Consider the following 42455-nt stretch of genomic DNA (forward strand, 5'->3'; position numbering starts at 1 on the left):
CTGCCGCCAGCGTTCAATCTGAGCCATGATCAAACTCTTCAATTAAAGTTTTTTTGGTTTGTTTCAGCAGAAACAAAACCGACTCAATGATTAATACTGATTGTTACATAAAAGTAATTTTGTGTAGCCACTCAGTTCATTGATTATTTGCTTGCTTTCGCAAACAGTGATTATCAACTCACAAGTGCCCACACAGATTAATAGGTTTCTAATTGTTAAAGAGCTTTTCTTCTACTTTCAAAGCTTTGCTTTTCAGTGAAGAGGACGGCTATTCTATCGATTTAAGTTTCAGTGTCAAGCACTTATTTGAAACTAAATTTCTAACCGCCAAACCAACTGGATGCTAAGTTTTAATAAACTTCGTTCTCCGTGTCAGTGAGGCGGCATTATAGAGAGTCTTTGAATCTATGCAACTCTTTTTCTAGAAAAATATGAAAAATGAGTTTGTTTGCTTACTTTTAATTCAAAGCGTTTATTTTTACATCAAAAGTCGTCATTTTGAGTCGCAATTAGCTGTTCATTTTTAACTTTCAACTTAATTACTTCTCCAACCCTTAGCTTTCCACTCAATATATCCTGAGCAAGTGGGTTCTCTATATATGTCTGAATTGCTCGTTTTAATGGTCTTGCTCCATAAACAGGATCAAAACCTGCCTCAGCAATTAAGTTTAACGCTTCGTCTGTTACTTGCAATTGGTAATCTTTTTCATTCAAACGTTTTTCTAAGCGTTGTAATTGAATAGAGGCAATATTCTTGATGTGTTCTTGTGCCAATGGATGGAACACTACGGTTTCATCAACACGGTTTAAAAACTCTGGTCTAAAATGTTGACTCACAACATCCATTACTATTTCTTTGATGCCACCATAATTCAACTCACCAAAGTGCTGCTGAATTTTTTCTGAACCTAAGTTCGATGTCATAATGATAACGGTATTTTTAAAATCAACCGTTCTTCCCTGACCATCAGTTAAACGACCATCATCAAGAACTTGAAGTAGAATATTAAATACATCTGGATGTGCTTTTTCTACTTCATCTAATAGTAAAACTGAATAAGGTTTGCGTCTTACTGCTTCTGTTAAGTATCCACCCTCTTCATAACCAACATAACCAGGAGGCGCACCTACTAAACGAGCAACAGAATGTTTCTCCATAAACTCTGACATGTCGATACGTACCATCGCATCTTCACTATCAAACATAAAGTTAGCGAGTGATTTACATAATTCCGTTTTACCAACCCCTGTTGGGCCTAAAAACAAGAATGAACCGATTGGTCGATTTGGATCTGATAGACCGGCACGACTACGACGAATTGCATTTGAGACAGCTTCGACAGCTTCAGCCTGGCCTATTACTCGGTGATGTAATACCTCTTCCATCTTTAATAGCTTATCTCTTTCACCTTCAAGCATTTTATTTACAGGAATGCCCGTCTGACGTGAAAGCACTTCTGCTATCTCTGCATCCGTCACTTTGTTTTTTAATAAGCTCATTTCTTGCATTTCAGCTTGAGCGGCAAGATCTAGTTGTTTCTCTAATTCTGGAATACGTCCATATTGCAGCTCTGACATTCTATTTAGATCACCTGCACGACGTGCAATTTCCATATTACTTCGAGCTGTTTCTAATTCTGTTTTTATATGCTGAGTGCCAGATAAAGCCGCTTTTTCAGCTTTCCACACTTCTTCAAGCTCTGCGTATTCACGTTCTTTTTGCATTAATTCAAGATTTAAAGAGTCAAGACGCTTTAAGCTCGCATCATCGCTTTCTTTTACTAGTGCTTGCTGTTCTATCTTTAATTGAATTATTTTACGATCAAGCTTATCTAATGATTCTGGTTTTGAATCAATTTCCATACGAATGCTTGATGCTGCTTCGTCAATTAAATCTATCGCTTTATCCGGTAATTGACGATCCGAAATATAACGATGTGACAGACTTGCTGCTGCTACGATCGCAGGATCGGTAATTTCAACATGATGATGAATTTCATAGCGCTCTTTTAAACCACGCAAAATTGCAACGGTATCTTCAACTGTTGGTTCGTCAACAAGTACTTTTTGGAAACGACGCTCTAATGCTGGATCTTTTTCAATATACTGACGATATTCATCAAGAGTTGTTGCTCCGACACAATGTAGTTCACCACGTGCGAGTGCAGGTTTAAGCATGTTGCCGGCATCCATAGAGCCTTCACCTTTACCAGCACCTACCATTGTATGTACTTCATCAATAAAGAGGATGACACTACCTTCTTCTTTCGCTAGCTCATTTAAAACAGCTTTTAAACGCTCTTCAAATTCACCTCGAAATTTAGCACCAGCGACCAATGCACCAATATCTAAAGAAAGTACTCGTTTATTTTTTAAACCTTCAGGTACTTCACCATTTATAATACGTTGCGCTAACCCTTCAACAATAGCTGTCTTGCCGACACCTGGTTGACCTATTATAACTGGATTATTTTTAGTTCGACGTTGCAATACCTGAATTGTTCTTCGTATTTCATCATCACGACCAATAACAGGATCTAGTTTTCCTTGCTCTGCTCGCTCAGTTAAATCAACAGTAAACTTTTCTAATGCTTGACGTTTTTCTTCAGCATTTTGATCATTAACTTTTTCGCCACCACGGATCTCATCGATTGACTTAGATATTTTAGGTTCAGTTAATCCTAATTCTCGAAGTAAATTACCCAAAGGCCCTTTATCTTCGATTGCGGCAAGCATGAATATTTCAGAAGAGATATAAGCGTCTTTGCGTTTCTGAGCGACTTTATCGCAAAGATTAAAAATAACACCCATATTAGATGAAAGTTGAACATCACCACCGATACCCGTTACCTTTGGTGTCTTATCTAATATTTCAGTTAGTTTTGAACGTAATTGTGTTACGTCTACATTTAGAAGAGTAAGTAAAGGCCTTATCGTACTTCCATCCTGATTTAACAGTGCAACCATTAAATGGGTTGGTTCGATATATTGATGATCTTGACCTAATGCTAATGATTGAGCATCAGAGATGGCCATTTGAAATTTACTAGTGAATCGATCTAAACGCATAACACCCTCCAAAAGAAGAAAGCTAGTAACTATATAGTTTCTAAATGGGGACTAAGGTCAGAAAGTTCAATGCTTAAGGAAAGGATAAAGGGGGAGAAATATGAGTTATTCAAACCAAATAAGAGTGGCTTGTCTTCCTGTAATTCCTTCTTTTCTGTATGAGAAAAACGTTTCTGTATTTTGATAAGTGCAAAGGTTTGAATAATGCACATCAGTTATACCAACACTATTTAAACGTTGTGTGGCTAACATGGCTAAATTAGCTAACCATTTACCTTCATTATAACTCGGAATAAATGCATTAATTGCTTGCGGATCTTTTTCGCAAAATAGTTCTTTTACTTCATTACCTACTTCAAACGCTTTTTCACCAATAGCAGGTCCACACCAAGCAATAAGATCATCGGAGGTAAATTGCTCAACAGTATTTTCTAATACTCCATCAAGTAGACCTCTCCAACCTGCATGTGCGGCAGCAACCTCTGTACCTTCTTTATTACATATTACAACCGGAAGGCAATCTGCAGTCATAACACAACAAACTTGTTTTGCTTGGTTTGTATATGCAGCGTCAGCAGACGGTGGGGTTTCAAAAAAATCTTGATTCGGTAAATGAACAACTCTTGTTGAGTGAATCTGGTTTAACCACGTTGGTGCAGTAGGTAACTGCCCCAACGTAATCAGTTTTTCACGATTGAGCACAACATCTTTGTGATCATCACCAACATGGTCTCCAAGGTTAAAGCTATCAAATGGGGAACTTGATACTCCTCCAATACGAGTTGTACTGAATACTTTAACTGATTTAGGCGCTGACCATTTTGGTGAAATCAATGACATTATTAATACTCTTCCTCATGCATTAAACGTTCATCATCACGTAACGCTTGAGATAAAGCAATCATGTCATCAGGAATTGGAGCATGGAACTCCATTGTTTCCCCTGTGATTGGATGTTCAAAACGCAGCATCGCAGCATGCAGAGCTTGACGATCAAAACCGCGGATCATATCAATTAACTCTTGAGAAGCGCCTTTTGGAATACGAGCACGACCACCATAAGCAGTATCACCCACAAGTGGATGCTGCAAATATGACATATGTACACGAATTTGGTGAGTACGACCGGTTTCAAGACGTAAACGGATACGAGTATGAATACGGAAATGTTCAGCAACACGATAATGTGTCACAGCATCTTTACCTAATTCATGAACTGCCATTAGAGTACGTTTGTTTGGGTGACGACCAATTGGTTTCTCAATCATACCACCTGCAGTCATACGACCGACAACAACGGCTTCATACTCACGAGTAATCTTACGCTTTTGAAGCGCACGAACTAAACGTGTTTGAGCCGGTACAGTTTTCGCAACAACCATTAATCCAGTAGTGTCTTTATCCAAACGGTGAACGATACCCGCACGAGGTACTTCTGCAATATTTGGATAATGGAATAACAATGCATTTAACACTGTACCATCAGGTGTACCCGCTCCTGGGTGAACAACGAAGTCACGTGGTTTATTGATAACGAGTAGATCATCATCTTCATAAACAATATCAAGAGGAATATCTTGAGCTAACCAACGCTCTTCATCTTCTAATTCAGCTTTAACCGTGATCTCTTCACCACCCATAACTTTAAGGCGTGCTTTTGTAACCACTTCACCATTGACTGTCATGTTGCCAGCAAGCAACCACTCTTTGATGCGTGAACGAGAAAAATCAGAAAACAACTCAGCAGCAGCTTGATCTAAACGCTGCCCTAGTTGACTTTCTTTTACTGTACTTGTTAACTCTATTTGTTGTGCCATATCGAACTTTTTTTAAAATAGTGGTACTAATACCAAACTAATAGGTCATATTTGGTATCATCAACACTGTAAGTGAAATAAACTATGTACCATTGTATCTGTTAACGGCGCATTTCGTAATGGATAACTTCAGTTTTTTTAGTCAAGGATCATTTTCAAGCATGAAACGCTTAACCATTTCTTCATTATTAGCTGTATCTTTACTGGTTGGTTGCTCAAGTAGTGATGATGTAATTCCAGATATTCCACCATCAGAATTATACGCTCAAGCTCAAGTATCTTTACAAGCAGGTAATTGGACGAGTGCAATTGAGCGTCTTGAAGCCTTAGATTCTCGATACCCTTTTGGCGCTTATTCTGAACAAGTTCAGTTAGACCTTATTTATGTTTATTATAAAAATGATGATCTTGCATTAGGTCTTGCAACTATCGAGAGATTCACTCGTTTAAACCCAACCCATCCAAAAGCTGACTGGGTCCTTTACATGCGTGGATTAACGCATATGGCTCAAGATAGAAGTTTCATGCATGATTTATTTAGAGTTGATCGTTCAGATCGAGATCCAGAACCAGCTCGCTCAGCTTTTAAAGATTTTAAACGATTATTAGAAAGATACCCTAATAGTCTTTACGCTGAAGATGCACAAACTCGTATGTACGCACTTAAAAATCGCTTAGCGGATTATGAATTAGCAACAGCTGACTTTTATTTACGACGAGAAGCTTGGATTTCTGCCATTAATCGTTGCCAAGAGTTACAACGTACTTATCCAGATACAGAAGCTGCAAGAAAATCATTAACCATTATGCTTTCAGCTTACAAAGAATTAAAACTGGAAGATGCAATTAAGCGAACCGAAGAACTTATTGCGTTGAATCCACAATAATATCAATCACAGTAAGTAAATGAACATGTTAGCAAGCTACTAGGGTGAGCAGTTATTTACTACGATTTGCATAATATTCATTATAAAAACAAAAAAGCAGTGCCGAGAATCGAGCACTGCTTTTTTTATATCTGGAAATGTTAGTTATAATTCGTATATAGGTCACACTATTGATAAGTTTAAAAATTAATCAACCAAAACAACAGGTTGAACGACATCCCTAAAAACAATAATTTCTAGTAACCAACCCTTTCAATCTACCTACTTTGTACAATTCATCAAGTATTTTTTAAATAAAATACTTAAGGCCTTGCCTAAGATCACATTCATTCACCTTCTCGCTATAACACATCAAAAAAGTGATCTTGATCACTTTATTTTTAACTCTGGATACGTAATCTGAGTACATGCCAAACGGGGCAAGCGAGAGGAAAATCATATGAAAGTAGAAATCACTGGCAACAACATCGACATCACTCCAGGCATCCGTGAACGTATTGAAGGGAAGTTTAAAAAACTAGAAGCAAAAAGAAACCTAGACATTATTGGACGTCACGCTAGCGTTACAAAACGCGCAAATGGTAAACACAAGGTAGAAGCGTACGCAACTATCGCAGGTGGCAAAGTCGTAGCCTCTGCAGAACAAGAAGATCTATTTGGTGCAATTAGAGAGATGTATCAAAAACTAGAACGCCAACTAGACAAACTACAACATAAAGGAGAAGCACGTCGAGCGACTCATGCTCAAGCTCCTGGAGTTGAAGAACCAGAAGTTGAACTTGAAGAGGAATAATATTCAACTCTAAAGATTCTTAAGAACAGCGCTCATTTGAGCGCTGTTTTTTCTTGACGCAAACTGACCAATTCCTTATTGTGAATTAACTCTTAATTTACTAGGTTTGCATTTCATGACTGACACTCACTACTCCCTTGATGATATTCGTTTACGCCTTAATGAACTTGATAATGAATTATTAAAGCTCTTTTCTGAACGTCGTAAACTCAGTCTTGATGTTGCTAAAAGTAAAGTAAAAACAGCTAAACCTGTTCGAGATCCTAAACGAGAGCAACAATTACTTGTTAAACTCATTGAGAATGGTAAAGACTTCAATCTTGATGCTTATTACATTACACAGTTATTTCATACCATTATTGAAGATTCAGTTTTACTTCAGCAAGAATACTTCCAAAATCTAGCAAACCCTGACTTAAGTAGAAAACCCGTAGCAAGAGTGGCTTACCTTGGCTCAAAAGGATCATATTCAAACCTAGCAAGCCGTCGTTATTTCAGTAAAAAGAATATTGAATTAGCTGAGTTAGGCTGTGAAAACTTTAAAGAAGTAATTAAAACCGTTGAGGCTGGTCATGCTGATTACGGCGTATTGCCAATTGAAAATACAAGCTCAGGTTCGATTAACCAAGTTTATGATTTACTCCAACACACTAGCCTATACATTGTTGGGGAATTAACTCAAAAAATTGATCATTGTTTATTAACAACGACTGAAACCTCTCTTGAGTCAATTAAAACCTTGTATTCACACCCACAGCCACATGAACAATGTAGCGAATTTTTAAATCGACTCAATAATGTTGAGCTAATTTCTTGTGCAAGCACTGCTGATGCGATGATCACGGTAAAAGAGTTAAACTCACCTGAAGTTGCAGCAATTGGTAACTCAGATAGTGGAAAGCTATATGGACTGCAATCTCTAATCACTAATATTTCGAATCAAACAGAGAACCAAACACGTTTTATCGTTGTTGCAAGAAAGCCTGTGGATGTATCAGAGCAAATCCCTGCTAAAACAACATTAATAATGTCCACAGCTCAAGATGCTGGTTCATTGGTTGAATCTCTATTGGTATTACAAAAATACGGCATCAATATGAGCAAGCTAGAATCTCGCCCTATTATGGGAAATCCTTGGGAAGAAATGTTCTATGTTGATCTAGAAGCGCATCTAAAATCCGATGCTATGACTTCTGCTATCGAAGAATTAACGGCTATTACTCGCTATCTAAAAGTACTTGGTTGCTATCCAATTGAAAATGTAGAACCAACAGCTATTCCATTATCAAATTGATTACATCGAATAAAAGGTAAACATGAAAGTTATCATTGCTTCTCAAAACCCAGCGAAGATTGCCGCTGTTGAATCAGCATTTAATCTTGCGTTTCCTTATGATACTTTTTTATTTGAAGGCGTATCAGTAAAGAGCGGTGTTCCAGATCAACCAATGAGTTGTGAAGAAACAAAACAAGGAGCAATGAACCGCGTTAATAACGCAAAGATCAAGCTACCTAATTGTGATTATTATGTTGGGTTAGAAGCAGGGATTGAAGATAATTCTACTTTTGCTTGGATGATTATTGATAATGGTTTAACGGTAGGAGAGTCACGCTCTTCGAGTTTACCTCTCCCACCACAAGTTATTGATGAAGTGAAGAAAGGTAAAGAGCTAGGCGATGTCATGGATGAACAATTTAACACCGACAACATTAAACAGAAAGGAGGGGCTATTGGCTTACTAACCAATAACCTACTAACAAGAACATCGGTATATCAACAAGCGCTTATTCTTGCCCTTATTCCTTTTCTACATCCAACTCGTTTTTAGTACTCTTTTCTAATAAATCCATAAGCCATACTTTCTCTTCGTCAGTATGGCTTTTTAATTCATTTGAACCTCTAGTGATAGTGGCAACGCCCACCCCTAATAGCTGACTAATTTGTCTCTGGCTCAATTCACCCTGTAACAGCTCATGAAAAATATTTACGCGAGCAACCAATGCTTCACGTTCATCAGGCGTCATCAACATCGTTAATAATGGTTGATGATTTCCTTGTTCTGCTGCATTTGCAATTAGTGTCATCACTTGAGACCAGTCGGAATATTTTGCTGAACCTGACATAGTATCCTCATACAATTGTAAAAAAGGGGACAATTAAGTCCCCTACTTTATATTTATTTAAGCTTAATACCAATTGCTATTAGAATTTAAACTTATCAATACTTTAAATTCAGCTCTTTCTCGGATAAAAAAGCACCTTTTTCACCCAATAAGCTACGATAGTAAGTTTCAAACATTAAAATATTTTGTACATACCCTCGAGTTTCCTTGAATGGAATGGCTTCAATGAAAGCATAAGCATCTAGCTTTTCATCAGAAACCGCTCTCCAACGCTTAACACGATGAGGGCCTGCATTATAACCTGCAAGAGCAAAAATACGGTTACCATCATAATCATCTAATAAACCCTTAAGGTAATTTGAACCAATGTGAATATTCACATCAACATCATTCAAACTATCAACACCTTCGTATTTATCGTAATCAATCTTCTTCGCGGTATATTTCGCTGTTGCTGGCATAATTTGCATCAAACCACGAGCACCTACCGGTGATTGAGCTTCTGCATACAGTGCACTTTCTTGTCGAGATAACGACATTAACGTCACTTTATCTAAACCAAGTTCCTTACTGTAATGATTAAACCACCACTGATGTGCTATAGGAAAACGTAAGCTCAAATATCCCCACATTCTTCCTTTGATGGTCGCCAGAACAGTAAAGTGATGCCAACGATGCTGAGCAGCATAACTTGCTAATTCTTTCACTTCAGTTTTTGATGCTCGATTTAGCAAATATTCCCACTCACTTTTGGCTGTAGGGATCTCATCAATCGCAATTAATTCTTTAATACGTGCAAGCTCCACACTGTATTTATCTTTAATCGGCTTAATATTTCTAGGAGCGGTATTCATTGGATATTGAATAGGCTCACCTAAAATATTTGCCGCAGCAACACTATAAAAATTACGCTGACCAAGTAATTTTTTTAAACGAGCATCAGCTTTATCTTGCTCACCTTCCTTACTTTCGATCTGAGCAATCCAGAACTGCCAACGTAATGAATTTTTAGCTGTTGGTGTTAAATACCCAATCCAGTTGCTTACGTCATCCCAATCAGCTGCACGAATAGCAACACGAATTCGGCGCTCAATAAATGAATCTTCAGGGTTAGTAGCTAGCTCTTTATCTCTCCATTGTGCAAGTTCTGCTGACTCTGTTGACATAATGCTACTAACAATACGTCGCTTAACCTGAACCAATTCTTCTTGAGTAAACTGCTGCTTTTTAGCAATTTCAGGCAATATTTCTATCGCTTTTTTAGGGTTTTTACGAGCTTCTCTTTCCATTGAGATAAGCGTTAATTGCTTAGAAAACTCTGTTTTTTTATTACTCTTTGAAAAACTTTCTAACAAATCAGGATCATTAAACAAAGTGACAATATGCTGTGCTTTTTCTTTTGCGGTATCTGTTTTCAACATTTTTTCTAAATAAGAAAACAAATTATTATTACGAGCTTTATAAACTAAAAGCATACGCTCAATAATTAAATCATCACTGAGTTTCTCAGCTTCAGCCCAATCTTGAAATAAATCATCACATTCATAAGTAACAGAGCTACCAGTTAACCATAACTGCTCCGCACCTTTCCAAGCGGTGACCTTATCACCCAGTTTATTTTTTGCTTGATAGTAATAACACTGTAGATTTTTGCTACTTGGTTCGTTGGGGAAATAATCAATAAACTCAGCCCAACGCTCGTTTAAACCAAGAATGACTAAGTATTGGTATGAAAGAGAGTTACCAATAGGTAATGACTTATGATTATGTTTAAATAAACGAATATCATCTGGCGTTTTAGAGCTTAAATCCATTCGTAATTCACGGTAATCCAAATAAGGCGCTAATGAATAACCATCAAGTTCAGCCCTTACTTTTTTATATTCATCGTATTTTTTTTCATTAAGTAGCGTTTTTGCTTCTTGGTATTGTGCTCGCCATGTATCAACAGGTGATGCATCAACAACTTGTACATTCATACCTATGCACAATGCCGTCATCATCCCTAACTTATATTGTGTATATTTCATTGATTTCTTTAACACCTAAACTTTCCAACCTTTGACTGCGGCGTAGTGATCTGAGACTCACTTATACATCTACCGAATTCTTACCTTAGTTTACTTATATTACCCTAGTAACTACAAAAATGAGTGTTAAACTATGTATCATAAATAGTAAATTAATATTTTCGTTAACCAACTCTAATAAGTGATTATGGCTGAATACGTATATACAATGTCACGAGTGAGCAAAATTGTTCCTCCTAAAAGACAAATCCTGAAAGACATTTCTCTTAGCTTCTTCCCTGGTGCAAAAATTGGTGTTTTGGGTCTAAATGGCTCAGGTAAATCAACACTACTTCGCATTATGGCAGGTCTTGATACTGATATTGATGGTGAAGCTCGTCCACAAGCAGGATTAAATGTTGGCTACCTTCCACAAGAACCTGTACTTGATGAATCAAAAACAGTTCGTGAAATTGTTGAAGAGGCTGTTTCTGATGTAGCAGGTGCACTAACTCGCCTTGATGCGGTTTATGCAGCTTACGCTGAAGAAGGTGCTGATTTCGATGCTCTAGCTAAAGAGCAAGGTGAACTTGAAGCATTAATTCAAGCAAAAGATGGTCATAATCTAGATAACGCTTTAGAGCGTGCAGCTGACGCACTACGTCTACCTGAGTGGGATGCTAAAATTGAGCACTTATCTGGTGGTGAACGTCGCCGTGTTGCTATCTGTCGTCTTCTTCTAGAAAAACCAGATATGTTGCTACTTGATGAACCTACCAACCACCTTGATGCTGAATCTGTAGCATGGCTTGAGCACTTCCTTGTTGATTATTCAGGTACTGTTGTGGCAATTACCCACGACCGTTATTTCCTTGATAACGCTGCGGGTTGGATCCTAGAGCTTGACCGTGGTGAAGGTATTCCATGGGAAGGTAACTATACCTCTTGGCTTGGGCAAAAAGATGACCGTTTAAAACAAGAAGCGGCAAAAGAAAATGCTCGTCAGAAAACGATTGAAAAAGAACTTGAGTGGGTTCGTCAAAACCCTAAAGGCCGCCAAGCTAAATCTAAAGCTCGTATGGCTCGTTTTGAAGAACTACAAAGCTCTGATCACCAAAAACGTAATGAAACAAACGAACTGTTCATTCCGCCAGGTGAACGTCTAGGTGACAAAGTTCTTGAAGTGAACAACCTAACTAAATCGTTCGGTGATCGTGTACTTATTGATGACCTATCATTCAGCATGCCAAAAGGTGCTATCGTAGGTATCATCGGTGCCAATGGTGCAGGTAAATCAACACTATTTAAGATGCTAAGTGGTGCTGAAACACCGGATTCAGGTACGATTGAATTAGGTGAAACTGTAAAACTTGCTTCTGTTGATCAATTCCGTGATTCAATGGATGACACAAAAACAGTTTTCCAGGAGATCTCTGAAGGCGCTGATATCATTAAGATCAACAATTTCGAAATCCCAGCTCGTGCTTACTGTTCTCGCTTTAACTTCAAAGGCAACGACCAACAAAAAATTATTGGTGAGTTATCTGGTGGTGAGCGTAACCGTGTTCACTTAGCTAAACTGCTAAAAACTGGCGGTAACGTACTGTTACTCGATGAACCTACCAATGACCTTGATGTTGAAACATTACGTGCACTAGAAGAAGCATTACTTGAGTTCCCTGGTTGTGCAATGGTTATCTCGCACGACCGTTGGTTCCTAGACCGTATCGCTACACACATTCTAGACTACCGTGATGAAGGCCAAGTAAACTTCTTTGAAGGTAACTACACTGAATACAGTGAATGGTTGAAGAAGACCCTAGGTGCGCAAGCTGCTGAACCTCATCGCATCAAGTACAAGCGTATGACTAAGTAATAATTTACTTTATTTGATGTTTATCATAAGGGCCGCACTCAAGCGGCCTTTTTATTGGACATAGAACAAACAAAACACCATACTCAATTTCTCTTAAAAAGAAGGAGTAGCCTTATGATTGAAAGACGCAAGTTTTCTCGTGTAATTTATCAAGCAGATGTAGCACTAATCCAAGGCGCTCAGCAATACAGCGGCTCATTGATTGATTTGTCTTTACATGGCTTATTAATAAAACTTAATGATGATAATGCTCTTAACTCAGAGGGTAAATTAATTGTACATTTTGCTCTAAACGACAGTGATATCAATATTATTGCTGAATGTGAAATTGTGAATGATACAAATAATCTGCTTAGACTCTGTATTCGCCATATAGATATTGATAGTATTAGCCACCTTAAACGCTTAGTTGAACTTAACGTTGGTAATAGCGAACTATTATTACGTCAGTTATCAGAACTCACCGAAACACATTAACCTTTATAAATAGTTGTTACCCTTATGCCTGATAAAATTCGAATTTCCGTCTCCCACAACAAAGGAACGCGTCTTTTCGCGATCTCCCAAAGACGAAAAAAGCTGGTCATTTTATCTTTAGTACTTGGGGTTAGCTCATTTGCATTAAGTGGCTTTGGTCTACATTATTTCTATCAACAACAAGAGTCAGCAAAAGTTGCTATCGCTGAACTGCAAAACAAAAATAATGAGCTAAACCAGTTAATTGTTGATAATAACAATAGTAATCATGAGCTTACTCAACAACTAGAAGCAAAAGAAAATGAATTACTTGTTATTAGCCAACGTGTAGATGATGTTGAATCTGTACTTGGCTTACAAGAAATATCAGAAGAAGATTCATCATTAGCTGAAAAAACACTAGAGCAACGACTTGATGTTGCAGCCATTGACTCGGCAGTTAGAGCGACTATGTTTCGCCTAATCCCAAATGATACTCCACTACATTACACGAGAGAATCATCCAGCTTTGGTCGCCGAACCAACCCTATTTCAGGTAAACGCCAACGTCACTTGGGTATTGATTTAACTTGTAAACGTGGAACCGAAATTTACGCCCCAGCCGATGGCGTTGTTGAACTCGCACGCTCTAGCAATAAAGGCTACGGTAACCTATTAAAAGTTCAGCATTCATTTGGCTTTATGACCATGTATGCTCATCTACAAAAATTTAAGGTTCGATCAGGACAATTCGTTAAAAAAGGCGAACTGATTGCTACTTGTGGTAACTCAGGTAATTCAACAGGGCCACACTTACATTATGAAGTACGTTTCTTAGGTCGAGTTTTAAATCCAAGATCGTTTATGGATTGGACGCCAGAAAAATTTGATAGTCTCTTTGAAAAAGAACGAAGCGTAAAATGGACACCTTTGGTGGACGTTATTAATAATGTAGTAAAACTGCAATTAGAATTGACACAAAAACCAACGGTTGAGCAAGTTGAAGCAATTAACACAGCGAAAGCTGAAGACGAAAGTAGCCAGCAATTGACACAATAAACACCGTTTAACAAATACAAAAAAGGGTGAGCTCATTGCTCACCCTTTTTACATTCTGTGTCTTCTTACCTACACTAACTACGTTCACGGTGAATCGAATCATTCGCTTGTCTAAGTAAACTTTTGCTTTCAATTAAAAACTGCTCAGCATAATCACCAAACCAAGCTTCTACTTCTTCAAAGTTTTTAATGAATCCTGAACGATTATGCTCTTCTAGTAATGAGATTGCATCACCAAAACGTTGATGGAATCGCTTTATCATTTCAATATTTTCATCAGAAGAAAGAATGATATCTGCGTATAAATTTGGGTCTTGAGCAAACAATCGACCAACCATCAATAGTTCTAAACGATAAATTGGAGAGCTTAAGTTAAGCAACTGTTCAATATCAGGATTCTCTTTTGCTAAATGTTGTCCATAGGCAAACGAAGTAAAGTGACGTAATGCTTGAATTAGAGTCATACCATGATCATGCTCATTCGCAGAAATATCACGTACGATTGCCCCCCAAATCTCAAATTGGTTCTTCAGCCAACTATAGTGCTCTTTACCTCGACCATCACACATAACAATAACTTGCTTTGCAAGGCTTGGAACATCAGGACCAAACATTGGGTGCAATCCAACAACAGGGCCTTTATGAACTTCCATCATTGCAGCAAGAGGTTTCTGCTTAATTGAGGTTAAATCACAAAGGATGCAATCCTCAGGTAACCTTGATAGTTTATTAATTACATCAATGGTTAAGTTGATAGGAACCGTAACAACAACCATACCGGCATTATCTAGGATCTCATCAGAATTATCCCAATCTTTACTACCAAGAATTCGAACTTGATAACCAGATAATTTAAACATTTTGGCGAATAAACCACCAAGTTGCCCATTGCCACCAACAACAACGATCGGCCTTAACTCTGGTTTTAAACACTTAAAACCAGAATCATTTTCACTGCTATAAGACTCACGCATTGTTCTGCGAAGAATATCTTCAATTAATGAGGGCGGTACGCCTTTTTTTTCAGCCTCTGAGCGTCTTGATGCTAACATTGCCGCTTCTCGGCTTGGATCATAAATAGGCAATCCATGTGCACTTTTTACTTCACCAACCTGCTCAACTAAATGTAAACGTTGAGCTAAAAGATCCAACATCTGTTTATCTACCGCATCAATTTGATCGCGTAAATGACTTAGTTCTACCGCCATCTCAATCTATCCTTTTAAACGCTCTTCCAATATCGGAGTTAATTCTTTGTGAGTATGACGTAATAGTGCCTCAGTTGATTCCCAATTGATACAGGCATCTGTAATAGATACGCCATATTTCATCTCAGACAATGGTATATCTGATGGTTGATCCCCTTCATTTAAATGACTCTCAATCATCAATCCAATAATCGATTTATTACCTTCTCGAATTTGATGAATAACATCTTCAGCAACTAAAGGCTGACGACGGTAATCTTTACGTGAATTTGCGTGACTACAATCAATCATTAAAGCCGCATCTAAATTTGAGTTTGCTAATTCTTCTTCGCACTCTGTTACTGAAACTGAATCATAATTAGTTTGTTTACCACCACGTAAAATAACATGGCCATTAGGGTTACCTTGGGTTGTAAGTAAAGCAACCTGACCTTCGCTATTAATACCCATGAAACGGTGTCCAGAGGCCGCAGCTTGCATTGCATTAATCGATGTCGATAAGCTGCCATCAGTACCATTTTTAAAGCCTACAGGAACGGATAAACCACTTGCCATTTCACGGTGAGTTTGAGATTCAGTTGTTCGAGCCCCAATCGCAGCCCAACTAAATGTATCACCTATGTATTGCGGACTAATCGGATCTAGTGCTTCTGTTGCCAGAGGGATTTCCATCTCAGCTAAATCAACTAATAATTGTCGTGCAGAATGTAGACCTTGTTCAATATCAAATGAACCATCAAGATGAGGATCATTAATCAAGCCTTTCCAGCCTACTGTAGTTCGTGGTTTTTCAAAGTAAACACGCATAACAATGTACAGTTGATCCTTTAGATCTTCTGCGATCACCTTTAAACGTTTTGCATATTCTTTTGCTGCATCAATATCATGAATTGAACATGGACCACAAACAATTAATAGACGGTGATCTTTTTTATGAATGATATTAGAAATAGTTTGACGGGATTGTTGGATAAACTGGCGAGCATTTTCGCTTAAAGGGATCTTATTTTTAAGCTCTTGTGGAGTGATCAGCACCTGCTCATCGATAATATTGATATTACTTAATTCACTTTTTCTCATATCCTACACCTGTAAACTTTTATTTCCATTAACTGTCAATTAAGACGAATACAAATAATTTAACAGGTACAGCACATAAATCAACCGTTGTAATTAATATAATACAATTTATTTTATATTGTAAATTTAGGTTTACAGTTTTAATTTAGATATAAAAAAAGGTGCGCTGATAACAGCGCACCTTCATAGCACATTTGAGAACGTTCTCGTGTGCGTTACTTTTTAGCCAGCTTCTCTTTGATACGAGCTGATTTACCAGAACGCTCACGTAGGTAGTACAACTTGGCACGACGTACTGCACCGCGACGTTTAACTTCGATGCTGTTTACAACTGGAGAGTGTGTTTGGAACGTACGCTCAACACCTTCACCGTTAGAAATCTTACGTACAGTGAACGCAGAGTGTAGACCACGGTTACGAATAGCGATTACAACGCCTTCGAATGCCTGTAGACGCTCACGGTCACCTTCTTTAACTTTAACCTGAACTACTACAGTGTCACCTGGAGCGAATTTAGGTAGGTCTTGTTTTAGTTGCTCATCTTCAAGAGCTTTAATGATGTTGCTCATTTTTGTATATCCTAGAATAAACTGATACTAAATTTACTTAATTACTTACTGTTCTGGCGTTCTTCACGAACAAACTCAGCCAGTAATAATTCCTGTTCGTCAGTCAGAGCTAGATTTCCCAGGAGCTCTGGTCTTCTTAGCCAAGTACGGCCTAACGATTGTTTCATTCGCCAACGAGCGATATCTTTATGATTTCCAGATTTAAGTACACTAGGTACTTCCTTACCATCCAAAACCTCAGGTCTTGTATAGTGCGGACAATCTAACAAACCGTCTGCAAAAGAATCTTCTTCAGCGGACGCGAAATCACCTAATACACCCGGAACAAACCGAGATACAGAATCAATCAACGTCATAGCAGGGAGTTCCCCACCTGTAAGCACAAAATCCCCAATTGACCATTCTTCGTCAACTTCAGATTGTATTATGCGCTCATCTACACCTTCGTATCGGCCACAAATTAGAATTAAATTCTCGTTTGTCGCTAACTCCTCAACACCAGCTTGATTCAGCGTTCTGCCTTGAGGTGAAAGGTAAATCACTTTCGTTTTGCCGGGTGACGCTTCTCTGGCTGCAGTAATGGCATCGCGCAAAGGCTGTACCATCATTAACATTCCAGGACCACCACCATAAGGTCGGTCATCAACAGTGCGATGTTTATCATGAGTGAAATCTCTAGGATTCCATGTCTCAATAGATAAAAGACCTTTTTTTATTGCTTGGCTAGTTACCCCAAAATCGGTAACCGAACGGAACATTTCAGGAAATAGGCTAATAACGCCAACCCACATGTGCCCTCGCTTTACCTAGGGGTTAAAACCCAGGATCCCAGTCAACTTCGATCCGTTGAGCTTCACGATCAATTAATTTGATCACTTGCTCATCAATAAAAGGAATCAATCGTTCCTTTTTACCAAAAGCATCTTTCAGGTTGGCTTTGACTACAAGAACATCGTTTGATCCGGTTTCAAAAATGTCGTCAACAACACCAAGCGCATAGCCTTTAGTTGTAACCACTTCCATACCAAACAATTCACGCCAGTAGAACTCATCTTCTGACAGCTCAGGTAGTGCGTCTGCTTTAACTGCAATTTCTAGATTAGTATATGTTTGAGCTTCTTCTCGAACATCTAACCCTTCCAGTTTGCACACCAAACCTTTATGACGTTTCCAGCTTTCAACTGAAAACTCGACCCATTCACCTTTAACTTGGATAAGCCAAGGTTTGTAATCGAAAATACTTTCAGGTTGATCTGTAAAAGAAACTACTTTCAACCATCCACGAATACCATAGGAAGCACCAAACTTACCTACAACAATAACTTCGTCTTGCTTACTCATAAATTCTTTACCTTTAACCAACTAATATTAAGCCGCTTTTTTAGCGTCTTTAACTAGCTTAGCTACACGGTCAGAAAGACCAGCGCCTTGCTCAACCCAGTGGCCAACACGGTCTAGATCTAAACGTAGACCTTCTTCTTGACCTTGTGCTGTAGGGTTAAAGAAACCTACTTTCTCAATGTAACGACCAGTTGCTTTGAAACGGCTGTCCGCTACAACGATTTGATAGAATGGACGCTTCTTAGCGCCGTGACGTGCCAAACGAATGGTAACCATATCGTCCTCTTTTGCTTTGTATAAAAATTAAATTGGCCCAAAAAAATCAATTTTTGAGCCCTCGTGCCAAAATAAAGCCCCGGAATTTTACTCTTATAGAGTTTCAATGCAAGGGATTTAGTTACTTTTTCACCAATTATTTTTGTAATTGATGAAAAAATTGGTTTAAAAAAGTGCGCCAGGTTAAGTTTTTCAACAAATTAACTTGCCGCCCTTAATTATATATCTTTTTAGATACTACTGATTGTATTAGTTTTTTAGCGACCAAAGCCACCCATTCCGCCCATACCACCCATCATACCTTGCATATTACGCATCATGCCTTTCATTCCACCCTTCTGCATTTTCTTCATCATCTTCTGCATTTGGGTGAATTGTTTTAGCATACGGTTTACGTCTTGAACTTGTACACCAGAACCAGCTGCAATACGTTTTTTGCGTGAACCTTTAATGATTTCAGGACGTTGACGCTCTTTCATCGTCATGGAATTAATAATTGCTTCCATTTGATTAAACATTTTGTCATCAACTTTATCTTTCACATCACTTGGTAGCTGAGACATTCCTGGAAGCTTATCCATCATGCCCATCATGCCGCCCATATTTTTCATCTGACCAAGCTGCTCACGGAAATCTTCTAAATCAAAGCCTTTTTTCTCTTTGAATTTTTTAGCCAGTTTCTCTGCTTTTTCTTTATCTACGTTCTTTTCAAGATCTTCAATTAAAGAAAGAACATCACCCATACCTAAAATTCGAGAAGCAATACGTTCTGGGTGGAACGGTTCTAATGCGTCAGTTTTTTCACCAACACCTAAGAATTTAACTGGTTTACCTGTAATATGACGAACTGATAATGCAGCACCACCACGAGCATCACCATCCACTTTCGTTAAGATAACACCAGTTAGAGGTAAAGCATCACCAAACGCTTTTGCTGTATTTGCCGCATCTTGACCTGTCATTGCATCAACAACAAACAGAGTTTCAATCGGGTTTACATGCGCATGAAGTTGTTTAATCTCATCCATCATTTCGGTATCAACAGCCAAACGGCCTGCTGTATCGACAATAACAACATCAAAAAACTTCAGTTTTGCGTGGCTAATCGCCGCATCAACAATATCAATAGGCTTTTGATCTGCACTAGATGGGAAGAAATCAACATCCACATCAGTAGCTAAAGTTTCTAACTGTTTGATCGCCGCAGGACGATAAACATCGGCAGAAACAACTAATACTTTTTTCTTATCGCGCTCTTTTAATAATTTAGCTAATTTACCCGTACTGGTCGTTTTACCTGCACCTTGTAAACCAGCCATTAAAATAACAGCAGGTGGCTGACAAGCTAAGTTTAGGGCTTCGTTAGAATCCCCCATAACCGCTTCTAGTTCAGCTTGAACAATTTTTATGAACTCTTGGCCTGGCGTTAAGCTTTTTGATACTTCAACACCAACCGCACCTTCTTTTACGCGTTTTACAAAATCACGAACCACTGGTAAAGCTACGTCAGCTTCCAGTAACGCCATACGAACTTCACGTAGCGTTTCTTTAATGTTGTCTTCTGTTAATCGACCTTTACCACTGATATTTTTCAGTGTTCTGGATAGTCTATCCGTTAAATTATCAAACATATTCCTGCGCCTACTTTGCGACCATTAAACGATTATACCTAAATCTTGGGCGTAATAATGAAAATTTTTTAACCAAACTGAATCACACCTACCGAGATTGTCCTGTAGAGGGTATAATCAAGATGTTGATAAACTAGGTGATCAGTAAATTATGGATACCATTACAGCAATCGGTGCTGCTCTATCTTACTTTTTTGCATTAGGCTTTGTTATTCCTGGCTTAGCAAGTAAAAATAAAATTCAGACCAAGGTGGTGTTCATTTTTGCATCCCTTGCACTGCTATTGCATGCATGGCAGCTTAAAGAGCTTATTTTAAATACTGCAGGACAAAACCTGAGTATTCTTAATGTAGCCTCTCTTATTAGCTTTATTATATCGCTAGTAATGAGTGCTTCTATGCTTAAGTTTCGAGTATGGTTTATTTTACCCGTAGTTTATAGTTTTTCTGCAATTAACTTATTAGCCGCGACGTTCTTATCAGGGGCGTTTATCACCCACCTTGAGACTCATCCTAGCTTATTAATTCATATATCTTTAGCTTTGTTTGCTTATTCAACATTAATGATCGCGACACTTTATGCTCTTCAACTCGCTTGGCTTGACCATAAACTCAAAAGCAAAAAATCATTAATGTTAAATCCAAACCTTCCTCCATTAATGATGGTCGAACGCCAACTTTTCAAGATCATTCTTGTTGGTTTATTATTATTGACTCTTACATTAATGACTGGCTTCACATTTCTTCAAGATATGTTTGCCCAAGGTAAAGCTCACAAAGCAATACTTTCCTTCATTGCTTGGATTATCTATGCGACATTAACTTGGGGCCATTATCAACGTGGGTGGCGCGGTCAAAAAGCATTATGGTTCAGTTTATCAGGCGCTTTCTTACTTACCCTTGCTTACTTTGGTAGCCGTTTTGTTCAAGAGATTGTGTTAACTTAATTGCGACAATCGCTCACTTTTTGTATTCAAACTTGACAGACGGATTATCAGATTAGATAAATACCTTTTCATTATATCAATCTAAGTAAGCGCTTAGATTGATATTCTCCCTTTAAAATGAGGAACAAGACACTTGGACGATATATCAACCGGTGCCCTATTTACGTTATTAGCTATACTCATTGTTATCTCTGGTTACTTCTCAAGCTCAGAAACGGGCATGATGTCGTTAAACCGCTACCGCCTAAAGCACCTGTCAAATCAGGGGCATAAAGGTGCAAAACGTGTTGAAAAACTACTCAGTCGCCCAGATCGCCTCATTGGCCTTATCCTTATCGGCAATAATCTTGTTAACATTCTAGCTTCTGCAATAGCCACCATCCTTGGTATGCGACTTTATGGTGATCTAGGCGTAGCCATCGCTACCGGTGTATTAACCCTTGTGATTCTTGTCTTTGCAGAAGTAACTCCTAAAACCCTTGCTGCAATGTATCCTGAACGTGTTTCTTATAGCAGTAGTTTAGTCCTTAATGTATTAATGAAGCTGCTTTCTCCACTGGTTATTTTAGTTAACCTAATCACTAACGGTTTCTTAAAAATACTCGGCCTTGATTCAGGACATGACGATAAAGATAAATTAAGCTCGGAAGAGTTAAGAACCGTTGTTCATGAAGCAGGAGGATTAATTCCTCGTCGTCACCAAGATATGCTGATTTCAATACTGGATTTAGAGCACGTTACCGTTAACGATATTATGGTGCCTCGCAGTGAAATTACAGGGATTGATATTAACGATGATTGGAAATCGATTTCACGTCAATTAACTCACTCCCCTCACGGACGTATTGTTTTATATCGAGATCAAATCGATGAAGTGGTTGGGATGCTTCGCTTACGTGAATCTTACCGCTTGATGCTTGAAAAAAATGAATTTACCAAAGAAACACTATTAAGAGCTGCGGATGAAATTTATTTCATTCCAGAGGCGACTCCGCTTAATTCACAATTATTAAAGTTTCAGCGCAATAAAGAACGTATTGGTTTAGTTGTTGATGAATACGGTGATATCCAAGGTTTAATAACATTAGAAGATATTTTGGAAGAAATTGTTGGTGAATTCACTACCTCAATGGCTCCAAGTTTAGCTGAAGAAATTACCCCTCAGCCTGATGGCAGCTTTATGATTGAAGGTAGTGCCAATATTCGAGATATTAATAAAGGCTTGAAATGGGATTTACCAACAGATGGACCAAGAACACTTAATGGTTTAATCCTTGAGCATTTAGAGGAGATCCCTGAAACGGAAATTAGCCTCGAAATTGAACAGCATAATATGGAAATTGTCGCTGTCGAAGAAAACAAGATTAATCTTGTAAAGGTATTTCCAAGTACTGAAGATGATAAATAATTTGTATACCAATACTATCAATGGTTAAAACTGGTATTCAGCTAGAAAAAAGCCCGCTAAAACTGCGGGCTTTTTTTCAAATTAAAACATCAATTAATGATTAGATAATTCTTTTAGCATTGAATCAGATAGTGCAAGTTCATCATTTTTATTTACGCTGATACCTGATGCAAGTACTGTGGTTGCGATTGCTTTTGCTTCATCAAGTGAATGCATTTCATAAGTACCACATTGATACTCATTCAGTTCAGGGATTTTATTTTGTGCTTCTACTTTCAACACATCTTCCATTGATGACACCCATGCATCAGCAACCGCTTGCTCAGCTGGCGTACCGATCAAACTCATATAGAAACCAGTACGACACCCCATTGGCGAGATATCAATAATTTCGACACCGCTACCATTAAGATGGTTACGCATAAAACCTGCGTATAAATGCTCTAGTGTATGAATGCCTTTCTCTGACAGAATATCTTTATTTGGTGCCGTAAAGCGTAAATCAAATACAGTAATTGTATCGCCTTTAGGCGTTTGCATTGTTTTCGCAACACGAACCGCCGGTGCTTCCATACGAGTATGATCTACAGTAAAACTATCTAACAATGGCATATTTTAATCCTTTAAAGTTATAAATGATGGCTTACCACCACCAACGGCTTTGTCTCTCTAGCTCAGCCTTACATTGCTTGAGTTGCCAACCATAAGTTTTGGCTTGAGATTCAACCTTACGAGCTATCTTAATCAATTGTGGTTTATTTTTGTAGCTTTTGCGTTTAAAACCACCGCGACCTTCATGGTACGCCAAATATTGGTTATATGGATCCCACTTAGAGATCCCTAACTGCTTTTGAGAACCATCAGTGTACCAACCGATGAACATGATTGCATCATCAAAGCTACTACGAGAACCGCCACCCGTTTCATCTTCATATTCTCCCCATACAGGGTCCTGAGCTTGTGCGTAACCATAAGCTGAACTTGGACGACTCCATGGTATAAAACCAAGTAGTTTGGTTCTAGGTGGACGCACCGTTGCTCTGAAGCTACTTTCTTGTTTCACAATAGCCATAGCTACATTTATCGGCGTACCATATTCTTCTGTCATATCTTTAGCGTCGTCATACCATCCGCTTTTTTCACGGAAGATATCACATAGATTATCCTGTTTGGTTGGTGGTGCTGTCGCGCACCCTGATAATCCTAATAATGCTATAGCGGTAAGTGGAAGTTTATATTTCATCAATTTTTCTCAAAAAAAAGCACTGCTACCCATAGAATAACAGTGCTAGATATTTCTTCGTAAGTATCACTTCAAATAACTGAAGTATTCTTCTAAATATTCAGAAAAAGAAAGCTTATCATTCGCTTCAATTTCTTTTTGTGCCTGAACTGAACGTTCAACTTCAGCATCTAACTCTTGCTTAGTATAAAAACGATATTGATGAGCTAAGTGTGTTTCACGATGCTCTACCGCCAATTTACAACCAATTACACCGATACCGCCAGCGGCTTTTGTTTCAGCCAATAGACGACCTGAAATCGTTAACTCAGGATCATCAATCATTGCACTTAGGCGTTTATGAGTCTGTTGATAAGCGTCATCACCGTTAACGCGATCCATTTCTTTTGCGATAACCAGCAAATCTTCAAATACTCTTTCAGCCCATGCTTTTTGAGTTAATCGTTCACCTTGGCAACCAATTTTTAGTTCTAACCCTGGCTTACGACCTTTTTCAATGATCTTATTCCAGTTGTCCTTCCAACATGCCATTTCACTGTCATTCATTGGTGCAGAGTCACTTAAAACGGTCCATGTTAAGAACATATCTAAGAAACGAACTTGGTCTTCATTAACACCAATTGGACTATATGGGTTTACATCTAAAGAACGTACCTCAATGTATTCAACACCATCTCTTTCTAGTGCTTCAGATGGTCTTTCACCACTTTTTGCTACTCGTTTTGGACGGATTGGAGCATAAAGCTCATTTTCAATTTGAAGTACATTCGAGTTTAACTGAATGTGTTTATCACCTTCTTTCAAGCCTATTTTAGCGAACTCTTCTGATGGTGTTCGAATGGCTTTATTTAAACCATCAACATATTCATTAACACTGTTCAGGCTAATTTTTAGGTTACTTTGAGCATCATTGGTATAACCAAGATCACTCAAACGCAATGATGTAGCATAAGGCAAGTAATAAGTCTTACCTAAGGACTCGAAGTCCATAGAGGTTTCACGACCTTGAATAAATGAACTACATAATGCAGGTGAAGCACCGAAGAAATACGGAATTAACCAACCAAAACGGTAGTAGTTACGAATTAATGCAAAGTAAGCATCTGATACCGATTCTTTTCTTTGGTCTTCTGATTGTTCACCAAATAATTCATCCCAAAACTCTGTTGAAAATGAAAAATTAAAATGTACACCAGAAATCACTTGCATCACACTACCGTAACGACGCTTTAGGCCTTCACGATAGGTTGTTTTCAGTTTACCTACGTTCGATTCACCGTATTGAGCTAACGTAATATCGTCATCATGCGTAACAAAACATGGCATTGAAAGTGGCCATAGTTTTTCGTCCCCCATGTGAGAAACCGTATAGTGGTGTACATCTTCTAGTTGCTTTAATACGGTATCAACATCATTTGATACTGGAGTAATAAACTCTAATAATGATTCTGCAAAATCTGTTGTGATGTATTTATGTGTTAATGCTGAACCTACGCCTTCTGGATGTGGCTTAGTTGAAAGTGACGCTCCTGGAGTGAATCGAAGCGTTTCTCTTTCAATTCCTCGGCCTGTTTTTTTAAAGGCGTTAGGATTGGAAGCGACTTTCTGTAATCGGTTGATAAATTCGGTCAAAATACAATCTCGCTATTGAGGTAACAACATTATTATGTTGATTTATGTCATGGATACTAACAAATTTTATCGATAGTTGGATACGAAAAAACGGCAATAAATACTACTTATTGCCGCCTTTCTAATTGTTACTACTTTTTCACTGTCATCACTTCAACAGGAATACCTAGTGATTTCAATTTAGGTAATAGTTCTTTTTCATCACCAACAACAACAATTTGATACTGTGCAGGATCGAACCATTTAGCCGCTAATGCGTTCAACTTATCTCGACCTAGCGTCTCAATAAGTTCATTTTGTTCGTCAATGAAATCATTATCCAATGAATACGTCAGTATTTTACCAAGTAAGCGCGCTTTTTGGCTTGGAGTTTCATACTTTAATGCATCTTGTTGCCCTACGGCTAAACGCATAAAATTCAGTTCATCAACTGTCATTCCATCATTTTTGAATTTATTCATTTCAGAAATAAATTCTTTAATTGATTCAACAGTCACATCGGCTCTTACTTGCGCATAAAAAATCGACATTCCGATCTCTTTATTACCCATTAAGTAGCCGCCAGCACCATAAGTGTAGCCTTTATCTTCACGTAGGTTCTGATTAATTCGGCTATTAAAGTTCCCGCCTAAATTAAAATTAGCTAATTGTGTTTGATACAGTTCACCTGTTGCATCAAACGGCATACCTTGTCGAACAAAACGAACGACGCTTTGAGGTGCATTTGGTTTATTGACCAAATAAATTTTTTGCTCATTTAACGTTGGTAAGCGTTGCGGTGCTAAAATTTCAGGTGTTACTCCCTTCCAATCAGATAAAAATGCTAATTTGTTTATCAAATCTGGTTTATTAATATCACCAACTGACACAATTTGAGTACCAATCGGCGTGTAGGTTTGCTTATAGAACGCTTTAACATCCTCTAATGTCAGAGCTTGAACTGATGCTAATGAACCATCTGGCGAGCGATCAAAAATCGTTCCTTTAAACAAGATTTCACGAGTTGCTTGTGATGCTAACCAAGATGGTCTTTGATGTTCATATACAAGCCCTTCAACAGCTTGTTTTTGTAAACGATCAAAATCAGCTTGTTCAAATGCCGGTTTAAATAGCATTTCATTTACAATAGCCAATGTCTGATCGATATTTTTTGTTAATGAAGCAACTGAAATCGTCGTTGTGTAGCTACCCGAATTAAACGATACAGAGCTACCTAGCTTATCAAGTTTCTTTTGCAGCTCCTCAGAAGAAGATGTTGTGGTGCCTTCTTCCATCATAGCAGCAGTTAACGACGCTAACCCTTCTTTCCCTTTAGGTACGTAGCGATTACCTGCTGGAATTGCTATTTGTAATTGAATTGTAGGTGTTTCAATCGCTTCTGTTCCCAGAACTTCAATACCATTGCTTAAATTAGCACGGTAAATATCAGGTGCTTTAGCGGTTACGCCTTTTGATGGTTGAGGCATAATTGAGCGATCAAAATCATCAACAGCTCTACGTACATCTAAACTATTCTCATCAATTTTTTGGTAATCAGGAAGCTCTCGCTTTGGTGTAACAAAATTTGGCTTTTGAACTTCTAGTTGTGTTTTTCCTTTAGGTACAACACTTAACGTAACCTTATATTTGTTAGCCATATAAGTATCAAATGCTTGAGAGACTTTCTCTGGTGTAACCGCTTTTAATTCAGCTAATTGCTTTTCTAACTGATTTGGGTTGCCATAAAAAGTTTCATTAGAAGCAAGTTGAGATACTTTTCCTGAAACCGATTGTAAGCCAAAGATAGCCCCAGCTTCAGCGCTGCCTTGAACTTCTTCTAAATCTGCTTTGGATACACCCTCTTTCTCAAATTTTTCAAGCACATCCATAACTTCTTTATATGCAGTAGCTAGATCGTTATTTTTACCAGAATCGGTCATGGCGTACACATACATGGTACAAGATAACTCAGCACAATCGTGGAAAGCACCAGCATCAACAACTTTTCCAGTTTTCACTAACTCTTGATATAAGAGACTCGTTTTTCCATCACCTAGCAATGTTGCCAGCATATCAAGGCTAGCTTCGGTTTCTTCACCACGATATGTTGTTGGCCAACCAATCATTACCATCGGCTGTTGGATACGATCTTCTAATGTGATGTAGCGATTTTCTTTTAGTGTTACGGGTTGTTTAGGTGCATTCTCAACCTCTGGTCCTCGAGGGATCGAACCAAAGTATTTATTCACCCATTCAAGTGTCTGTTTGCTATCTAAATCACCACCAATGGTAATGACGGCATTATTAGGACCATACCAACGCAAGAAAAAAGCTTTTAGATCATTAACATCAACACGATCTAAGTCCTCTACATAACCTATGGTTTGCCATGAATACGGATGACCTTGTGGGAATAATGCTTCGCCCATTTTTTCATAAATTAAGCCATATGGACGATTATCGTAATTTTGTCCACGTTCGTTTTTAACTGTACTGCGTTGAATTTCAAATTTCTTTTGAGATACCGCATCAATCAAGAAACCCATACGATCAGATTCTAGCCACAACATCTTTTCAAGTTGATTTGCAGGCACGGTTTCAAAATAATTGGTGCGATCACGGTTGGTTGTACCATTTAATGTTCCACCCGCTTCAGTAATAATTTTAAAGTGTTGTTGATCACCCACATTCTCTGAACCTTGGAACATCATATGTTCAAAAAAGTGGGCAAAACCTGATTTACCGATTTCTTCTCGAGCAGAACCGACATGATAAGTCACATCAACATGAACAAGCGGATCAGAGTGGTCTGGACTAAGAATGACAGTCAAACCGTTCTCTAACGTATATTTTTGATAAGGAATAACCGTTGAACCTTCTTTAGGTAAAACTTGCTCAACAAGGGTCACCCCTTTTGGTAAATCAGTCGTTTTCGGGGCTTCAAATTCAGATTTACTGCAACCAGCAAGCGCCAAAACAATTGAAAGGCCTAATATTTTTTTCATTCTTATATCCTATAAAATCCCGTTTACTGCAAGCGATAGCAAGGCATACCGCGCCGCTTTACCAATCCCAATTAAAACAATGCATGGCCAAAATCGCATCCTTAACCACCCAGCAGCTAAACAAAGGGGATCGCCAATGATTGGTAACCAACTAAATAATAATGTCCAATAGCCATATTTTTTAATCCATTGAATGGCTTTATGACCGTGTTTCTGCGAAGAAGTTTTATCAGGAAGTAATAAACCAAGCCAATAGTTTGTTATTCCACCTAATGTATTTCCTAGAGTTGCAACAAAAACAACAAGCCATGTAGAAAAGCTATTTAATTGTAATGTTGCGATTAGACTCGCTTCAGAAGCCCCTGGTAGTAAAGTGGCACTTAAAAAGCCAGAGCTAAATAATACCCATAATGCAGAATCTGCATTAAACCAATCAAACATGATTGAATTTATTCCATTATAAATACTAAGATAACAGCAAGCATAAAATAAAAAAGGGCGCATCAGCACCCTTTTATTGTTAAGTTTTGTTCAAAATTAACCAACTAGCGCAAGAAGTATACCTGCGGCAACAGCAGAACCAAGCACACCAGCTACGTTTGGCCCCATAGCATGCATTAACAAGAAGTTTTGAGGATTAGCCTCAAGGCCAACTTTATTAACCACACGAGCGGCCATTGGAACGGCTGATACGCCTGCCGCACCAATTAATGGGTTAATATCTTCTTTCGAGAACTTATTAAGAACCTTAGCCATAATGACACCACCTGCTGTACCAATACTAAAAGCAACAGCACCAAGAGCTAAAATACCTAATGTTTCTACATTTAAGAAGGTATCCGCTTTTAGCTTAGATCCAACACCTAACCCTAAGAAGATCGTAACAATATTAATTAATTCATTTTGAGCTGTACTTGATAAACGATCAACCACACCAGACTCTTTCATTAAATTGCCTAAACAAAACATACCGACAAGTGGCGTCGCCGATGGCAAAAATAAAATAGTCATTAGTAATACGGCTAATGGGAATAATATCTTCTCTGCTTTACCAACATGACGCAGTTGAGCCATTTTAATTTGGCGCTCTTCTGGCGTAGTGAGTGCTTTCATAATTGGTGGCTGAATAATAGGAACTAATGCCATGTAACTATATGCAGCAACCGCTATCGCACCTAATAGGTCTGGTGATAACTGACTCGACAAAAAGATTGCCGTAGGACCATCAGCACCACCGATAATAGCAATAGAAGAAGCATCCGCTAACGTAAACTCCATTCCCGGCACATAGTTAAGTAAAATTGCACCAAACAACGTAGCAAAAATACCTACTTGAGCAGCAGCACCTAGCCATAGTGTTTTAGGGTTAGCAATTAGAGCTCCAAAATCAGTCATCGCTCCTACGCCCATAAAGATAAGTAACGGGAATATTCCTGTTTCAATCCCTACGTAATAAACGTAATAAAGCAATCCACCTGGGTCTGTAAATCCGGCATTAGGGATATTTGCTAAAATTGCACCAAAACCAATAGGTAATAATAATAGTGGCTCAAACCCTTTTTTAATCGCTAAAAAGAGTAGACCACAACCAACAGCCATCATAATAAGTTGCTCAAACTTAAAATTGGCAATGGCTGTTTCATTCCATAATGTTAATAAACCATCCATGTTTTATACCTACATCTACGCTAAAGAAAGTAATGGCGTACCAACAGTCACTGCATCACCTTCTTTAGTTAAAATATCTTGCACTGTACCACTACGTGAAGCTTTGATTTCTGTTTCCATTTTCATTGCTTCAAGAATAAGTAATACATCACCTTCAACAACTTCTGCACCTGCTTGCACTAATACCTTAAAGATATTACCAGCCAATGGTGCATCAACAGACTCAGCATCCATTGCAGAAAGTTGAGGTGATTGAACTGGAGCAGCTTGCGCTGAAATTTGTTCAACAGAAGAGATAACTCCTTGAGGGCCAACTTCAACGTTATATACTTGCCCGTCCACTTTTACGCTATAGGCTTCAACACTTCCTTTAGCTGCAGAGACTTTGACCTCTTCCTTCTCTGCTTCTTTTTCAGTACCTGGAGCAGGTTCAAATGCATCTGGGTTATTACGGTTTTTAAGAAATTTCAACCCAACTTGAGGGAATAATGCATAAGTTAAAACATCATCAACCTGTTGCTCAGCAAGTTCAATATTCTCTTCTTTCGCTTTTTCCAGTAACTCATCAGTTAATGTATGAAGTTCAGCTTTCAGGAGATCTGCTGGACGACAAGTTACCGCTTCTTTACCATCAAGAACTCGAGCTTGTAACTCAGCATTAACCTCTGCAGGGGCTGCACCGTATTCCCCTTTCAGTACACCAGCTGTTTCTTTTGTTATGCTCTTATAACGCTCTCCGGTAAGAACGTTAATCACCGCTTGTGTACCCACAATTTGAGAAGTTGGTGTTACAAGTGGAATATAACCAAGATCCTCACGAACTTTAGGGATCTCTGCTAAAACTTCATCCATCTTATCAGCAGCACCTTGCTCTTTAAGTTGGCTTTCCATATTAGTCAGCATGCCACCCGGAACTTGAGCAATAAGAATTCGTGAATCAACCCCTTTTAGTTGACCTTCAAATTTTGCATATTTCTTACGAACTTCTCGGAAATAACTAGCAATAGGTGCTAATTGATCTAATTTCAGATTAGTATCACGTCCGGTTTCTTCTAACATAGCAACAACAGTTTCTGTTGGTGTATGCCCATAAGTTTGACTCATCGAAGAAATAGCCGTATCAAGAATATCAATGCCAGCTTCTACAGCTTTAATTGCTGTTGCGGTAGAAAGCCCAGTTGTTGCATGACTATGCAGAGCTAGAGGGACATCACAAGACGCCTTAATTCGAGTGATTAACTCTTCAGCTTCATAAGGCTTAAGCAAACCTGACATGTCTTTTATACATAGAGAGTGACAACCTAAATCTTCTAGACGTTTGGCTAAATCGACCCAAGTATCAGTATTATGAACAGGGCTTGTTGTGTATGAAAGCGTACCTTGTGCATGAGCCCCCACGTCGATTGTCGCTTTTACCGCTTTTTGAAAGTTTCTTACATCGTTCATTGCATCAAAAATACGGAATACATCCATTCCATTTGCATGTGCTCGTTCAACAAACTTCTCAACCACATCATCGGCATAGTGACGATAACCTAATAAGTTTTGACCACGTAGAAGCATTTGCATTGGTGTATTTGGCATGGCTTTTTTTAATAGTCGTAAACGCTCCCACGGATCTTCTCCTAGATAACGAATACAAGAATCAAATGTTGCGCCTCCCCAAGTTTCTAGAGACCAATAACCAATTTTATCCAACTGTTCTGCAATCGGTAACATATCTTCAACACGCATACGTGTTGCAAATAGTGATTGATGGGCGTCACGAAGTACCACATCAGTGATAGAAAGTGGTTTAGACATGCTTACAAACTCCTTGTAATAATTTTCCTAAAACAGTTATTTATTCTTTTCGCGGTGTAATTTAACCGCAGCAGAAATTGCAGCAATTATCTGAGGCTGCACTGTTGTTTGATCGGGATTCTGAACTTTTTGAACAGCTAATGCTTGCTTTGGAGGTAGCTCCACAGGCAATAGTTTTGACATGAGTTGAACTAGATAAACTAGGATGGTTAGGAACGCAAACACAACGCACATACCTGTAAGCATGAGCGTAGCTGCTTCCCATAATAGACTTCCAATGTCTGTCATCTTGCTTCCCTTTTGATGATAGTGACAATGTAAAATTTAGTATGATATTCATACCAATCCACATAAATATTTGATCATTCTTGCTTGTTAAAATCGATTATAGCTACGTTATAAATTTTATAATTAGATCCACTAGTTACTACAATTTATGCCTTGCTCTAATCGATTTTTCCTACGCAATTATCCGATCAACTACTTATCCGGATTGGTATTATACAAAAATGGTTCTTTTATTCTAAAAAGAAGGATCAATTATCTCGTCATGAATATATTTGTCAAATATGAATCAACGAAATCTTTTTAAAAAAGAAGATCATGGCGAGTTATATCCATACACTGCCACTTTTCTCTTTAAAATAACCTGATTACAATCAAGTTACCTAACAATAACGAATAAATCAATCGATTTAAAAACAACCAATTTGATTAACTACTTATCTTTCAGACATAAAAAAACCCGATCAAATGATCGGGTTCTTTTAAAGAATGGTGCGCCAGAGAGGATTCGAACCTCTGACCGCCTGGTTCGTAGCCAGGTACTCTATCCAGCTGAGCTACTAGCGCACAGAATTCTGATTGTCTTTGTAATCTTTTATTGTCGCCAACAAATGACTACAAAAAGAAATAATGGTGCGCCAGAGAGGATTCGAACCTCTGACCGCCTGGTTCGTAGCCAGGTACTCTATCCAGCTGAGCTACTAGCGCACACTTTAATTCTGATTGTCTTTGTAATCTTTTATTGTCACCAATAAATGACTACAAAAAGAAATAATGGTGCGCCAGAGAGGATTCGAACCTCTGACCGCCTGGTTCGTAGCCAGGTACTCTATCCAGCTGAGCTACTAGCGCACACTAAATCTTTTGTATCGCTGCTGATTAATATCAACAACAATAAATAATGGCGGTGAAGGAGGGATTCGAACCCTCGATACGGGATAAACCGTATACTCCCTTAGCAGGGGAGCGCCTTCAGCCTCTCGGCCACCTCACCGTCTTGTTTTTCTGATAGAAATTCTATCAATTAAATTAATGGTGCGCCAGAGAGGATTCGAACCTCTGACCGCCTGGTTCGTAGCCAGGTACTCTATCCAGCTGAGCTACTAGCGCACAATAATTCTTTTGTGTTTTTGCTGATAATAAATATCAACATAAACAAATAATGGCGGTGAAGGAGGGATTCGAACCCTCGATACGGGATAAACCGTATACTCCCTTAGCAGGGGAGCGCCTTCAGCCTCTCGGCCACCTCACCGTCTTGAGGAGGCACATATTACGGTTTACCAAAAATATGTCAATCACTTCTTAGTAAAAAATAACGCTTTTTCGTTTAACCGTCTATGAAACGACCAAAATGGATAAAAATAAAACGTTATACCGAACTTGTGTCTCTTATTTTGTTCATTTTTATCAATAAGTAAAAGACAAAAACAAACAAGGCTGACAATGCCAGCCTATATTCATACGAAATTAAAAGTTGCCTTGCGAAGCCGCAGGTGTACCTTTTTCCGCTTGAATGCGCATATAAATCTCTTCACGGTGAACAGATACTTCTTTAGGTGCATTTACACCAATACGTACTTGGTTGCCTTTAACGCCTAGTACAGTAACTGTTACTTCGTCACCAATCATCAGAGTTTCACCTACACGGCGAGTCAAAATTAGCATTCGAATGCTCCTTGAGTTATCTCAGTATTATAATAAATGTATGTATCGTCCGTTATCGCTTATTTTCATAAACGTCTTTGCTCAAGAAACAGCGACCAAAAGATCATTATCTTGTGATTGCTCTGTAATAACAAACGTTTTATGTAAAATTTCGGCCGCTCGGTGTAAATCAGCTTGATTTACGATAACCGACACACTTTTTGGCTCAATATCATATTGATGAACATCAATATCATTTGCCAATAGTTGATTGCAAGCAGACTCTGCCATCCCTTCAACATTATCTCCGACTAACGTCAGAATTGATAAGCTACTAATATTGCGTATTTTAGTATTAAATGCCAGCTTCAATTGTAAAAAAGTCGCTTTAGGTACAACAATTTGAAAACAATCACATCTTTCATTTAACACCCTATACTGTTTATAGAGTTCTGCTTGCTCTTCGGTTGAAATATTCTCACATTCAACCAAAGATAAATCTTGTTTTAGTGCTAATCCAGTTACAGCTAAAGGCTGTTTTGGATTCTCACAAATTAGCGTCCCTTCGCCATCCTCAAACGAGGACAATACTCTCAATGCCACCGATGAATTCCAAGCATGAGCAACCGAATGCTCTTGAAGAACTTTGGCACCAGATTTCGCTAATGCGTGCATATCAGAAAAAGAGACTTCTTCTAAACGACGCGTATTAGATACAAAACGAGGATCTGAGGTATATACCCCATCAACATCAGTAAAAATCTGACACTCATCTGCATCTAGTGCAGCGGCAAGTGCTACTGCTGTGGTATCAGAACCACCTCGACCTAATGTAGTGATATTACCTTGATCATCTCGACCTTGGAAACCCGCAACAATAACAACATACCCCTTATCAACCCATTGAGTGATAAGGTTCGTCTCAATATGCTTAATTGTCGCATCATTGAATGAATTATTAGTATGAATTCCTGCTTGGTCGGCGGTTAATGATATTGCTTTTATGCCCTTTTGATTTAAAGACATTGCCAATAATGCAATAGAAACTTGCTCACCAGCTGAAAGTAACATATCCAATTCACGAGGCTCAGGTACCTCACTTATTTGATTTGCTAAATGCAGTAGTCGATTTGTTTCTCCAGCCATGGCAGAAACCGCAACAACGACATCATGCCCTTGTTGCAGTGTTGATATGATACGTTCGGAAACAGATTGGATCCGTTCAACGGATCCAACTGATGTACCACCATACTTTTGTACGATTAATGCCACTGATACGACCTATTACAGACGCTCAGTTAGCCAAGCTTCAACAGAAGCAAGTGCATTTGGTAATGCTTCAGCATCAGTACCGCCAGCTTGAGCCATATCTGGACGACCGCCGCCTTTACCACCAACTTGCTGTGCAACCATATTCACTAATTCACCCGCTTTAACTTGGCCAATAAGATCTTTTGTTACACCAGCAATTAAACCAACTTTACCTTCGCTAACATTACCTAACATGATAATACCGCTACCAATTTGGTTCTTAAGTTCATCAACCATACCACGAAGTGCTTTATTGTCAGCACCATCTAATTGAGCAACAAGCACTTTTGTTCCTGCAATTTCTTGTACTTTATTGATAAGACTAGCACTCTCTTGAGACGCTAATTTATCTTTAAGTTGTTGAATTTCTTTTTCAAGTTGTTTTGCTTTTGATGCTGCTTCGTTCAGCTTTTTATCTGCCGCTTTTTGTTGAGCTTCGATTGCATCTAGTGCAGCCTCACCTGTAACCGCTTCAATACGACGGATACCTGCAGCAATACCACCTTCTGATGTGATCTTAAATAGACCAATATCACCAGTGCTTGATGCGTGAATACCACCACATAATTCAGTTGAGAACTCTCCCATAGAAAGAACACGAACTTCATCATCGTATTTTTCACCAAATAGAGCCATTGCGCCTTTTTCTTTCGCCGCATCGATATCCATTAGGTCGGTTTCAATGGTGTGGTTTAAACGAATTTGTTGGTTAACAATACGTTCAACCTGACGCAATTCTTCAGCTTTAACCGCTTCAAGGTGTGAAAAGTCAAAACGTAGGTTTTCAGCTTTAACTAACGACCCTTTTTGCGTTACGTGCTCGCCTAGTACTTGACGAAGTGCTGCGTGTAATAAGTGCGTTGCTGAGTGGTTCAAGATAATTGCAGCACGACGAGTCTCATCAACTTGAGCCATCGCATGATCTGCTTTAGATAGAACACCTTCAACCAATTTACCATGGTGACCGATTGCATTACCGATCTTATGTGTATCTGTAACAACAAACTTACCCGTTTCAACTGTGATAATACCAGCATCACCACATTGACCACCTGACTCAGCATAGAAAGGCGTTTGATCTAAGATAAGAATCGCTTCATCGCCTGCTGATAAGGCATCAACTTCTTCGCCTTCACGGAATAATGCAATAACTGATGCTTTTGCTTCTGTAGAGTCATAACCATGGAATACGGTTTCAGATTCTACTTTAATTACCGCATTGTAATCAGTACCGAATTGGCCAGCTTCACGAGCACGTTGACGTTGCTCTTCCATCGCCTTTTCAAAACCATCTTCATCGATAGTTAAATCACGCTCACGTGCCACATCGTTGGTTAAGTCAGCTGGGAATCCGTATGTGTCATACAGTTTAAATACAGTTTCACCATCAAGCACAGTACCTTCAAGGTTATCTAATGCTTCATTTAGAAGTGCCATACCACGCTCAAGAGTACGACCAAAGTTTTCTTCTTCAATCTTAAGTACTTTTTCAACAAGCGCTTGTTGTTTTTTCAGTTCTTCACCTGCTGTACCCATAATTTCAGCTAATGGGCCAACCAGTTTATAGAAGTAAGAACCTTTCGCGCCTAACTTGTTACCATGACGTACTGCACGACGAATAATACGACGTAGCACATAACCACGACCTTCATTCGATGGCATAACGCCGTCAACGATTAGGTATGAACAAGAACGAATATGGTCAGCTACTACACGTAAAGATTGGTTTGATAAATCATCGTAACCAATTACTTTTGCCGCTTCTTTAATTAGTGTTTGGAAAATATCGATTTCGTAGTTTGAGTGAACACCTTGCATAATTGCCGCAATACGTTCAATACCCATACCAGTATCAACAGAAGGTTTTGGTAAAGGCTCCATCGTGCCATCAGCATGACGGTTAAACTGCATAAATACGTTATTCCAGATCTCGATAAAACGGTCACCATCTTCTTCAGGCGTACCTGGACGGCCACCCCAAATGTGCTCACCGTGATCGTAAAAAATCTCTGTACAAGGACCACAAGGACCTGTGTCCCCCATCTGCCAGAAGTTATCTGAAGCATATGGTGCGCCTTTATTATCGCCAATACGTACGATGCGATCCGCTGGAATACCCATTTCTTTATTCCAGATTTCAAATGCTTCGTCATCAGTTTCATAAACAGTAACTAATAGACGATCAGCAGGTAGCTCTAGACGTTCTGTTAAGAATTCCCATGCGTATTTAATAGCATCTTGCTTAAAGTAATCACCAAAGCTGAAGTTACCTAACATTTCAAAGAATGTATGGTGACGAGCAGTGAAACCAACATTTTCTAAATCGTTGTGCTTACCACCAGCGCGAACACAACGTTGAGCTGTTGTTGCACGAGTATAGTTACGCTTCTCTGAACCTAAGAAACAATCTTTAAATTGGTTCATACCGGCGTTAGTAAACAGAAGAGTTGGATCATTTGCTGGAACTAGAGAAGAACTCTCAACAATTTGGTGTCCTTTGCTTTCAAAAAAAGCAAGGAACGCACGGCGGATCTCGTCAGTGCTCATATACATGTGGATATTCCTGATTGAATCGTAGTTTAACTCACTCTTGTACTCATTAGGACAAGCAGTGTTTTTTAGACAGAATTTCGCACATTGTATACGCAAATGAGAGTGAAATATAGATAAGTACAACGATCAAATGAGGAATAAGGAAGGATTTAAAGAAACGTCTTAAGAATACAAATAGCTAGATATAAAAAAGCCAAACACTAAGGTTTGGCTTTTAAAAAATATTATTGGAAAACTATAGCTTAAAACTCTTCGTTTTCTTCAATTTCTGGAGCGGCATCAGTCTCTGGCTTTTCTTCTGCTGGAGTCAGTAGCATTTCACGTAATTTCTTATCTAGCTCTGCTGCTACTTCAGTATTCTCACGCATGAATTTTGATGCGTTTGCTTTACCTTGACCAATCTTATCACCGTTGTAGCTGTACCATGCACCCGCTTTATCAACCAACTTATGTTTAACACCTAAGTCAATTAATTCGCCTTCACGGTTAAAGCCTTGACCGTACATGATTTGAGTTTCAGCTTGTTTAAACGGTGCTGCAATTTTGTTTTTAACCACTTTAATACGAGTTTCGTTACCAACAACTTCATCACCATCTTTTACTGCGCCTGTACGGCGAATATCAAGGCGAACTGATGCATAGAACTTAAGTGCATTACCACCAGTTGTTGTTTCTGGGTTACCAAACATTACACCAATCTTCATACGAATTTGGTTAATGAAGATTGCCATACAGTTTGACTGCTTTAGGTTACCCGTTAATTTACGCATTGCTTGAGAAAGCATACGAGCTTGAAGACCCATGTGGCTATCGCCCATTTCACCTTCAATTTCAGCTTTTGGTGTTAGTGCTGCAACGGAGTCAATTACCATTACATCAACAGCGCCAGAACGTGCTAACGCATCACAGATTTCTAAAGCTTGCTCACCCGTATCAGGCTGAGAAACTAATAATTCATCAATATTAACGCCAAGTTTTTTAGCGTATACAGGATCTAGAGCGTGCTCAGCATCAATAAAGGCACATGTTTTACCTTCACGTTGCGCAGCTGCAATCAATTCTAGAGTCAGTGTTGTTTTACCCGAACTCTCAGGGCCAAAAATCTCAACGATACGACCCATTGGTAAACCACCAGCGCCTAGAGCAATATCAAGAGATAAAGAACCAGTAGACACAGTTTCAACATCCATTGTGCGGTTGTCGCCCAATTTCATGATTGAACCTTTACCAAATTGTTTTTCAATTTGACCTAATGCGGCGGCCAGTGCTTTTTTCTTGTTATCGTCCATTTGATTCTCCAGATTTCTAGATCACTAAATCAGTTAATGACCAGTAGTATACTGTCTATTTGTACAGTGTCTATAGCTTTACTATTTTTTTTCTGATTTTTTCTGAGCAATATCACGACACAATAAACTAACTATTTGAATTAATTAAGCTCTTCTAGGCGATTCTTGATTGTAAGAAATGCAAATTCTATCGCTTTCATTCTAACTTCACGGCGATCACCAGTAAAATACACAGTAGTTTCTTTGGTCCACTCACTTTTATCTGCAAAACCAAAACATACCGTACCTACCGGTTTATCTTTCGTTGCTCCACCAGGACCGGCAATACCACTAATTGATACCGTAATATCTGACTTACTGTTTAATAATGCACCGTCTGCCATCTCTCTTACGACTTCTTCACTAACCGCTCCATAACGTATTAAGGTATCTGGCTTTACCCCTAATGAATCTTGTTTTGCCTCATTACTATAAGTAACAAAACCACGTTCAAACCAAGCTGAACTTCCTGCGTTTTCAGTTGCACAAAATGCAACGCCACCACCAGTGCATGATTCTGAACATGACATCATTTTGCCTTGGTCTACTAATAATTCACCCACTTTTTGTGCTAACTGTATATTTTGCGTCATATCCATTAGATTCTTCCTATCTTAGTTCGAAATTTCTCTATTCTATCTTTGATTGCCGTCTCGATTCACGTATTCTTAGCTGCAAATATATTCTTCACTTATTAGGTCTCGTTGTGGCAACAAAATCAACTGAAAAACATACCCCAATGATGCAACAGTATTTGCGTTTAAAATCTGAAAACCCTGATATCTTACTGTTCTATCGTATGGGCGATTTCTATGAACTTTTCTATGATGATGCCAAGCGTGCTTCACAGCTTCTTGAAATATCCTTAACCAAACGCGGTTCTTCTGCTGGTGAACCAATACCAATGGCAGGTATTCCTTATCATGCGGTTGAAGGTTATTTAGCCAAATTGGTTCAACAAGGCGAATCCGTTGCTATTTGTGAGCAAATCGGGGATCCAGCGACAAGTAAAGGTCCCGTTGAACGTAAAGTTGTACGTATTGTTACTCCAGGCACCGTAACAGATGAAGCTCTATTGCCAGAAAGATTTGATAACCTTATCGCTGCTATTTATCATCATAAAGGGCAGTTTGGTTATGCTACGCTAGATATCACATCAGGCCGATTCAAGGTATCTGAACCAAATACTGAAGAAGCAATGCTTGCTGAATTACAACGCACTGCACCGACAGAACTATTGTTTAGTGAAGACTTTGAACCTGTTCATCTGCTTGAAAAACGCAATGGCAATCGCCGTCGTCCAGTATGGGAATTTGAACTTGATACTGCAAAACAACAGCTAAATAATCAATTTGGTACTCGTGATTTAGTTGGCTTTGGTGTAGAGAAAGCTGAGTTTGGTCTTTGTGCTGCTGGTTGTTTGATTCAATACGTAAAAGACACGCAAAGAACCACCCTTCCGCACATTCGTTCTATTATTATGGATCATCAAGATGACTCTGTAATTTTAGATGCCGCGACTCGTCGTAATCTAGAAATCACTCAAAACCTTGCAGGTGGTTTTAACCATACCTTAGCCGAGATCTTAGATCATACTTCAACGGCTATGGGCAGCCGCTTACTTAAACGCTGGCTACATCAACCAGTAAGAACCCACGATGTATTAAACCAGCGTCTTGATGCGATTGGTGAGTTAAAAGAGAGTGGCCTATTTGCAGACATAGCACCTCAACTTAAAAACATTGGCGATGTTGAACGTATTCTTGCTCGCCTTGCTTTACGCTCAGCAAGACCACGAGATCTTGCTCGTCTGCGTAATGCATTACAACAATTGCCAGAACTATCTCAAACCACTCAAGAATTTCAACAAAATCACCTATTAACACTTGCTGCATCAGCTCAACCTATTGACTCTATTTGTGAGCTATTAGAACGAGCAATAAAAGAAAATCCACCGGTTGTTATTCGTGATGGTGGGGTTTTAGCTGATGGTTATAACGAAGAGTTAGATCAATGGCGTGATCTGGCTAATGGTGCTACGCAATACTTAGAGAAACTAGAACAAGAAGAACGTGAGCGCCATGACATTGATACCTTAAAGGTAGGTTATAACAACGTACACGGTTTTTATATTCAAATCAGTAAAGGTCAAAGCCACAAAGCACCAGCTCACTATGTACGCCGCCAAACACTTAAAAATGCAGAGCGTTATATTATTCCTGAGCTAAAAGAGCATGAAGATAAAGTACTTAACTCAAAATCAAAAGCACTCGCAATTGAAAAGAGATTATGGGAAGAATTGTTTGATCAACTGCTTCCTCACCTAGAACAATTGCAATCAATGGCGAATGCAATTTCAGAGCTTGATGTATTAAGTAATCTTGCAGAGCGAGCCGATACCTTAAATTACTGCCGTCCACTACTAACCAAAGAAACCGGCATTAATATTGAAGGCGGTCGTCATCCAGTTGTTGAACAAGTAATGAGTGACCCATTCATCGCTAACCCAATAAAGCTGAATCCAGATCGTAAGATGTTGATCATTACCGGTCCAAATATGGGTGGTAAATCCACTTATATGCGTCAAACGGCACTTATTGCATTAATGGCTCATGTTGGTTGTTATGTTCCTGCAGACTCTGCAAAAATTGGAACGTTAGACCGTATTTTTACTCGTATTGGTGCATCAGATGATTTGGCATCAGGTCGTTCAACCTTCATGGTTGAGATGACAGAAACTGCAAATATTCTTCACAATGCGACCAAACACAGCCTTGTCTTAATGGACGAAATTGGGCGAGGTACAAGTACTTATGATGGCTTATCTTTAGCTTGGGCAAGTGCCGAATGGTTAGCAACAAAAATCAATGCCATGACGTTATTTGCAACTCATTACTTCGAACTAACAGAGCTGCCAAATCTATTTACAGGTTTAGCTAACGTACATCTTGATGCTGTTGAACATGGAGATGAAATTGCCTTTATGCACGCGGTTCAAGAAGGTGCTGCCAATAAATCTTATGGCCTTGCTGTTGCTTCTTTAGCTGGCGTACCTAAAAGTGTAATTAAAAAAGCGAAACAAAAATTACAACATTTAGAAAGTGGACAAGTATCAGTTCCTGCAACAAGCACCACGGTAAAAGAAGAACATCAACTCTCTCTTATTCCTGAAATTAGCGAAGTAGAAGAGGCATTAGCTAACGTAAACCCTGACGATCTAACTCCTCGCCAAGCACTTGAAGAGTTATATCGTTTAAAAGCGCTTTTATAAACTTAGTCTAATTCAAGGACAAACACTCTATCCAAATAAGCCTGCTTTTATGTGCTAATGCCGATCGTTTAAGGGACTTGAACGATCCTTTGCAGCCTTCATAATCGGTCTTAAATTTATTTTAAGGCCGATTTTTTATGTCTGAGTTTTCTCGTGAATTACAATTAACTGCAGAATTTCA

General features: G+C 38.7%; 35 protein-coding genes and 6 tRNA genes. 10 read left to right on the forward strand and 31 right to left on the reverse strand.

The window, feature by feature from the left end:
• Positions 1–483: 483 nt before the first annotated feature.
• The 3 genes from clpB to rluD all read right to left on the reverse strand — a co-directional run bounded on the left by clpB (position 484) and on the right by rluD (position 4886).
• Positions 484–3069 carry an ATP-dependent chaperone ClpB gene (clpB, locus tag HC728_RS18160; RefSeq protein WP_005417824.1) on the reverse strand — a complete coding sequence of 862 codons (2586 nt, stop codon included), beginning with the start codon at positions 3067–3069 and terminating at the stop codon, positions 484–486.
• A gap of 105 nt (positions 3070–3174) precedes the next feature.
• Complete coding sequence (pgeF, locus tag HC728_RS18165; protein ID WP_017020354.1) at positions 3175–3909, reverse strand: peptidoglycan editing factor PgeF; 735 nt, start codon at positions 3907–3909, stop codon at positions 3175–3177.
• A 2-nt stretch (positions 3910–3911) separates the two neighbouring features.
• Complete coding sequence (gene rluD / locus HC728_RS18170; protein ID WP_005417821.1) at positions 3912–4886, reverse strand: 23S rRNA pseudouridine(1911/1915/1917) synthase RluD; 975 nt, start codon at positions 4884–4886, stop codon at positions 3912–3914.
• Positions 4887–5047: 161 nt separating this feature from the next.
• Here rluD and bamD point away from each other — a divergent pair, with 161 nt between their 5' ends.
• The 4 genes from bamD to yjjX all read left to right on the forward strand — a co-directional run bounded on the left by bamD (position 5048) and on the right by yjjX (position 8395).
• Positions 5048–5773: an outer membrane protein assembly factor BamD gene (bamD, locus tag HC728_RS18175; RefSeq protein WP_005417820.1), complete on the forward strand. Its 726-nt coding sequence runs from the start codon at positions 5048–5050 to the stop codon at positions 5771–5773.
• A 439-nt stretch (positions 5774–6212) separates the two neighbouring features.
• Complete coding sequence (gene hpf, locus HC728_RS18180) at positions 6213–6566, forward strand: ribosome hibernation-promoting factor, HPF/YfiA family (RefSeq protein ID WP_005417819.1); 354 nt, start codon at positions 6213–6215, stop codon at positions 6564–6566.
• A gap of 115 nt (positions 6567–6681) precedes the next feature.
• Complete coding sequence (gene pheA, locus HC728_RS18185; RefSeq protein ID WP_012534012.1) at positions 6682–7860, forward strand: prephenate dehydratase; 1179 nt, start codon at positions 6682–6684, stop codon at positions 7858–7860.
• A 22-nt stretch (positions 7861–7882) separates the two neighbouring features.
• Positions 7883–8395 carry an inosine/xanthosine triphosphatase gene (gene yjjX, locus HC728_RS18190; protein ID WP_017020355.1) on the forward strand — a complete coding sequence of 171 codons (513 nt, stop codon included), beginning with the start codon at positions 7883–7885 and terminating at the stop codon, positions 8393–8395.
• On the opposite strand, the gene trpR is transcribed toward yjjX, so the two are convergent.
• Together trpR and HC728_RS18200 are read right to left on the reverse strand one after the other, a co-directional pair.
• Positions 8364–8690 carry a trp operon repressor gene (trpR, locus tag HC728_RS18195; protein ID WP_012533782.1) on the reverse strand — a complete coding sequence of 109 codons (327 nt, stop codon included), beginning with the start codon at positions 8688–8690 and terminating at the stop codon, positions 8364–8366. The two genes, yjjX and trpR, sit on opposite strands and share 32 nt — an antisense overlap.
• Positions 8691–8785: 95 nt before the next feature.
• Complete coding sequence (locus HC728_RS18200; protein ID WP_017020356.1) at positions 8786–10720, reverse strand: transglycosylase SLT domain-containing protein; 1935 nt, start codon at positions 10718–10720, stop codon at positions 8786–8788.
• A 187-nt stretch (positions 10721–10907) separates the two neighbouring features.
• Between HC728_RS18200 and ettA the strand changes: the two genes are divergently transcribed.
• The 3 genes from ettA to HC728_RS18215 all read left to right on the forward strand — a co-directional run bounded on the left by ettA (position 10908) and on the right by HC728_RS18215 (position 14090).
• On the forward strand, positions 10908–12575 hold the full coding sequence (gene ettA, locus HC728_RS18205) for an energy-dependent translational throttle protein EttA (protein ID WP_190395851.1): 1668 nt from the start codon (positions 10908–10910) through the stop codon (positions 12573–12575).
• Between the two features lie 114 nt (positions 12576–12689).
• Positions 12690–13052, forward strand: a complete 363-nt coding sequence (locus HC728_RS18210; RefSeq protein ID WP_005417811.1) for a PilZ domain-containing protein — start codon at positions 12690–12692, stop codon at positions 13050–13052.
• A gap of 24 nt (positions 13053–13076) precedes the next feature.
• Positions 13077–14090, forward strand: coding sequence for a M23 family metallopeptidase (locus HC728_RS18215; protein WP_190395852.1), 1014 nt, complete (start codon positions 13077–13079; stop codon positions 14088–14090).
• 74 nt (positions 14091–14164) lie between these two features.
• Here HC728_RS18215 and tyrA read toward each other — a convergent pair whose 3' ends face one another.
• The 7 genes from tyrA to ffh form a co-directional block, all read right to left on the reverse strand.
• Positions 14165–15298 (reverse strand): bifunctional chorismate mutase/prephenate dehydrogenase, encoded by a 1134-nt coding sequence (gene tyrA / locus HC728_RS18220; RefSeq protein WP_065604741.1) that lies wholly within the window; start codon positions 15296–15298, stop codon positions 14165–14167.
• Positions 15299–15304: 6 nt separating this feature from the next.
• Positions 15305–16378: a 3-deoxy-7-phosphoheptulonate synthase gene (locus HC728_RS18225; protein WP_190395853.1), complete on the reverse strand. Its 1074-nt coding sequence runs from the start codon at positions 16376–16378 to the stop codon at positions 15305–15307.
• A gap of 215 nt (positions 16379–16593) precedes the next feature.
• Positions 16594–16947 (reverse strand): 50S ribosomal protein L19, encoded by a 354-nt coding sequence (rplS, locus tag HC728_RS18230; RefSeq protein ID WP_005417803.1) that lies wholly within the window; start codon positions 16945–16947, stop codon positions 16594–16596.
• A 41-nt stretch (positions 16948–16988) separates the two neighbouring features.
• The gene (gene trmD, locus HC728_RS18235) at positions 16989–17738 is read right to left on the reverse strand and encodes a tRNA (guanosine(37)-N1)-methyltransferase TrmD (RefSeq protein ID WP_005417802.1); all 750 of its coding nucleotides are present in this window, start codon (positions 17736–17738) and stop codon (positions 16989–16991) included.
• A 22-nt stretch (positions 17739–17760) separates the two neighbouring features.
• On the reverse strand, positions 17761–18288 hold the full coding sequence (gene rimM, locus HC728_RS18240; protein ID WP_005417801.1) for a ribosome maturation factor RimM: 528 nt from the start codon (positions 18286–18288) through the stop codon (positions 17761–17763).
• Between the two features lie 27 nt (positions 18289–18315).
• Entirely contained in the window at positions 18316–18564 is a 249-nt protein-coding gene (rpsP, locus tag HC728_RS18245) for a 30S ribosomal protein S16 (protein WP_005417799.1), read from the reverse strand.
• A 257-nt stretch (positions 18565–18821) separates the two neighbouring features.
• Positions 18822–20195 carry a signal recognition particle protein gene (gene ffh / locus HC728_RS18250; protein WP_005417798.1) on the reverse strand — a complete coding sequence of 458 codons (1374 nt, stop codon included), beginning with the start codon at positions 20193–20195 and terminating at the stop codon, positions 18822–18824.
• A gap of 151 nt (positions 20196–20346) precedes the next feature.
• Between ffh and HC728_RS18255 the strand changes: the two genes are divergently transcribed.
• Positions 20347–21141 carry an inner membrane protein YpjD gene (locus HC728_RS18255; RefSeq protein WP_012533107.1) on the forward strand — a complete coding sequence of 265 codons (795 nt, stop codon included), beginning with the start codon at positions 20347–20349 and terminating at the stop codon, positions 21139–21141.
• A 133-nt stretch (positions 21142–21274) separates the two neighbouring features.
• Positions 21275–22549 carry an HlyC/CorC family transporter gene (locus tag HC728_RS18260; protein WP_065622806.1) on the forward strand — a complete coding sequence of 425 codons (1275 nt, stop codon included), beginning with the start codon at positions 21275–21277 and terminating at the stop codon, positions 22547–22549.
• 93 nt (positions 22550–22642) lie between these two features.
• On the opposite strand, the gene luxS is transcribed toward HC728_RS18260, so the two are convergent.
• The 19 genes from luxS to HC728_RS18355 form a co-directional block, all read right to left on the reverse strand.
• Positions 22643–23161 carry an S-ribosylhomocysteine lyase gene (gene luxS / locus HC728_RS18265; protein ID WP_005417795.1) on the reverse strand — a complete coding sequence of 173 codons (519 nt, stop codon included), beginning with the start codon at positions 23159–23161 and terminating at the stop codon, positions 22643–22645.
• Between the two features lie 31 nt (positions 23162–23192).
• Positions 23193–23792 (reverse strand): hypothetical protein, encoded by a 600-nt coding sequence (locus HC728_RS18270; protein WP_190395854.1) that lies wholly within the window; start codon positions 23790–23792, stop codon positions 23193–23195.
• Between the two features lie 66 nt (positions 23793–23858).
• Positions 23859–25424: a glutamate--cysteine ligase gene (gshA, locus tag HC728_RS18275; RefSeq protein ID WP_190395855.1), complete on the reverse strand. Its 1566-nt coding sequence runs from the start codon at positions 25422–25424 to the stop codon at positions 23859–23861.
• A 131-nt stretch (positions 25425–25555) separates the two neighbouring features.
• Positions 25556–28408, reverse strand: coding sequence for a pitrilysin family protein (locus tag HC728_RS18280; protein ID WP_065622809.1), 2853 nt, complete (start codon positions 28406–28408; stop codon positions 25556–25558).
• Positions 28409–28417: 9 nt separating this feature from the next.
• Positions 28418–28849, reverse strand: a complete 432-nt coding sequence (locus tag HC728_RS18285; protein ID WP_012534270.1) for a YqaA family protein — start codon at positions 28847–28849, stop codon at positions 28418–28420.
• Between the two features lie 96 nt (positions 28850–28945).
• Entirely contained in the window at positions 28946–30076 is a 1131-nt protein-coding gene (locus HC728_RS18290) for a sodium ion-translocating decarboxylase subunit beta (protein WP_005417780.1), read from the reverse strand.
• Between the two features lie 15 nt (positions 30077–30091).
• Entirely contained in the window at positions 30092–31879 is a 1788-nt protein-coding gene (gene oadA, locus HC728_RS18295) for a sodium-extruding oxaloacetate decarboxylase subunit alpha (RefSeq protein WP_012534125.1), read from the reverse strand.
• Positions 31880–31915: 36 nt separating this feature from the next.
• Positions 31916–32167, reverse strand: coding sequence for an oxaloacetate decarboxylase subunit gamma (locus HC728_RS18300; RefSeq protein ID WP_005417778.1), 252 nt, complete (start codon positions 32165–32167; stop codon positions 31916–31918).
• A 487-nt stretch (positions 32168–32654) separates the two neighbouring features.
• Positions 32655–32731: transfer RNA gene (locus HC728_RS18305), tRNA-Arg, on the reverse strand.
• Positions 32732–32795: 64 nt separating this feature from the next.
• Positions 32796–32872, reverse strand: a tRNA-Arg gene (locus tag HC728_RS18310).
• Between the two features lie 67 nt (positions 32873–32939).
• A tRNA-Arg gene (locus HC728_RS18315) sits at positions 32940–33016 on the reverse strand.
• A 50-nt stretch (positions 33017–33066) separates the two neighbouring features.
• Positions 33067–33158, reverse strand: a tRNA-Ser gene (locus HC728_RS18320).
• Between the two features lie 39 nt (positions 33159–33197).
• A tRNA-Arg gene (locus HC728_RS18325) sits at positions 33198–33274 on the reverse strand.
• A gap of 53 nt (positions 33275–33327) precedes the next feature.
• Positions 33328–33419 (reverse strand) — tRNA-Ser (locus HC728_RS18330).
• Positions 33420–33634: 215 nt separating this feature from the next.
• Positions 33635–33832, reverse strand: a complete 198-nt coding sequence (gene csrA, locus HC728_RS18335) for a carbon storage regulator CsrA (protein ID WP_005417777.1) — start codon at positions 33830–33832, stop codon at positions 33635–33637.
• An 81-nt stretch (positions 33833–33913) separates the two neighbouring features.
• A complete protein-coding gene (locus HC728_RS18340; protein ID WP_012533914.1) occupies positions 33914–35083 on the reverse strand; it encodes an aspartate kinase in 1170 nt (389 codons plus the stop codon).
• Between the two features lie 12 nt (positions 35084–35095).
• Positions 35096–37675 (reverse strand): alanine--tRNA ligase, encoded by a 2580-nt coding sequence (alaS, locus tag HC728_RS18345; RefSeq protein WP_012534314.1) that lies wholly within the window; start codon positions 37673–37675, stop codon positions 35096–35098.
• 242 nt (positions 37676–37917) lie between these two features.
• The gene (gene recA, locus HC728_RS18350; RefSeq protein WP_005417772.1) at positions 37918–38964 is read right to left on the reverse strand and encodes a recombinase RecA; all 1047 of its coding nucleotides are present in this window, start codon (positions 38962–38964) and stop codon (positions 37918–37920) included.
• Between the two features lie 140 nt (positions 38965–39104).
• On the reverse strand, positions 39105–39602 hold the full coding sequence (locus HC728_RS18355; protein ID WP_017020212.1) for a CinA family protein: 498 nt from the start codon (positions 39600–39602) through the stop codon (positions 39105–39107).
• A gap of 140 nt (positions 39603–39742) precedes the next feature.
• Between HC728_RS18355 and mutS the strand changes: the two genes are divergently transcribed.
• On the forward strand, positions 39743–42274 hold the full coding sequence (gene mutS, locus HC728_RS18360) for a DNA mismatch repair protein MutS (RefSeq protein ID WP_065624843.1): 2532 nt from the start codon (positions 39743–39745) through the stop codon (positions 42272–42274).
• Positions 42275–42455 lie beyond the last annotated feature (181 nt).

Origin of the sequence: Aliivibrio sp. S10_S31 (assembly GCF_014694495.1) — a bacterium.
Taxonomy (GTDB): Bacteria; Pseudomonadota; Gammaproteobacteria; order Enterobacterales; family Vibrionaceae; genus Aliivibrio; species Aliivibrio fischeri.

Bases quoted from the DNA above. Each gene is read 5' to 3' on its own strand.
- clpB (WP_005417824.1), bottom strand. From the start codon at position 3,069: ATGCGTTTAGATCGATTCACTAGTAAATTTCAAATGGCCATCTCTGAT.
- pgeF (WP_017020354.1), bottom strand. From the start codon at position 3,909: ATGTCATTGATTTCACCAAAATGGTCAGCGCCTAAATCAGTTAAAGTA.
- rluD (WP_005417821.1), bottom strand. From the start codon at position 4,886: ATGGCACAACAAATAGAGTTAACAAGTACAGTAAAAGAAAGTCAACTA.
- bamD (WP_005417820.1), top strand. From the start codon at position 5,048: ATGAAACGCTTAACCATTTCTTCATTATTAGCTGTATCTTTACTGGTT.
- hpf (WP_005417819.1), top strand. From the start codon at position 6,213: ATGAAAGTAGAAATCACTGGCAACAACATCGACATCACTCCAGGCATC.
- pheA (WP_012534012.1), top strand. From the start codon at position 6,682: ATGACTGACACTCACTACTCCCTTGATGATATTCGTTTACGCCTTAAT.
- yjjX (WP_017020355.1), top strand. From the start codon at position 7,883: ATGAAAGTTATCATTGCTTCTCAAAACCCAGCGAAGATTGCCGCTGTT.
- trpR (WP_012533782.1), bottom strand. From the start codon at position 8,690: ATGTCAGGTTCAGCAAAATATTCCGACTGGTCTCAAGTGATGACACTA.
- HC728_RS18200 (WP_017020356.1), bottom strand. From the start codon at position 10,720: ATGAAATATACACAATATAAGTTAGGGATGATGACGGCATTGTGCATA.
- ettA (WP_190395851.1), top strand. From the start codon at position 10,908: ATGGCTGAATACGTATATACAATGTCACGAGTGAGCAAAATTGTTCCT.
- HC728_RS18210 (WP_005417811.1), top strand. From the start codon at position 12,690: ATGATTGAAAGACGCAAGTTTTCTCGTGTAATTTATCAAGCAGATGTA.
- HC728_RS18215 (WP_190395852.1), top strand. From the start codon at position 13,077: ATGCCTGATAAAATTCGAATTTCCGTCTCCCACAACAAAGGAACGCGT.
- tyrA (WP_065604741.1), bottom strand. From the start codon at position 15,298: ATGGCGGTAGAACTAAGTCATTTACGCGATCAAATTGATGCGGTAGAT.
- HC728_RS18225 (WP_190395853.1), bottom strand. From the start codon at position 16,378: ATGAGAAAAAGTGAATTAAGTAATATCAATATTATCGATGAGCAGGTG.
- rplS (WP_005417803.1), bottom strand. From the start codon at position 16,947: ATGAGCAACATCATTAAAGCTCTTGAAGATGAGCAACTAAAACAAGAC.
- trmD (WP_005417802.1), bottom strand. From the start codon at position 17,738: ATGTGGGTTGGCGTTATTAGCCTATTTCCTGAAATGTTCCGTTCGGTT.
- rimM (WP_005417801.1), bottom strand. From the start codon at position 18,288: ATGAGTAAGCAAGACGAAGTTATTGTTGTAGGTAAGTTTGGTGCTTCC.
- rpsP (WP_005417799.1), bottom strand. From the start codon at position 18,564: ATGGTTACCATTCGTTTGGCACGTCACGGCGCTAAGAAGCGTCCATTC.
- ffh (WP_005417798.1), bottom strand. From the start codon at position 20,195: ATGTTTGATAATTTAACGGATAGACTATCCAGAACACTGAAAAATATC.
- HC728_RS18255 (WP_012533107.1), top strand. From the start codon at position 20,347: ATGGATACCATTACAGCAATCGGTGCTGCTCTATCTTACTTTTTTGCA.
- luxS (WP_005417795.1), bottom strand. From the start codon at position 23,161: ATGCCATTGTTAGATAGTTTTACTGTAGATCATACTCGTATGGAAGCA.
- HC728_RS18270 (WP_190395854.1), bottom strand. From the start codon at position 23,792: ATGAAATATAAACTTCCACTTACCGCTATAGCATTATTAGGATTATCA.
- HC728_RS18280 (WP_065622809.1), bottom strand. From the start codon at position 28,408: ATGAAAAAAATATTAGGCCTTTCAATTGTTTTGGCGCTTGCTGGTTGC.
- HC728_RS18285 (WP_012534270.1), bottom strand. From the start codon at position 28,849: ATGTTTGATTGGTTTAATGCAGATTCTGCATTATGGGTATTATTTAGC.
- HC728_RS18290 (WP_005417780.1), bottom strand. From the start codon at position 30,076: ATGGATGGTTTATTAACATTATGGAATGAAACAGCCATTGCCAATTTT.
- oadA (WP_012534125.1), bottom strand. From the start codon at position 31,879: ATGTCTAAACCACTTTCTATCACTGATGTGGTACTTCGTGACGCCCAT.
- HC728_RS18300 (WP_005417778.1), bottom strand. From the start codon at position 32,167: ATGACAGACATTGGAAGTCTATTATGGGAAGCAGCTACGCTCATGCTT.
- csrA (WP_005417777.1), bottom strand. From the start codon at position 33,832: ATGCTAATTTTGACTCGCCGTGTAGGTGAAACTCTGATGATTGGTGAC.
- alaS (WP_012534314.1), bottom strand. From the start codon at position 37,675: ATGTATATGAGCACTGACGAGATCCGCCGTGCGTTCCTTGCTTTTTTT.
- recA (WP_005417772.1), bottom strand. From the start codon at position 38,964: ATGGACGATAACAAGAAAAAAGCACTGGCCGCCGCATTAGGTCAAATT.
- HC728_RS18355 (WP_017020212.1), bottom strand. From the start codon at position 39,602: ATGGATATGACGCAAAATATACAGTTAGCACAAAAAGTGGGTGAATTA.
- mutS (WP_065624843.1), top strand. From the start codon at position 39,743: ATGATGCAACAGTATTTGCGTTTAAAATCTGAAAACCCTGATATCTTA.